The sequence below is a fragment of the Mesorhizobium sp. M2D.F.Ca.ET.226.01.1.1 genome (assembly GCF_004022705.2).
Taxonomy (GTDB): domain Bacteria; phylum Pseudomonadota; class Alphaproteobacteria; order Rhizobiales; family Rhizobiaceae; genus Mesorhizobium.
Genome location: NZ_RZOY02000001.1, coordinates 475,296 through 532,966, shown reverse-complemented (window position 1 = coordinate 532,966; position 57,671 = coordinate 475,296). Strand labels below are relative to the sequence as shown.

Sequence of the window (57,671 nt, the reverse complement as noted above, 5' to 3'; positions counted from 1 at the left end):
GACGGCGGAGATGACGATGACCGCAATATCGGAATTCGCCTGTGATGCCCTGATGTCATGGAAGAGCTTGATCCCGGATTCGCCGGCGAGCTTGATATCCAGCGTCAGCGCCACATAGTCGCGAGAGCTCAGAAGCGCCTTGGCGGTGTCGATATCGGGGGCGACGTCGCTGGAAAAACCGTCCGCGTCGAGAAGTGCCGCGATCACCACAGCGATATCGGCCTCATCCTCGCAAATAAGGACACGCAGGCGGCCATCGCGCTTGCGCGCCCGGCGCTCGACAAGAACCGGCTTCTCGGCTTGCCTTTGCGCTTCAGCAAGGTCCACGTGGAAAGAAGTCCCCTTGCCTTCCTCGGTTTCGAAGGAAACGGCGCCGCCCAGCTTTTCGACGATGGCCTTGACGATACTCAAGCCCAGACCGGTGCCGCCCTTTTTGCGGGTGCTGGACGAATCCGCCTGCTCGAACTTTCCGAATATGCGGCCGCGGAACGCTTCCGGAATGCCGGCGCCCTGATCGATCACCGAGATGCGCAGCATGTCGTGGTCGCGACGCTGGAGCTTCACCATCACGGTGCCGCCCGGATCGGAGAACTTGATTGCATTCGACAGCAGATTCGCCATCACCTGATGCATGCGGTCCGGGTCGATATTGGCCTCGGCGCGCGGAGCATCATCGACCAGCACCATGCGGATCTTGTTCTCGGCCATGTAATTGGAACTTGCGGCAATGGCCTGCTCCAGCACCGAACGGACAGCCATCTGCTTGATCTTGAAGGTGATCACGCCCGATTCGATCTTCTCCATGTCGAGAATATCGTTGATAAGGAGAACCAGCCTTTCGCTGTTGCTGTGGGCGATGTTGACGAGGTTGGCGGCCTTAGGCGACAATTCGCCGGCGACGCCGGCCGCAATGAGGCCGAGCGAGCCACGGATGGAGGTCAGCGGCGTGCGCAGTTCGTGGCTGACCGTGGAGATGAAGTCGTTCTTGAGTTGCGCGTTGCGCTTCTGCTCGGTGATGTCGCGATTGTAGGTGATGACGCCGACTGTCTTGCCGGCCTCGTCGCGGAACGGCGCCTTCAACGTGTAGAGCCAGCCTTGCCTGCCGTCCGGGAACTGCGCCGGCTGATCGATGCGCGACGTCTGTCCGGCCTCCAGCGCGCCGGCCTCATCCTGCCTGAAGCGCTCCGCCACCTCCTTCGGATAAAAATCGAAGTCGGTCTTGCCGATCAGGTCCTCGACCGATGCAGCGCCCACCATTTCGGCGGTGGCCGGGTTTGCAACGACGAAGCGGCCCTCGGCATCCTTGACGTTGAGGCAATCCGGCAGTTCGCGGACCATGGCCCGGTAGATCATGTTGGACATTGCGAGATCGCGCCGCCGCTGCTGCCGGTCGAGCAGCACGCTGATGATGAAGGTGCTGATGAAGCGGAAGACGAGGGACGGCCACGTGCTCTGCTGAACGAGACCGGTAAGGAACTGCTGGGGGATGACCAGAAGCGTGATCAGCCCGGCGAGCGCCACCGACACGCCGAGGCCGAGTATGTCGAACATGGTGCGCGAGCGGACCGCGACGATGTGGTACCAGGCCATGCCGACGATGGCGGTGATCAGGATGCCCATGACACCGATGTTAGCGCCCTGCCCGCCCAGATAGATGCGATAGGCGACGGAGCCGATGGTGGCTACGAACATTGCCGGCCATCCGCCAAAGAACGCGGCGGCGGCGATGAAGGCGGCGCGCAGGTCGACGACGAAGCCGGAGACGTTGAGCGCAGTGGCCATGGAAATGACCGAACCCGCGCACATCACCACACCGAGAAGCAGCGACTGTATCAGCCGCGGGAGGCGTCCGGTAAAATCCGCCACAAGGTCCCAGGCGACGACCAGGATGGAGACCAGGGCAAGATTGGCGAGGAGTGAGTGCCAGATTTCGGTCATGACGTTCCTGCTCCCTTTCTCAGAAAAATATCGGCAAAACCTATCCGAGGTCTAAAGAGCCTGCGCACCAGCCATCGGCAGCGGGCGGATGGCGCAAGGTGATGGGCGGCCCAAGACGGTTAAGGTTTTGCAGAATCATCAATCCGATCTAAGTCTTTGCTTTTACGTAACTTCTTGCGGAATTCCGTTACATATTCTTCGCAGAATTGCGCTGGTTGCAACGCGCATCTCGAGCATCGGGCCGACGGTTACTGATGGCTTCGCCCACCTTCCCGCATTAACCTTTCAGGGTCGCTGGAACGGCCGCGGCCGCCCATTGTGCTCGACAGCCGGCCCTTACTTTGACCTAATGGCGTTCTGTTCAACGCAGCACATGATCAGCGGAGCTCTGCACAAGAGAATGAAGTTCACGCTCACCCTCATTTCGATCGTGACGCTGCTTCTGACGGCAGGCTGTTCATCGACCACTGCGTCGATCAGCGCGGCGAAATACGACAAGATGAGCTGCGCCGAGCTCAACAGCGAGCTCGGCGACACCGCCACCGACATTTCGCGCACCGCGATCGCCCGCGGCAAGGTCGCCAAGACCAGCCTGCCGACATGGCTGCTCGGCGGGGAGCGGGTGAAGACGGCGGTAGCCAACCGCGAAACGGCGAAGATCGAACGGCTGCAGCAACAGCAGCAGGCGATCGTCGCGGCGCGGAAGCAGAGGTGCGCCTCCGCGCAGTGAGCCGATCCCGGTTTGGGCTCGCCCGACTTCAAGCGCTTATGCGGAACCGTGTCGAATCGATCGCCGCGTTCATCAGCGTTTGCGTGTAGGCTTCGCGTGGATTGCCGAAAATCTCTTCGGTCGGTCCTTCTTCGACGATCTTTCCTTGCTTCATGACGATGATGTAGTCGGCCATGGCGCGCACCACCGCGAGATCGTGGCTGATGAAGAGGTAGGACAACTGGTGGTCGGCCTGCAGCTTGCGCAACAGCTCGACGATCTGCTTCTGCACGGAGCGGTCGAGCGCCGAGGTCGGCTCGTCCAGCACCACCACCTTCGGCTTCAGGATCATGGCGCGGGCAATGGCGATGCGCTGGCGCTGGCCGCCGGAGAATTCGTGCGGGTAGCGATTGCGGGCGTTGGGATCGAGGCCGACTTCGCGCAGCGCCTCGACGGCGCGATGGTCGCGCTGCTTGCCGGTGAGCGAGGGCTCATGCACCAGAAGACCCTCGGTGATCACCTGGCCGACCGTCATGCGCGGCGACAGCGAACCGAACGGATCCTGGAAGACAAGCTGCAATTCGCGCCTGAGCGGCCGCATCGCCTGGCGGTCGGCTTCTGAGATGTCGCGGTCGCCGAAGCGAATGACCCCGTCGCTGGGCAAGAGCCTGAGCAAGGCGCGGCCGAGCGTCGACTTGCCCGAACCCGACTCGCCGACGATGCCGATCGTCTGGTTGCGTTTCAGCCGGACCGAGATCTTGTCCACTGCGCGCAGCATCAGCGGCTCGCCGCCGAGGAAGCCGCCGCCGATCTTGAAGACGACCTCGACATTGCGGCCCTCGAGCAATACCGGCGAATTGGCTGGCGGCGCAGCCTTGCTGCCGGTCGGCTCGGCCGCCAGCAGCATCTTGGTGTAGGGGTGCTGCGGATTGGCAAAGAGCGCTTCCGCCTCGCCCTCCTCCACCACCTCGCCCTGGCGCATGACATAGACCCGATCGGCGAAGCGGCGGACGATGCCGAGATCATGGGTGATGAAGACGATCGCCATGCCGAGCTTGCGCTGCAGTTCGGCGAGCAGCATCAGGATCTGCGCCTGGATGGTGACGTCGAGCGCCGTGGTCGGCTCGTCGGCGATCAGGATGTCGGGATCGTTGGCCAAAGCCATGGCGATCATGACGCGTTGGCGCTGGCCGCCCGACATTTCGTGCGGATAGGATTTCATCCGCCGCTCGGGATCGGGGATGTGCACCAGCCGCAAAAGCTTCAGCGCCTCTTCCCGCGCCGCCGCCCCGGAAAGCCCGCGGTGGCGGCGGATCGGTTCTATCAACTGGTTGCCGATGGTGTAGAGCGGGTCGAGCGAGGTCATCGGCTCCTGGAAGATCATGCTGATCTTGCGGCCGCGCACCTTGTTGAGCTCGCTCTTGGTCATGATCAACAGGTTGCTGCCACGATAGTCGACATGGCCGGTCGCCTCGCCATTGGAGGACAACAGGTTCATCGCCGCCATCATCGTCTGGCTCTTGCCGGAGCCGGACTCGCCGACGACGGCGACCGTTTCGCCGGCATTGACCTTGATGCTGATGCCTTTGACGGCCTCTACGGTGCCGTCGAGGGTCTGGAAGCGGACGCGCAGGTCCTTGACGCTGAGGATCGTTTCGGTGGCCATGTCAGCGGTCCTTCGGATCAAGCGCGTCGCGCAGGCCGTCGCCGACGAAATTCAGGGCGAACAGCGTCGAGACGAGGAAGAAAGCCGGGAACAAAAGCAGCCAGTTGGCGTAGCCGATGTTCTTGGCGCCGACCGAGATCAGCACGCCCCAGCTGGTCATCGGCTCCTGCACGCCGAGACCGAGGAATGAGAGGAAGCTCTCCAGGATGATCACCTGCGGCACCAAGAGCGTCATGTAGATCACGACTGGGCCAAGCAGGTTGGGGATGACATGGCGCAGCAGAATGCCGCGCTGGCCGACGCCCATGGCTTCGGCGGCCTGGACATATTCCTGCCTGCGGATCGACAAGGCCTGGCCGCGCACGATGCGGGCCATGTCGAGCCACAGCACCGCACCCACCGCCAGAAACATCAGCACGAAGTTGCGGCCGAAGAACACCACCAGCATGATGACGAAGAAGATGAAGGGCAGCGAATAGAGCACGTCGACGATACGCATCATCACCTCGTCGACCCGGCCGCCGGCAAACCCAGCGGTCGCGCCGTAGATGACGCCGATGACGCCGGCGACGACGCCGGCAAGCAGGCCGATAGCCAGGGATATACGCCCGGCCATCAGTGTTCGCGAAAGCAGGTCGCGTCCGGTGTTGTCGGTGCCGAAGTAGAAATATTGCTGCTTGATGGCCGAGCTCATCGTCACTTCGAGCCCGTCGGCCGACTTGTTCTCGATCCTGGTGTCATCGAAAGCGTCTGAACGGTCGAGATAGCGGATGTTGCGGTCGTCGATCGGCTTGGTCGAAGTAACGGTGACGATGACGCGGTTGCCGTCCTGGTGCCATTCCTTGATATCGGCGCGCATGCGCTTGATGGCATCGGTGAGCGCGCCCTGGATCATGTCGGGCTTCGGATAGGCCGACAGGCTCGGCGGCATACGCACATAGTCGCCGTAGATGGCGGTGTATTCATGCGGCACGACCATTGGGCCGAACACGCTGATGGCGGAGATGAAAGCCAGGTAATAGAGGCTGAACATGGCGGCGCGGTTGCGCTTCAGCCGCGCCCAGGCATTGCCCCAGAGCGAACGGCCGGCGATAGGCTCGGGCACGGCAACGGCGAGATCAGTCATAGCGCACCCTCGGATCAACGACCGCATAGAGAAGATCGACGATCAGGTTGAAGACGATGGTGAAGAGCGCGATCACCACCACGGTTCCCATGACCAGCGTGTAGTCGCGGTTGAGCGCGGCATCGACGAAATAGCGGCCGACCCCGGGGATGGAGAAGATGGTCTCGACGATGATCGAGCCGGTGAGCAGCGCCGCCGCCGCCGGACCGGTGAAGGAGACGATCGGCAGGACGGCGCCGCGCAGCGCGTGCTTGACCACCACCGACCAATCGGAGAGGCCGAGCGCGCGGGCAGTGCGGATGTGGTGCGAGCGCAGGCTCTCGATCATCGAGCCGCGCATCAGGCGGGCGACGATGGCGATCTGCGGCAAGGCGAGCGTCAGCACCGGGCCGACCTTGTTGATCAAGGCGCCGTCACCCCAGCCGCCGATCGGCAACAGCTTCCAGGACAGCCCGAAGACAAGCTGGATCACCGGCGCGATGACGAAGGTCGGGATGGTGCTGCCGGCGGTGGCCAAGGCGATCACCGAATAGTCGGCTATTCTGTTCTGGTTGAGCGCCGCGATAGTGCCGAGGACGGAGCCCAACAGCAGCGCCAGAACCAGCGCCGACGTGCCGATCTGCACCGAGATCGGCAGGCCCTTGGCGAACAGTTCCGTGACGGTGAAGTCGGGCAGGTTGTAGCTCGGGCCGAAACTGCCGCGCAAAAGATTGCCGAGATAGTGGACATATTGCAGCCAGAGCGGATCGTTGAGGCCGAACTGGGCTTCGAGATTGGCCCTGATCTCGGGGCTCAGGCCCCGCTCCTGGTTGAACGGACCGCCCGGCGCGACTCGAATCAGGAAGAACGCCACCGTCACGATGACGAATAGCGTCGGGATGGCGGTCAACAGCCGCCGGAAGACATAACGCAGCATCGGCGCCCCGCTTCAGCCAGGGCGGCAACTCTCCAGACGGGATCGTGGCGCGCTGGCATCTCTGATCTTCGCACCGGGGCACTCGAAAATCCAACCCGACTTTCGGCCCGGCACGACGACAGACCGTGACCGCCGCTCCCAAAAAGGGGGAGCGGCGGCACGGCCAAGGTTGCTTGTCAGTCCTTGGAGATGAAGCGGGACGGATGAATGTCCATCACATTGTCGTCGAAGCCATGCAGCTTCGAGGAAACGATGTCGTGGTAGCTGTAGTAGAGAAGCGGGATCTCGCCGACGTCGTCGACCAGGATGCGCTCGGCTGCGGCGAGGTCCTTCATGCGCTCTTCCGGCTTGCCGCCGGCGGCGGCAGCCTTGTCCATCGCGGCTTCGTAGGCCGGGCTGTTGTAGTTCGAGTAGTTGTTGCCGCTCGCCTTGCGCGAGATGCCGAGGAAGGTCTCGGGATCCTTGTAGTCGGCGATCCAGGCGGCGCGAGCCACGTCGTAGTTGCCCTTCTGCTCGAGGAAGGCATAGTGGGTCTTGGTGTCGGTGTTGAGCAGCGTCACCTCGACGCCGAGCGGCTTCAGCTGTTCCTGGATGGCGACCGCCGTGTTCTTATGGTTTTCCGAGGTGTTGTAGCGGATCTCCATCTTCAGCGGATGCTCGGGCGTGTAGCCAAGCTTCTCCAGGATCTTCTTGGCCGCGTCCTCGCGGTCGATCTGCGGCATGTCGGCGTATTTGGCCAGTGCCGGCGTGTAGCCTTCGATGCCCGGAGGCACCATCGAATAGCCGGGCAGCATGGAGTTCTGCCAGACCTTCTCGGCGAGGAAGTCGCGATCGATCGCCATCGAGATGGCGTTGCGCAGCTCGACATTATCCCAAGGCGCCTTGTCGGTCTTGATCGCAAAATAATAGGTGCCGAGATATGGCCCGACGCGGACCTGATCACCGAATTTGGTTTTGAGATCGGCGAGCTGTTCGGTCGGCAGGTCACCATAGCTGTCGAGTTCGCCAGCCTCGAAGCGCTTCATCGCCGACGAACGATCCTCGGTCGGGATGTAGTTGACCACGTCGAGCTTGACGCTCGCGGCGTCCCAGAACTTCGGGTTCTTGACCAATTTCATATGGTCGTTGGGAACCCACTCCGCCAGCGTGTAGGCGCCGTTCGAAACCAGCTTGCCCGGCTTGATCCAGTCGGCGCCGAGTTTGTCCATGGAAGCCTTGTTGACCGGATAGGTCGCCTGGTGGGTCAGCATCTCCAGGAAGTAGGGCGTCGGAGCCTTCAGCGTGACTTCAAGCGTGTTGGCGTCGATCGCCTTCACGCCCATGTCCTCTGCCTTGCCTTTCTTGGTGTTGAAATCCTCGGCGCCCTTCACCGGATAGAGCATCGAGGCATATTCCGCAGCGGTTGCCGGATCTTCCAGACGATGGAACGAATAGACGAAGTCGTCCGCCGTCACCGGGCTGCCGTCCGACCAGAGGCCGTCCTTGCGCAGCTTGAAGGTGTAGACGGTGCCGTCGTCGGACACTGTCCAGCTTTCGGCGGCGCCCGGAATGAGGTTCGTCTTCTGGTCATGCATGACCAGGCCCTGGAACAGGTCGCGTATGATATCGGCTTCGTAGGTCGTCGACGTCTTGTGCGGATCGACCGTCTCCGCCTCGGCCGCGGCGCCGCGGTTGTAAACGGTCTCGGCAAGCGCATGCGTGTAAAAGGCACCCGTGGACAGTGCCAAGGTGGTGGCGAACGCCGTCGCCTTCAGCATGTTTTTCAGCATGAAGTCTCTCCCGGTCGGCGCAGCCCCTCAGCCGCGCCTTCTTAAGTGTTGACGCCGCGGAACCGTTGAAACAGCCCCGTTTCAGGCGTGCCGCCGGTTCCTTCCGACGACTGGTGGCAGGAGACTAGACAGAGCGAAATCTTATTTCAACCATTGCCTGCTTGACGCAAAGTGAGCGTCATCACGCTAAATCAGCAGTCGCTAATGTTTATAGTTGACTTTCAACTTGGCACACCTGCCGGTTGTTCGAGGCGTTTTCTGTTTTTGCAGGCAGGTTTTGGCATTCTCCGAACCATGCTGAAGAACCGAAAACTCCCCGTTTTTTGGTCTCGTTTCCGGGCTGACGCCGCGGGCACGTCAGCGATCGAATTCGCCATGCTGGCGCCGATCTTCATCCTGCTTCTGCTCGGAATGGTTGCATACGGTATTTATTTCGGCGCCAGCCATTCGGTGCAGCAGATCGCCGCCGACGCGGCGCGCACGGCGATCGCCGGCCTCAACCAGACCGAGCGGCAGGCGCTGGTCACCGATTTCATCGCGCACGACGTCTCGGGCTATCCCTTCGTCGATGCGAACAAGCTGACCGTCAACGCGCAGGACAGCGCCGCCGACGGCAGCCAGTTCGTCGTCTCGGTCAGCTACGATGCGCGCAACCTGCCGATCTGGAATCTGTTCAAGACGCTGCCGCTGCCGGGCACGACGATCCAGCGCCAGTCGACGATCCGTGTCGGAGGCATATGATGCCCATCAAGGGGGGGCTAGAGCGGTTCATCGTTTCCCGGAAACGCCAAACCGCTCCATCGGTTTTCGGTGACGCAATTCCGGACGGAAAACCGCTTCGCACTTTTCCTGGAATTGCTTTCGTGTCGGAGACGCGGAGGTTGCTCGCCGACCGTAGCGCGAATTTTGCCGTGATGACGGCGCTATGCACGCCGGTTGCGCTGGCGCTGACCGCCTTCGCGATCGACGAAGGTTCACTTTACAACGAGCGCCGCGCCGCGCAGTCGATTGTCGACCTTGCCGCCATCACCGCCGCTTCGAACATCACCAATGCCCAGCAGGCGGTGCTGACGACGCTCGCCGACAATGGCATCACCTCGGTCGCCGTGCAGCAACAAGGTACCACCGTCGCGCCAACCGCCAGCAAGGCGGTCGTCCAGATCGTGCCGGGGCGCTACACGGGCGTCAGCACCATTGCCGCCGGCAGCCGGTTCGAGGCGGGCAAGCTGCCCTACAATGCCGTGCAGGTGTCGCTGAAGAAGCAGGGTACGCTCTATTTCGCCGGCTCGATCATGGCGCCGCCCACCCTCGGCACGACAGCGATCGCCAGCGCGCAGCCGCAAGCGGCCTTTTCGGTCGGCTCGCGGCTTGCCAGCCTCAATGGCGGCATTCTCAACGCGCTTCTCGGCGGCCTTCTCGGCGGCAACATCTCGCTCAGCGTGATGGATTACAATTCGCTGGTGTCGGCCGATGTCGACGTTCTCTCGTTCAGCGATGCGCTGGCGACGCAATTGCACCTGACCGGTGTGAGCTATTCCGACGTGCTTGCCTCCAAGGCAACGGTCGGCCAGATCGCCACCGCCATGGCCAACGTCCCGGGACTGGACCACACGGCCAAGATCGCCCTGCAGACCATGGCTTCCAGCGCCACCAACACCGTCAAGATTCCGCTCACCACCCTCATCGATCTCGGCTCCGTCGGCGATCTCGGCATCGGACAAAAGCCGGCCGGCCTCAACGTGACGGCCAGCGCGCTCAGCATGCTCACCGCGGCGGCCGCTCTGGCCAACGGCACGAACCAGGTAGCTGTCAATCTCGGCGCCACCATACCGGGGCTGGCATCGACGACGCTTGCCGTCGCCATCGGCGAGCCGATGCAGAACTCGGCCTGGCTGGCGGTGGGAGAAGCCGGCACCGTGGTGCGCACGGCGCAGACCCGCATCAAGCTCAACGCCAGCGTCACGCTTGGCAATTCCAATCTCGGCAGCGGCATCAATCTGCTTGCCGTCAACCTGCCGCTCAATGTCGAAGTCGCCTATGCGGAGGCCAAGCTGACCGATATCAGCTGCCCGACCGGTCCCTCCAGCATCAAGGTCTCGATCGCGGCGCAACCTGGTGTGGTCGCGGCCCATCTCGCCAACAGCAGCGCCAGCGGGTTCGCCGACTTCACCAAGCCGCAGTCCTTCTCGGACGCTGAGATCGCGGATGTCAGCCTCAAGCTGCTCCTGATCAACCTCAACCTATTGCAGATCAACGGACAGTCGGCCTTCGCCGCCACCAACATGGCGCCGACCACCCTGACCTACAACGCCGCCGACATCGCCAACAAGACGATCAAGACGGCGTCGACGAAGAACCTGACGCAGTCGCTGACGACATCGCTGGTCAACAATCTGTCGCTGTCGGTCAACGCGCTGGGGCTTGGCATCGACGTGACCGCCCTGCTCGGCGCGGTGAAGCCGGCGGTGACGACGCTGCTCAACGGCGTGACGGCGCCGGTCGACGACCTGGTCTACAACGTGCTTGGGGCACTTGGCGTCCATGTCGGCGAGGCGGATGTGCGCGTGACCGGCGCGAGCTGCGGACGCTCGGTGCTCGTCCAGTAGGCCGCTATCAGCCAATCCTTCCGACGAAACTGCCCAGGGGCGGCAACGCCAGCGCGCTCTCCTCGACAACGCCGCCAAGAATGCCGGCGGCATCGACGTCAAATGCCGTTATCTCGGCGTCGCCGAGTTCCGTGGGCAGCGCCCAGCCCGTTGGCTCGGCTGAGAAATTGAAGACGCAAAGCAGCCTCTCGCCGTCACGCTCGCGCAGGAAGGCGAGCACATCGCCCTCGGCATCGAGAAAGCGGATCGAACCTTGGATCAGCGCCGGATGGCGCTTGCGCAGGGCAAGGATCGAGCGATAGGCGGCAAGCACCGATCGCTCCTCGCTATCCTGAACGTCGACCGCACGGGCGCGATGCGCCTGCGGCACCGGCAGCCAGGGCTTGGCCGTCGAGAAACCGGCATTTTCCGCCTCTGCCTGCCAGACCATCGGCGTGCGGCAGCCGTCCCTGCCCTTTACGCCCGGCCAGAAGCGGATGCCGACGGGATCGCGCAGATCCTCATAGGCGAGTTCGGCTTCCTCCAGCCCCAGTTCCTCGCCCTGGTAGAGGCAGACCGAGCCGCGCAGGCATGACAGCAGCGCGATCGAGAATTTGGCCATCACGTCCGGACTCTCGCCGGGGCGTATCCAGCGGCTGACGTGGCGCACGACGTCATGGTTGGAGAAGGCCCAGCAGACCCAGCCGTCCGGGGCGGTCGTCTCGAAGGCCTCGACGCAGCCGCGCACATGGGCGGCGGAAAATTGCGGGCTGAGCAGGTCGAATGTGTAGCACATCTGCAATTTGTCGCCGCCCGAAACATAAGCGGCGAGCGTCTGCAGCGAACGCTCCTCATCCCCCACCTCGCCGACCGCGGCGCGGTCTGGATATTCGTCGAGCAGCGCGCGGAAGCGTTTCAGGAAGTCGAGATTCTCCGGACGCGTCTTGTCGAAAAGATGCTCCTGGAACCCGTAAGTGCTGGTCGAGCCGTTGGTGCCGGCGACGCTTGACGCCAAGGGCGGGTTGTCGCGCAGCCAGCGGTCGTGGACATAGTAGTTGACGGTATCCAGCCGAAAACCGTCGACGCCGCGGTCCAGCCAGAAGCGCACGGTGTCGAGCAGCGCGTCCTGGACCTCCGGGTTGTGGAAGTTCAAATCCGGCTGCGCGGCCAGGAAATTGTGCATGTAATATTGCCGGCGGGTGGCGTCCCACTCCCAGGCGGGGCCGCCGAACAGCGATTGCCAATTGTTGGGCGCGCTGCCATCCGGCTTGGCGTCGGCCCAGACGTACCAATCGGCCTTGGCGTTGTTGCGGCTGGCGCGGCTTTCGACGAACCATTCATGCTTGTCGGATGAGTGCGAGATCACCTGGTCGATGATGAGCTTCAGGCCGAGCCGGTGCGCCTCGGCGATGAGCGCGTCGAAATCCTCCAACGTCCCGAACATCGGATCGACGTCGCGATAGTCCGACACGTCATAGCCCATGTCGGCCATCGGCGACTTGAAGAAGGGCGACAGCCAGACCGCGTCGACGCCGAGCGAGGCTATATGGCCGAGCCGCGCGGTGATGCCCTTGAGATCGCCACTGCCGTCGCCGGTCGTGTCCTGGAAGGAGCGCGGATAGACCTGGTAGATGACGCAGCCGCGCCACCATTCGCTCCCTTGCCCGGAATTGTCGCGAGCCATCATGAGTCTTTCCTGTTGCGCGATCCAGCGGCACGCCGCTCGATCATGAAGCCGACGCTTCGACCGGGTAACGGCCTCGCCACATCGACCGGTTGCGTCTCGACCGCCGGGCGCCACTCGAAGCCTTCCCGCGCCGGCAAGGTGAAGACGCACTGCCGGCGATCGCCATTGATTATCACGGCAAGGCGGCCGCCTCCGCTATCGCCGAGCAGCATGACGAGGCGATGCCGGCCGGGATCGTTCCAGTCGGACTCAGCGAGCGGCGTGCCGGTCTCGCTCAGCCAGACGACGTCGGGGATTTCGGGCTCGCTGGCGGGCTCGCCGGTCAGGAAATGCGGATCGGCCAGCGCCGGGAAAGCGCTGCGCAGCGCGGCCAGTGACGCGGTATATTGCTCCAGCGCCTGATCGCGGCCAGCCCAGTCAAGCCAGGTGAGGGCATTGTCCTGCGCGTAGGCGTTGTTGTTGCCTTTCTGCGTACGGCCGAACTCGTCGCCGGCGGTCAGCATGATCGTGCCGCGCGAGGCGAAAAGCGTCGCCAGCAACGCGCACTGGTCATTGAAACGCGCCTCTCCGATCGCGGTTTCGTCCGTTTCGCCTTCGGCGCCGTTGTTCCAGGACAGATTGTCGTTATGGCCGTCGCGGTTCTGCTCGCCATTGGCTTCGTTGTGCTTGCGCTCATAGGCAACGATGTCGGCCAGCGCCATGCCGTCATGCGCGGCGATGAAATTGACCGTGCGGCTTGCTGGTTGGCCGTCCCTGCCGAACACATCGGAGGACCCCGCAAGCCGGGTGGCGAGCGAGCCGAGCGCACCGGCATCGCCGCGCCAGAAGCGCCTGATATCGTCGCGGTATCGGTCGTTCCATTCCAGATAGGGCGGCCGGAAATTGCCGAGCTGGTAGCCGTTCGGGCCGATGTCCCACGGCTCGGCGATCAGCACGCGGTCCGCGAGCACGGGGTCGCCCGCGATGTCCCCGAGCAGCGGCGCCTCCGGATCGAAGGCGCCATCGACACGTCCGAGCACCGGCGCCAGGTCGAAGCGGAAGCCGTCGACGCCGGCGAAGCGGACGAAATGGCGCAGCGAGTCGAGCACCATCTCGCGCACGACCGGATGGTCGCAGGCGACGGTGTTGCCGGTGCCGGTGTCGTTGACCAACCGGCCATCCGGCTGATGCCGAAAATAAGCCTGCGCATCCAGCCCGCGCAGCGACAGTGTCGGCCCGAGCCGGTCGCTCTCGCCGGTGTGGTTGAACACGAGATCAAGGATCGTGCCGATGCCCGCCTTGCGAAGCGTGGCGACGGTGTTCCGCAACTCGCTTAGGCCGCCAGGCGCCAGGCGCGGGTCGAGCGCCATGAAGGTGACGGGGTTGTAGCCCCAGGCGTTGCTCAGGCTGAGCGGCGGCAGATGCCGCTCGTCAATCGACGCGGTGATCGGCATCAATTCGACGGCCGAGACGCTGAGGCGTTTCAGGTGCTCGATGACGGCGGGATGCGCGAGCGCCGCGATGGTGCCGCGCTGCGCTTCCGGAATGTCGGGATGGAGCTTGGTGAAGGAGCGGACATTGAGCTCGTAGATTAGCCCGCCGGGCTGGAACAGCGGTGGCTTGGCCGGCACCGCCAAGGGCAGAGACCGCGCAATCGCCTTCGGCATCAGCCAGGCGGTGTCGGCGCCTTCGTTGCGTTTGGCGGCAAGCCGCCAATGATATTGGTATGGACGATCGACCTCGACGGCATAGGGATCGGTGAGAAGCTTGTTCGGATCGAACCACAGGCCACGCTCCGGCGCATAATCGCCGTCGGCGCGAAAGCCGTAACGGGCGCCTCCGCCAAGGCCGGGGACAAGGAGCGCGTGCACGCCCTCGCCTTCTTGCTTCAGCTCGAGTCGGTCGAGTTCACGCGCGCCGCTGTCGTCGAAGATCGAGATCCAGAGGCGTCTCGCCGATGAGGACCAGACGGCGAAGCGGATGCCTTCAGCGGTAATGGTGGCGCCGAGGGTCATACGCGCGCCTCCCCTTCTCCCCTTGTGGGAGAAGGTGGATCGGCGCGCAGCGCCGAGACGGATGAGGGTTGCTGGAAGGAATGAGGCGATGAAGAACCGGATGCTTCAAGCGCCCATTTCTTCATCGTAGCGATCCCTCCAACACCCCTCATCCGACCTTCGCTTCGCGAGGCCACCTTCTCCCACAAGGGGAGAAGGGGAAGTCCGCGCATCCTCAAGTAATCACGCTCGGCCTGTTGCGGCCGGTGTGGCTCTTGATGCCGGCGATGTCGTCGGCGGCGGCGATGAGGTCGGCGAGTGCTTCCTGCGTGTCGAGGTCGTGCCTTGCCTTGTCCGGCTCGTAGCGCTCGATATAGACGCGCAGCGTCGCGCCAGAGGTGCCGGTGCCGGAGAGTCGCAACACCACGCGGGAGCCGCCTTCGAACAGTATCCTGATGCCCTGGTTCTTGCTCACCGAGCCATCGACAGGATCGTGATAGGCAAAGTCATCGGCCTTGGCGATCGTGAGGCCACGCACGCTGGTGCCGGGCAGTGAGCCGAGCTTGGCGCGCAATTCGTCCACCAGCGCGTTGGCGCGGTCGCTCTCGACCTCCTCATAGTCGTGGCGCGAATAGTAGTTGCGGCCGTAGGTCGCCCAATGCTCGGTGACGATCTGCTTGCAGCTCTCGCCACGCGCGGCAAGGATGTTCAGCCACAGAAGCACCGCCCACAGCCCGTCCTTCTCGCGCACATGGTTGGAGCCGGTGCCGGCGCTTTCCTCGCCACAGATGGTCGCCATGCCGGCGTCGAGCAGGTTGCCGAAGAACTTCCAGCCGGTCGGCGTCTCGTAGATGCCGATGCCGAGCTTTTCGGCGACGCGGTCGGCGGCGCCGCTGGTCGGCATCGAGCGGGCGATGCCTTTCAAGCCGTCCTTGTAGCCGGGCGCCAGGCGGGCGTTGGCGGCAAGCATCGCCACCGAATCCGACGGGGTGACGAAGATGCCCCTGCCGATGATCAGATTGCGGTCGCCATCGCCGTCCGAGGCGGCGCCGAAATCCGGCGCATCCGGTCCCATCATCTCGTCATAGAGATGCTTGGCATGCACCAGGTTCGGGTCGGGATGGTGGCCGCCGAAATCGGGAAGCGGCTTGAAGTTGCGGCAGGTGCCGTCCGGGGCGCCGAGCCGGCGTTCGAGGATCTCCTTGGCATAAGGGCCGGTCACCGCGTGCATGGCGTCGAAACGCATGCGGAAGCCCGACTTGAAGAGTTTCTTTAGCGCATCGAAGTCGAACAGGCTTTCCATCAATTCGGCATAATCCTTGACCGGATCGATGATTTCGACCGTCATCTCGCCGGCCTTGACCGTGCCGACCGTGTCGATGTCGATCTCGCCGATATCGGCGATCTTGAAGCTCTTGATCTCCTTCGACTTGGTGAAGATCGCATCGGTGATCTTTTCCGGCGCCGGGCCGCCATTGCCGGCATTGTACTTGATGCCGAAATCCTCATGCGGGCCGCCCGGATTGTGGCTGGCCGACAGGATGATGCCGCCGAAGGTCTTGTATTTGCGGATGATGTTGGAGGCGGCCGGCGTCGAGAGAATCCCGCCCTGCCCGACCATGACCTTGCCGAAGTCGTTGCCGGCGGCAATGGCGATGGCCTTCTGGATGACTTCCCGGTTGTAGAAACGGCCGTCGCCGCCGATCACCAGCGTCTTGCCCTGAAAACCGTCCAGCGCATCGAAGATCGACTGGATGAAGTTCTCGGCATAGTGCTCCTGCTGGAACACGGGCACCTTCTTGCGCAGGCCGGACGTGCCAGGCTTCTGGTCGGTATAGGGTGTGGTGGGGACGGTTCTGATCATGCCTCAGGCAGCCCTTTTCGAAAGCAGCAAGCGATAGAGTTCGACGTATTTTTCGGCGCTCTTGTCCCAGGAGACATCGGCCTTCATGCCCTGGCGCTGGATCGAGGCCCAGACCGCCGGCCTGGCGTGAACCTCGACCAGACGCTGGATGGCATGGATCATCGCGCCGCCATTGTTGGGCGCGAACTGGAAGCCCGTGGCGACACCGGCCGACAACGCCGCTTCATTGGCGTCGATGATCGTGTCGGCCAAGCCTCCTGTCCTGGCGACGATCGGCACGCAGCCATAGCGCAGGCCATAGAGCTGGGTCAGGCCGCAGGGTTCGAAGCGCGAGGGGATGACGATGGCGTCGCAGCCGCCCTGCATCGTGTGCGAAAGCCCCTCGTCGTAGCCGACGACGACGCCGATACGGCCGCGATGACGGGCCGCGGCGGCAAGCAGCGTGCCTTCGAGGCCGGCGTCGCCCGAGCCGAGGATAGCGAGGCGCGCGCCGGCGGCGACGATGCCGTCGACCACCGCGGCCAGAATGTCCATGCCCTTCTGCCAGGTCAGCCGGCTGATGACGCAGACGATCGGGCTGCCGTCCGCCTCCAGGCCGAACCGATCCTCGACCGCCTTGCGGTTCTTGGCGCGGGCTTCGAGAGTCGTCGCTGAGTATTTGGCGACCAGATGCTTGTCGGTCTCGGGGTTCCAGATGTCGACATCGATGCCGTTGACGATGCCGTAGAGATCGGTGGCGCGCATGTTGATCAGCCCGTCGAGGCCCATGCCGAATTCCGGCGAGCGGATTTCTTGCGCATAGGTCGGGCTCACCGTGGTGATGGCCCAGGCGGCCTGAAGCCCGGCCTTGAGATAGCCGACGCCGCCGTAATATTCGACGCCGTCGAGCTGCATGGCGACGGCCGGCAGGCCGAGCTCGCCGAAGATGCCGGCGCCGAACTGGCCCTGGAAAGCAAGGTTGTGCACGGTGATCAGCGACGGCACGCCGACCGCCTTGCCGAAGCGCATATAGGCCAGCGTCATCGCCGACTGCCAGTCATGGGCGTGCACGATGTCCGGCTGGTAGCCGGAGATGGCGCCGCCGGCGATGTCGCCGCCGACCTGGCTGAGCGCCGCGAAACGGCGCCAATTGTCCGGCCAGTCGGCGCCCGAGGCGGTGCCGTAGGGGCCGCCCTGGCGATCGAAGAGATGCGGCGCGTCGAGCACGAAGAGATCGAGATCACCGATCTTGACGGCATGGACGGAAGCCTTGCCGCCCTGCAGCAGCGGATACTGGTAGACCGGTTTCTTCTTGATGAAGGCCGACATGACCACAGGATAGCCGGGGATGAGCGTGCGCATCGCCACGCCCTTCCCGGTCAGTGCGATCGGCAACGCGCCGGTCACGTCGGCAAGGCCGCCGGTCTTGACCAGCGGGAAGATCTCGGGCGTGACCGACAGAACCTGCATGCGTTCCACATTCCGATCTTAACGTGACAGGTCAAAGTGACAATCTGTTGATCAAGCCGCCAGCTTGCTGATCGACCCGACGAGGTCGACAGCTTGCCGATCAACCCTAGCGGGTTGACGGCTTGATCAACCCTATCAGGTCGACAACTAGTTGATCGACCTTATCAGGTCGACAACTTATTGATCATGTCCTGCGTGATCAGGCAGATGCCCTTTTCCGATACGCGAAAACGCTTGGCGTCGAGCGCCGCATCCTCGCCGACGACCAGTCCTTCCGGGATCTGAACGCCGTGGTCGATGACGACGCGATTGAGGCGCGCGTTGCGGCCGACAGTCACGTCGGGCAGCATCACCACCTCCTCTAGCTTGGAGTAGGAATTGATGCGCGCGCCGGTGAAGATCAGGCTGCGGCGCAGCGAGGCGCCTGAGACGATGCAGTCGCCGGAGACCAGCGAGGAGATCGCCTCGCCGCGACGGCCGTCCTCGTCATGCACGAACTTTGCCGGCGGCTTCAATTCGGCATAGGTCCAGATCGGCCAGTCGCGATCGTAGAGGTCAAGCTCGGGCGTGACGTCGGTGAGATCGATATTGGCCTCCCAATAGGCGTCGACGGTTCCGACGTCGCGCCAGTATGGCTCGGCCTCATGCGAGGAGCGCACGCAGGATTTGGCGAAGCGATGCGCGATCGCCTTACCGTTCTGGACGATATAGGGGATGATGTCCTTGCCGAAGTCGCGGCTGGAGCCGGGCTCGGCGGCGTCGCGGCGCAGCTGCTCCATCAGGAACTTGGTCTTGAAGACGTAGATGCCCATCGAGGCAAGCGCGAATTCCGGCTTGTCGGGGATGCCGGGCGGATCGGCTGGCTTTTCGACGAAGGCGATGATGTTGTCCTTGGCATCGACATGCATGACGCCGAAACCGGTCGCCTCCATGCGCGGCACTTCGAGGCAGCCGACGGTGACGTCGGCGCCGGCGTCGACGTGCTGGCGCAGCATCAGTTCGTAGTCCATCTTGTAGATGTGGTCGCCGGCGAGGATGACCATATATTCGGGCCCGTAGGCCTCGATGATGTCGATGTTCTGGTAGACGGCGTCCGCCGTACCTTCATACCACTGCGTCTCCGACACGCGCTGCGATGCGGGCAGGATGTCGAAGCTCTCGTTTCGCTCGGGGCGCAGGAAGTTCCAGCCGCGCTGCAGATGGCGGATCAGCGAATGCGCCTTGTACTGGGTGGCGACACCGAGACGGCGGATGCCGGAGTTCAGCGCATTGGAGAGCGCGAAATCGATGATGCGAGTCTTGCCGCCGAAATAGACGGCGGGCTTGGCGCGCCGGTCGGTCAGCTCCTTGAGGCGACTGCCACGGCCACCGGCCAACACATAGGCCATGGCGTCGCGCGCCAGCGGCTGGGTTCTTTTGAGTTCTGCCATTTGTTACCCTCCCAAGTAAGCTGTCCGGACCGAAACTTCAGCAAGGTGAAATATCATCTGCTTCAGTCCGCGACGAATTCCAGCATGATCGTCGACAGCGGCGGCAACAGCATCGTCGCCGATACGCCGCCTCCTTCCCCGCTTGCCTCGACCGTGCCGCCATTGCCCATGCCGGAGCCGCCATAGTCGGCAGCGTCCGTATTGATGATTTCGCGCCACTTTCCCGCCTTCGGCAGCGGCACGCGATAGTTCTCGCGCGGCACCGGCGTGAAATTGGAAATGACGGCGATCGGGTCGCCGTCAGGCGCGTTGCGCACCCAGGCGAAAACCGAATTGTCGCGGTCGTCGACGATCAGCCAGGAGAAGCCTTCCGGCTCGCAGTCGCGGGCATGCAGCGCCGGGCGCGAGCGGTAGAGGTAGTTCAGGTCGCGCACCGTCTGCCAGACGCCACGATGCGGCGCGAATTCGAGCAGGTTCCAGTCGAGCGCGCGTTCCTCGCTCCATTCGCGGCGTTGGGCGAATTCCTGGCCCATGAACAAAAGCTTCTTGCCGGGATAGCCCCACATGAAGGCGTAATAGGCACGCAGAGTCGCAAACTTCTGCCAGTCGTCGCCGGCCATCTTGTTAAGCAGCGTGCCTTTGCCGTGCACGACCTCGTCATGCGAGAGCGGCAACACGAAATTTTCCGAGAAGGCGTAGGTCAGGCCGAAGGTGATGTCGTTGTGGTGGTGCTTGCGGAAGATCGGCTCCTTGGAGAGATACTCCAGCGTGTCGTGCATGAAGCCCATGTTCCACTTGAAGCCGAAGCCGAGCCCGCCTTCGTGCACGGGCCACGAGACTTTCGGCCAAGAGGTCGATTCCTCGGCGATCGTGACGACGCCGGGGTGATGACCATAAAGCTCCTTGTTCATCTTCTGCAGGAAGCTGACGGCCTGCAGGTTCTCGCGCCCGCCCTTCTCGTTGGGAATCCACTCGCCCGCCTTGCGCGAATAATCGAGGTAGAGCATGGACGCGACCGCGTCGACGCGCAGGCCGTCGACATGGTATTTCTCGGCCCAGAACAGCGCGTTGTTGACGAGGAACGACACCACCTCGCGGCGGCCGAAATTATAGATCGCGGTGTTCCAGTCGGGGTGAAAGCCCTGGCGCGGATCGGCGTGCTCGTAGAGCGCCGTGCCGTCGAAATGGACAAGGCCGTGCTCGTCGACCGGGAAATGCGCCGGCACCCAATCCAGGATGACGCCGATGCCGGCGCGGTGCGCGCCATCGACGAAGCGGGCGAAGCCGTCCGGATCGCCGAAGCGGGCCGTCGGCGCATAGAGGCCGGTTGTCTGATAACCCCAGGACGGATCGTAGGGGTGCTCCGAGATCGGCAGGAACTCGATATGGGTGAAGCCGGTGTCGGCGACGTAAGGGATCAGCCGCGCCGCGAGCTCGTCCCAGGGCAGGAACGTGCCGTCGTCGCGGCGCTGCCACGAGCCGGCATGGACCTCGTAGATCGACATCGCCTCGCGCCGCGGATCGGCCTTGCGCCAGTAGCTGCGATGCGCCTCGTCGCCCCATTGATGCGCCATCGGCGGCGCCGTCACCGATGCCGTCGCCGGACGCAGTTCCGACTCGAAGGCGAACGGATCGGCCTTGAGCGGCAGCCGCACGCCATCGGGACCGATGATCTCGAACTTGTAGGGCTGGCCGGCGACCAGATCGGGAATGAACAACTCCCAGATGCCGGTGTCCTTGCGGTCACGCATCGTATGCCGGCGGCCGTCCCAGTCGTTGAAGGCGCCGACCACCGAGACGCGCCGGGCGTTGGGCGCCCAGACGGCGAAATGCACACCGGTCGCACCTTCATGGTCGATGATGTGGGCGCCGAGCTTGTCGAAGAGCCTGAGATGCGAGCCCTCGGCCATGTAGTAATCGTCCATCGGTCCCAGCACCGGGCCGAAGGAATAGGGATCGGTCAGCCACCAGTCGCCGCCGGCATTTTTGGCGTGATAGCGCAGCGGCTGACGCTTGCGGATCGAGACCTTGCCCTCGAAGAAGCCCGCATCGTCGCGGCGGGAAAGCTCACCGACATCCTTGCCCGCCAGCGTGTAGGCGGTGACGAATTCGGCATTGGGCACGAAGCAGCGCGCGACGAAACCCTTGCCGGCTTCCTGCACGCCCAAGACCGCGAAGGGATTGCCATGCGTTCCGGCGACAATCGCCGCGACATCGCCGGCTGGCGCCAGCCCGTCCGGCCCGCTTGTCGCAGCGGTCACGCGCGGCTTCCTCATCAGGCGGTCGCCCTCCCTGGGCACCTTTGTTCCGCGCCGGCCGTCCCAAATCCGTTGGACATCTTGGGGCGACTTGCGCTGGGCCACATTGTTCGTGACCTCATGCAATCACATCAGACAGGTACGTTCCAGATTTCTTTCGCATATTGGCGGATGGTGCGATCGGACGAGAACCATCCCATACGGGCAACGTTTCGGATGGCGCGCGCGTTCCAATCGGGGCTGTCGCGCCAGACATTGTCGACCTCGCGCTGGCAGGCGGCGTAGGAATCGAAGTCGGCCGCGACCATGAACCAGTCGCTCTGGTAGAGGCCGTTCATCAGGTCGCGATAGCGGTTCGGATCGTCGGGCGAGAAGACGCCTGACGAAATCGCCGAGACAGCCTGCGCGAGTTCAGGGGATCCCTCGATAACGGCACGTGGATTGTAGCCATTGTTGCGGCGGTCGGCGACCTCGCCGGTGGTAAGGCCGAAGATGAAGATGTTGTCGGCGCCGACATGTTCCTTCATCTCGACATTGGCGCCGTCGAGCGTGCCGATGGTTAGCGCGCCATTCAGCGCGAATTTCATGTTGCCGGTGCCCGAGGCCTCCATGCCGGCAGTCGAAATCTGCTCCGACAGGTCGGCGGCCGGCATCAGCACCTCGGCCAGGCTGACATTGTAGTTCGGCACGAACACGACCTTCAGCAGGCCGCGCACCGACGGATCGCCGTTGATGACCTTGGCGACGTCGTTTGCCAGTTTGATGATCAGCTTGGCGTTGTGGTAGCTGGGCGCCGCCTTGCCGCCGAAGAATTTCACGCGCGGCATCCAATCCCGCTCGGGATGCGAGCGGATCTGATCGTAGAGCGCGATCGCCTCGAGGATGTTGAGAAGCTGGCGCTTGTATTCGTGGATGCGCTTGACCTGGATGTCGAACAGCGCCGACGGGTCGAGCCTGATGCCCAGCCGGTCGGCGACGAGATTGGCGAGCCTTACCTTGTTCTGCCGCTTCACGGCGGCGAACTTTTCGCGGAAGGTTGCGTCTTCGGCGAGCGGATCGAGCGCCTTGATCCTCTCGATGTCGTCCATGAAACGGTCGCCGATCGCCTCGCGGGCAAGCGCGGTGAGGCCGGGATTGCACTGGATCAGCCAGCGCCTGGGCGTGATGCCGTTGGTCTTGTTGTTGATACGGTCGGGATAGAGCTTGTGGAGGTCGGCGAACACCGTCTCCTTCATCAGCTCGGTGTGCAGGGCCGAGACGCCGTTGATCGAGTGCGAGCCGACAAAGGCCAGATTGCCCATGCGCACACGGCGGTCGCCATTTTCCTGGATCAGCGAGATCCGGGCGATCTGCTCGCCGGAGAATTTTCCGGTAGCCCGCGCCTCCAGCAGCACCTGCGCATTGATGGCGTAGACGATCTGCATGTGACGCGGCAAAAGCCGCTCGAACAGCGGCACCGGCCAGCTTTCAAGGGCCTCTGGCAGCAGCGTGTGGTTGGTGTAGCCGAAGGTGCGCTTGGTGATGTCCCAGGCAAGGTCGAAGTCCATGCCGTGGACATCCATCAGAAGCCGCATCAGTTCCGGCACGGCGACCGCGGGATGGGTGTCGTTGAGATGGATCGCCGCCTTGTCGGGCAGCGACTTCAGGTCGCCATACTGGCTGAGGTGGCGCTGGACGATGTCCTGCAGCGACGCGGTCGAGAAGAAATACTCTTGCCTGAGCCGCAGCTCCTGGCCGGCCATGTGGGAATCGGCCGGATAGAGCACGCGCGACAGCGCGTCGGCCTTGTTGCTTTCGGCCAGCGCGCCGATGTGGTCGCCGGCATTGAACTTGTCGAGCAGGATCGGGTCGATCGGCATGCCGGACCACAGTCGCAGCGTGTTGACGCGCTTGGCGCGCCAGCCGGCCACCGGCGTGTCGTAGGCGACCGCCAACACGTGCTCCGTCGGCTTCCAGACATGGCGTTCGAGCCGGCCGTCCTTGGACGTGATCGATTCCACCGAGCCGCCGAAGCCAACCTCGAAGGAACGCTCGCGCCGCTCGAACTCCCACGGATTGCCGTGGTCGAGCCAGGTTTCCGGCAGCTCGACCTGCCAGCCCCCCTGGATCTCCTGGCGGAACATGCCGTTTGCGTAGCGGATGCCGTAGCCATGGGCGGGGATATCGACGGTCGCCATGCTCTCCATGAAGCAGGCGGCGAGACGGCCGAGGCCGCCATTGCCGAGCGCGGCATCGGGTTCGAGCCCCGCGATCAGGTCGAGGTCGACACCGAGCGAAGACAGCGCCTCGCGCATATTCGCCATCAGGCCCAGATTGGAGAAGGCATCGCGCATCAGGCGCCCGATCAGGAACTCGAGCGAGAGGTAGTAGACCCGCTTTTCCTGCTGGTCGTAGGCTTCCTTGGTCGCCTGCATCCAGTGATCGACGACGCGGTCGCGCACCACCTTGATCGAAGCCGTCAGCCAGTCATAGGGCGTGGCGACGGTGGAGTCCTTGCCGACCCGGTATTTGAGCGACTGCAGCACCTCTTCGGCGAGGGTCTTGGGATCGGGATTGTCGAGAATGGGGGCTTCGGTCGTCATAGCGCGCGTCATGCTGCCTCTCGTGATGTTGCCACGATCATACCGGCTTTCACCATTTCTCCCAGCCCATCCTACTGCATTGCAGCATATGTTCAATCGATTTAGGCGGCGGCGCGATCGAGGCGCCGCCCGCCTTACGGGTCCAGTAGCTGATCAGGCCGCCAGCGCGTCCTCCGGCGGTTTCTTGGCGCCGGTCATGAGAGCGACGGCGTCCGACATGGAAATCTGCTTCGGATCGACGACACAGAGGCGGCGGCCGAGGCGGTGGATGTGGATGCGATCGGCCACCTCGAAGACATGCGGCATGTTGTGCGAGATGAGCACGATCGGCAGGCCACGCTTCTTGACGTCGAGGATCAACTCCAGCACGCGGCGGCTTTCCTTGACGCCGAGCGCCGCGGTCGGCTCGTCCATGATCACCACCTTCGAGCCGAAGGCGGCGGCGCGCGCGACAGCGACGCCTTGGCGCTGACCGCCGGACAGCGTCTCCACCGCCTGGCTGATGTTCTGGATGGTCATCAGCCCGAGCTCGGTCAGCTTGTCGCGGGCGCGCTTTTCCATCGCCGGACGGTCGAGCATGCGGAACCAGCTGCCGAGCGGGCCGGGCTTGCGGATTTCGCGACCGAGAAACATGTTGTCGGCGATCGACAGCGCCGGCGACAATGCGAGGTTCTGGTAAACGGTCTCGATGCCGGCCTCGCGAGCCTCCATCGGCGACTTGAAGGCAACGGGCTTGCCTTCAAGCTGGATTTCACCTTCGTCGGGCACGGCCGCGCCGGAAATCGCCTTGATGAGCGATGATTTTCCGGCGCCGTTGTCGCCGATGACGGCCAGGATTTCGCCCGGATAGAGGTCGAAATCGGCATTGTCGAGGGCCGTGACTCGGCCATAGCGCTTGATCAGGCCGCGCGCTGTGAGGATGGGCTCCTGGGTCATGATTATGCCGAAACCTTTCTGATCCATTGATCGACAGCCACGGCGCCAATGATCAGCACGCCGGTGAGCAGCACCTTCCATTGCGGGTCAGCGCCCAGCATGTTGAGGCCCATCGAGACGACGCCGACGATCATGGCGCCGAACAGCGTGCCGAGTATCGAGCCGCGGCCGCCAAAGAGCGAGATGCCGCCGATCACCGTCGCTGTGATGGCCTGCAGATTGTAGTCGGTGACCGCGGCGGACGGGGAGATAGAGCCGTTGCGGCCGATGGAGACCCAAGCGGCGAAAGCGGCGATCAGCCCAGCGAGGACATAGACCGTCACCAATACCCTCTTGGTCTGGATGCCCGACAGTTTCGCGGCCTCCTGATCGTCGCCGACGGCATAGACGTGGCGGCCCCATGCGGTGTGGTTCAGCACATACCAAAGCAGCAGGACCAGCAGGACCATGGCGATGACGCCGGCCGTCAGGACCGCTGAGCCGACCCTGAAACTCAACGCGAAGAAGTGCAGCAGCGGCGCTTGGGTATCGACATCGGCGTCGCGGATCGTCTCATTGGCGGAATAGATGAAATTCGTCGCCATGACGATGTTCCAGGTGCCAAGCGTGACGATGAAGGGCGGAAGCTTCATGTAAGCGACCAAGAGGCCGTTGAGCAGGCCGCAGGCAGCGCCCGCAGCCAGCCCCAGGATCACCGCAAGAATGGTCGGCATGCCGTAGGTGATGGCGCAGTTCCCCATGATCACGGCTGAGATCACCATGATCACGCCGATCGAAAGGTCGATGCCGGCGGTCAGGATGACCAGCGTCTGGGCGGCGCCCAGCATACCGACGATGGCGATCTGTTGAAGGATCAGCGTCAACGTGTAGGACGAAAAGAAGCGCCCGCCGATCGCGATGCCGAAGATGATGATCGACAGCACCAGCACAATCAGCGGCACCGCGGCCGGCGTCGAATGCAGAAAGTGCTGGGCGCGCTTGACGAACGATTTGCCGTGCTCGTCGAAGGCGGCGACACTGGTGTCGCTGCCCGAGAGAACCTTCTCGAATTCCTGGATTTGAGACATATTTCCTCCCGTCTCACGAAGCTTCGTCATGGCTCCGTGCCGCGTTTACGCATTCCGGTCTGTCGCCGGGCTTATCAGCGCTTACGAAAATGCATCGTCCACCCGATGCGGCCGGGGATCAAGCCCCCAGCCGCGAGGTTTATGCGCTCAGGCGGGCATCAGCCCCAGCACTTGGCGAGGCCTTCCTTGGTGTCGATGGACTTCACGCCATTGGCCGGCTTGTCGGTAACGAGGTTGACACCGGTGTCGAAGAAGTTCTTGCCCTCGGTCGGCTTCGGCTTCGTGCCGTCCTTGGCGTATTTGGCGATGGCTTCGATGCCGAGCGCCGCCATCTGCAGCGGATATTGCTGCGAGGTGGCGCCGATCACGCCTTCGGCAACCGACTTCACGCCCGGGCAGCCGCCATCGACCGAGACGATCAGCACCTGCTTTTCGAGGCCGACGGCCTTGAGCGCCTGGTAGGCGCCGACGGCGGCAGGCTCATTGATGGTGTGGATGACGTTGATGGTGTTGTCCTTCTGCAGAAGGTTCTCCATCGCCTTGCGGCCGCCTTCCTCGTTGCCGTTGGTCACGTCGTGGCCGACGATGCGCGGATCGACCTCGTCGCCAATCTTGTTGGGGTCTTTCACGTCGATGCCGTAGCCCATCATGAAGCCCTGGTCGCGCAGAACGTCGACGGTCGGCTGCGAAGGGGTGAGGTCGAGGAAGCCGATCTTGGCGTCCTTGGCCTTGTCGCCGAGCGTGGCGGCGGCCCAGGCGCCGATCAGCTTGCCGGCTTCGAGATTGTCGGTGGCGAAGGTGGCGTCGGCGGCGTCGATCGGATCGAGCGGCGTGTCGAGCGCGATTACCAGCAGGCCGGCGTCGCGCGCCTTCTTCACCGTCGGCACGATGCCCTTGGTGTCGGAGGCGGTGATCAGGATACCCTTGGCGCCGTCAGCGATGCAGCTTTCGATCGCCGCGACCTGGCTTTCGCTGTCGCCGTCGATCTTGCCGGCATAGGTCTTGAGGTCGACGCCAAGCTCCTTGGCCTTGGCGGTCGCGCCCTCCTTCATCTTGACGAAGAAGGGGTTGGTGTCGGTCTTGGTGATCAGGCAGGCGCCGACGCCGGCGGCTGATGCCGACGAAGCGAACGCCATCAGGCCCAAGCCGGCGGCCGCAAACACGGTAGACTTCAGCAGTGATTTCTTGGTCACGATTTTCCTCCCAATGGAACTGTTCCGAACGCCGGCCACCCGGCGTCTCAAGCGCATCCACCTTTCTCCCAGCGTGGACACACCTCAAAAAACACCAGTCCAGAACGGCTGTCAATAATTAAATCACTCTTATTTATTATTGACACTCTTGCGCCGTTCACTCATTCTGAACAAAAAGCATCGCGGGGAAACAGACGGGAGGAACAGGGTGGAGACCGGCATTGCGAGGCACGGTTCGCCCGAGGTTTTGGAGAGCCGGCTGCATCGCGGCACCAACCAGAGCGGCATGCGCGACCACAATGAGCGGCTCGTGCTGTCATTGGTGCGCCAGCATGGCAGCCTGGCCAAATCCGACATTGCGCGCATGACCGGGCTGTCGGCCCAGACCGTGTCGGTGATCATGCGCGAGCTCGAGGAAGATAAGCTGCTGGTGCGCCAGGCGCCGCTACGCGGCAAGATCGGCCAGCCGTCGATCCCGATGGCGCTCAATCCGGACGGCGCTTTTTTCATCGGCCTCAAGATCGGCAGACGCTCAGCCGAGCTCGTGCTGATCGATTTTCTCGGCAATGTGCGCGCCATGCTGCAGCACTCCTATCGCTATCCCGCACCGCGCGAGACGGTCGAGTTCGTCACCCAGGGCATCAAGACGATGCGCGGCGAACTGACACCGGCGCAGGACAAGCGCATTGCCGGGCTCGGCGTCGCCATGCCGTTCGAACTGTGGAACTGGGCCGACACGGCCGGCGCGCCGCGCGACGTGATGGAGGAATGGCGCCATCGCGACATACGCGCCGACATCCAGGCGCAGTGCGAGTTCCCCGTCTACCTGCAGAACGATGCGACTTCGGCCTGCGGCGCCGAGCTTGTCTTCGGCCAGGCGGGCGCGGCGCGCGACTTCGTCTATTTCTACATCGGCGCCTTTGCCGGCGGCGGCATCGTGCTCAACGGCCGGCTCTACAGCGGGCCGAAGGGGAACGCCGGCGCGCTCGGATCGATGCCGGTGCCGGGGCCGGACGGCAAGCCGACGCAGCTCATCGACGTAGCCTCGATCGCAATGCTGGAGAAGGCGCTTTCCGCCAAGGGCATCGACGGCTCCTATCTGTGGACCTCGCCGCAGGAATGGGGCGACATCGGCGCCGAGCTCGACGAGTGGATCGCCAGCGCCTCGCGCGCGCTTGCCTATGCCATCGTCGCGGCCTCGTCCGTCATCGATTTCGAAGCGGCAGTGATCGATGGCTGGATGCCGCTCGAGGTGCGGCGCCGTCTTGTCGAGGCAATCCGGCAAGCCATTTCCGGCATCGACGCCGAGGGACTGAAGCTGCCCTTCGTGCGCGAGGGGACCGTCGGCATCCATGCGCGGGCGTTGGGCGGCGCCAGCCTGCCGCTTTCCGAGCGCTTCCTGATCGGACCGAACGCGACCGGAGGCGCCTGACCATGCTGATCGGCATCCCCTCGCTGCTCGGGCCGCAGTTCCTGGCGACGCTCAGGGCAATGGGCCATGGCGACGAGATCGCGATCGTCGACGGCAATTATCCGGCCGAGGAACAGGCGCGCCGGCTGATCCGCGCGGATGGCCATCATATCATCCCGGTGCTTGATGCCGTGCTCAGCGTGCTGCCGGTGGACGAGGCGGTGCCGGAAGCGCTGTTCCGTGCCTCGGTCAACGGCGACCCGGCGCTTACCGACCCTGTGCATCGCGAGATGGAAGCGGTTTGCGCCAGACGCGCGCCGGGTCATAAGGTGGTTGCGCTGGCCGGGCCCGACTTCTATGCACGCGTCAAGGCCGCGCACGCGATCGTCGCGACCAGCGAACCCAGGCTCTTTGCCAACATCATTATCCGCAAGGGCGTGATCTATCCGCCGGAGACCAAGACGACATGATCCTTTGCTGTGGCGAAGCCCTGATCGACATGCTGCCTCGCATCACGACGGAAGGCGAAGCCGCCTTCGCGCCCTATGTCGGCGGCGCGGTGTTCAACTCGGCGATCGCGCTCGGCCGGCTCGGCGCCCCGGCGGGATTCTTCTCGGGCCTCTCCTCCGACCTGTTCGGCGGCCAGTTCCGCGACGCGCTCGGCGCCAGCAAGGTGAGCTCCACCTATGCGCACACCTCGCCACGCCCGACGACGCTCGCTTTCGTGCGGCTTACCAACGGACAGGCGACCTATACCTTCTATGACGAGAACACCGCCGGGCGCATGCTCACCATTGAGGACCTGCCGAAGCTCGGCGCCGAGATCGAGGCGATGCTGTTCGGCGCGATCAGCCTGATCTCGGAGCCGGCTGGCTCGGCCTATGAGGAATTCATGCGGCGGGAGCACGAAAGCCGCGTGATGATGCTCGACCCCAACATCCGGCCGAACTTCATTCCGGACAAGGCCAAGCATCTGAGACGCATCCGCGAGATGATGGCGATGGCCGACATTGTCAAGCTCTCGGACGAGGACCTCAAGTGGTTCGACGAGGCCGGCTCGCATGAGGATGTGGTGCGCAACTGGCTGGATCGCGGGCCGAAGCTGATCGTCGTCACCCATGGCAGCGAAGGCGCCGTCGGATACAGCAAGGCGCACAAGGTCACCGTCATGCCGCAGAAGGTGAAGGTAGTTGACACTGTCGGCGCCGGCGACACGTTCAACGCCGGGATCCTCGCCTCGCTGCATGAGCAGGGCCTGCTCACCAAAGCGGCGATCGGCTACCTGCCGGAAGATGCGATCCGCAAGGCGCTGGAGCTCGGCGCCAGGGCGGCCGCGGTGACCGTTTCGCGGGCCGGCGCCAACCCGCCCTGGCGGCACGAGATCGCGTAAGCGATTGTCGGATTGGCCGAAAGGCCTCTCGCGCCGATCACTTTATGTTTCCAAAGCTGGCAACGGCGAGATAAAAACCATTGAAAATGATCGTTTTAGCCTGGTTTTCCGGCTTCTTCGGGCGTTGCGCCGGCAAAGAGCGGTAAAAGGCTGCGACATATAGGCAATTTGCCCTGGCCCCGGCCGGCTTTCTCGGCCGCGCCAAGTCTGGTACCAGCGGGCCGGATTATTGGCATTTTGAGGCCGACATGCAGTTCATCGATCTTGGCGCGCAGCGCGAACGAATCCACGACCGGCTGAAGGCCGCGATCGACAAGGTGGTCGAGGACGGCCGCTATATCCTCGGACCCCAGGTCACCGAATTCGAGAACAAGCTCGCGGCCTATGTCGGCGTCAAGCATGTCGTAGCCTGCGCAAACGGCACCGACGCCCTGCTTCTGCCGCTGTTTGCCGCCGGCATCGGCCCGGGCGACGCGGTGTTCGTGCCGAGCTTCACCTTCGCCGCGACGGCCGAGGTGGTGGCGCTGGCCAAGGCGGAGCCGGTGTTCGTCGATGTCGACCGCGATACCTACAATATCGACATCGCCAGCCTTGAAGCGGCGATCGAGATGATCAAGAAGGAAGGCCGCCTCAAGCCGAAGGCGGTCATCCCGGTCGACCTGTTCGGCCTTTCGGCCGACTACGACGCGATCATGGCGATCGCCAAGCGCGAGAAGCTTCTGGTGATCGAGGACGCCGCGCAGTCAATGGGCGGTTCCGCCGACGCCAAGATGTGCGGCGCCTTCGGCCATGTCGGCTCGACCAGCTTTTATCCGGCCAAGCCGCTCGGCTGCTACGGCGACGGCGGCGCGATGTTCACCAATGATGGCGCTTTGGCCGACAAGCTCCGTTCCTTGGCCTTCCACGGCAAGGGCGAGACGCAATACGACAATGTCCGAGTGGGCATCAATTCGCGCCTCGACACGCTCCAGGCGGCGATCCTGATCGAGAAGCTCGCCATCCTCGAAGACGAAATGGTGGCGCGGCAAGTGGTGGCGGACCGGTATGCCAAGGGCCTTGGCGACATCGTCAAGGCGTCGCGCAATCTCGGCCATGGCCGCTCAGCCTGGGCGCAATACGCCATCGAGACGCCGAAGCGCGACGGGCTGAAGGCGCATCTCGGCGAAAAGGGCATTCCGTCGGTGATCTACTATGTGAAGCCGCTGCACGAGCAGGTGGCCTACAAGGACTATCCGCGCACGCCCACGGGGCTTGCCGTCTCGGAAGCGCTGCCGAAGCAGATCCTCTGCCTGCCGATGCACGCCTATCTCGGCGAAGCCGACCAGGACCGCATCATCGAGACGATCCGCAATTACATCGGCTCGAACTCGGCGCATGTGGCGGCGGCTTAGAGGCGCGTAATCTCCCCCCTCGAGGGGGAGATGGCCGGCAGGCCAGAGGGGGTCGCCACACATGAAGCGCCGACGCCCCTCGGCGAAGAGAAATGACGCTGGCGCTCTACGTGCGGCGACCCCCTCTGTCGCCTTCGGCGACATCTTCCCCTCAAGGGGGGAGATCAGGTTGCCGCGCTCTTCCCGCTCGCAATGAAATGCGGGTTGGCGAAATCGCTGTCGGTCGCCTGGTTGCGCTTGCCGTAGACCAGCGGCAGGCCGTCCAAAGTACGCGTCATGCCGCCGGCGGCGCGCAGCACGGCGTCGCCCGCCGCGGTGTCCCATTCCATGGTGCGGCCGAAGCGCGGATAGACGTCCGCCTCTGCAGCGGCGAGCAAGCAGAATTTCAATGACGAGCCGACCGAGACGATCTCGGCTGCGCCGAGATCGCGGATGAAGGCCTCGGTTTCAGGCGTGTTGTGCGAGCGGCTGGCGACGACGGCGAGCGGGCTGCCCCCTTCCCGCACGCTAATCGGCCGGCGGCCGGTGATGCGATAGTCGGCATCGACGTCAATCGCTTCCGCCTTGCCAGGCCGGCCCGAGAAAAAGCGCCCCGTGCACGGCGCGTAGACCACGCCGACTTCCGGCACGTCATGACGGACCAGTGCGATGTTGACGGTGAAGTCGGTGCGGCGATTGACGAATTCCTTGGTGCCGTCGAGCGGATCGACCAGGAAAAACGCGCCTTCGAGGTCGGGCGTGGCGACACCGGCTGCCACCTCCTCCTCGGCCACGCAAGGGATATCCGGATAGGCGGCGCGCAGGCCGGCGAGAATGATCTTCTCGCTTTCGCGGTCGGCTTCCGTCACCGGCGAAGAGTCAGCCTTGCTGTCGACGGCGCAGCCTTCGTGAAAGACGCGCATCACCTCGCGCCCGGCCTCCAGCGCCAGGCGCTCGAAAACGCCCAGCATCGCGTCGTCGTCAGATACCGCCGCCATTGTCATACTGCTCTTCGGCAATGTCGCGCTCGGTCAGCCACTGCTCCAGGGCTTCCGCCATCTCCTGCGGGCTCCGGCCGAGCGTCTTGAGGTGGATTTCGGGATTCTCCGGCACTTCATAAGGAGAATCGACGCCGGTGAAGTTCTTGATCTCGCCGCTCAAAGCGCGTGCGTAAAGGCCCTTCGGATCGCGGCGGGCGCATTCCTCGAACGGCGTGTCGACGAACACCTCGACGAACTCGCCCTCGGCCATCAGCTCGCGCGCAACGCGCCGCTCGGCTGCGAAGGGGGAGATGAAGGAGACGATGACGATCAGCCCGGCATCGGCCATCAGCTTGGCCACCTCGGCGACGCGGCGGATGTTTTCCACGCGGTCGGCGTCGGTGAACCCGAGATCGCGGTTCAAGCCGTGGCGGACATTGTCGCCGTCGAGGATGTAGGTGTGGCGGCCGGAGGCAAACAGCTTCTTCTCGAAGAGATTGGCGATGGTCGACTTGCCCGAGCCGGACAGCCCGGTGAACCAGAATACCGCCGGGCGTTGGTTCTTCAGGTCGGAGCGGCCGCGCTTGCCGACATCGAGCGACTGCCAGTGGATGTTTTCGGCGCGGCGCAGCGAATGCAGGATCATGCCGGCGCCGACGGTGGCGTTGGTGATGCGGTCGATCAGGATGAAGGCGCCGGTGGTGCGGTTCTCGGCGAAGGGATCGAAAGCGATCGGCGCCCTGGTCGAGAGGTTGCAGACGCCGACCTCGTTCAGGTCGAGCGACTTCGCCGCCTCATGCGCGAAATCGTTGACGTTGACGCGGTATTTCAGCTCGGTGACGGTGGCGCTGACCTGATCGGTCTCGGTGCGCAGGATGTAGGAGCGGCCGGGCAGCAGCGCCTGCTCGTCGAACCAGACGATGTTGGCGGCGAACTGGTCAGCGACCTGCGGACGCGCTGACGGCGACACCAGCAGGTTGCCGCGCGACACTTCGACCTCGTCGTCGAGGACCAGAGTGATGGCCTGACCCGCAACGGCTTCCTTCAGGTCGCTGCCATGCGCGACGATGCGCTTCACGCGGGACGCCTTGCCGGATTTCGCGACAACAACCTCGTCACCCTGCGCCACTGTGCCGGAGGCGATGGTGCCGGCAAAGCCGCGGAAGTCGAGGTTGGGGCGGTTCACATATTGCACGGGGAAGCGGAAAGGCAGTTCGACCACCGCCTCGTCGACCGACACGGTTTCGAGGTGCTCGATCAGCGACGGCCCGGAATACCAGGGTGTGCGCTCCGAGCGGCTGGTGACATTGTCGCCGAAACGCGCCGACATGGGGATCGGCGCAACGCTGACGAAGCCTAGGCTTTGCGCGAATTCGGTGTAGTCGGCGACGATCCGGTCGAACACTTCCTTATCGAAACCGACTAGGTCGATCTTGTTGACGGCGAGCACGATGTGGCGGATGCCGAGCAGCGAGGCGATGATCGAATGGCGCCGGGTCTGGCGCAGCACGCCCTGACGCGCGTCGATCAGCACGATGGCGAGATCCGCGGTCGAGGCGCCGGTCGCCATGTTGCGCGTGTACTGCTCATGGCCGGGCGTGTCGGCGACGATGAACTTGCGCTTCGGCGTGGCGAAGAAGCGGTAGGCGACATCGATGGTGATGCCCTGCTCGCGCTCGGCCTCAAGCCCGTCGACCAGAAGCGCGAAGTCGATATCGTCGCCGGTGGTGCCGTGCTTGCGCGAGTCCTTCTCGAGCGCCGCGAGCTGGTCCTCGAAAATCTGCTTAGTATCCGAAAGCAGGCGGCCGATCAGCGTCGACTTGCCGTCATCAACCGAACCGCAGGTGAGGAAGCGCAGCAGCGACTTCTTCTCTTGCGCGGCCATGTAATCGCGGATGGAATCGGTCGGGGCGAGGCTCTTTGCCATGATGTGGCGCATGATCAGAAATAGCCCTCGCGCTTCTTTTTTTCCATCGAGCCTGCCTCGTCGCGGTCGATGAGGCGGCCCTGGCGCTCGGAGGTGCGGGCGGTCAGCATCTCGCCGACGATGGCTTCGAGTGAATCGGCGTCCGATTCGATGGCGCCGGTCAGCGGGTAGCAGCCGAGCGTGCGGAAGCGCACCAGGCGGTTCTCGATTGTCTCGCCGGGACGCAACTGCATGCGATCATCATCCTTCATGATCAGCATGCCGTCACGCTCGACCACCGGTCGCTCCTTGGCGAAATAGAGCGGCACGATCGGGATGTTCTCCTGCAGGATGTACTGCCAGATGTCGAGCTCGGTCCAGTTCGACAGCGGGAAGACACGGATCGATTCGCCCGGCGCGATGCGGGTGTTGAAGATCTTCCACATTTCCGGCCGCTGGTTCTTGGGGTCCCAGGAATGCTGCGCGTTGCGGAAGGAGAAGATGCGCTCCTTGGCGCGCGACTTCTCCTCGTCGCGGCGGGCGCCGCCGAAAGCGGCGTCGAAGCCGTATTTGTCGAGGGCCTGGCGCAGCGCCACCGTCTTCATCACATGGGTGTGGGTGTTGGAACCATGGTCGAAAGGATTGATGCCGTCGCGCACACCATCCTCGTTGACGTGGACGAGCAGGTCGAAGCCCAGCTTCTGCGCCATCTGATCGCGAAAGGCGATCATCTCGCGGAACTTCCAAGTGGTGTCGACGTGCAGGAACGGGAAAGGCGGCTTGGCCGGATAAAAGGCCTTCATCGCAAGATGCATCAGCACGGAGGAATCCTTGCCGACCGAGTAGAGCATCACCGGCTTGGAGAAAGAGGCCGCGACCTCACGGAAGATATGGATGGATTCGGCCTCGAGCCGCTGCAGATGCGTGAGCGCGATATTCATGGACTGTCGAGCGTTCTCTCGTGCCGTCGAGTGGAAATCTTGCACTGCCGGGGCAATTCTGTGACCGCAAGGGCGCAAATTTCACTTTGGACAAACTGTTTCGTGCGGGGTTTCTAACAGATCGGCGCCCTCGATAACAATGCAAGACCCGCCCGCCATGTGGTGATTAAGGAACGAATTTTCCAAGCAAGGCCGGTAAAGCGGAAAATCCTGCCAGGGCATTCGAAACGCCGAAGAGCAGAAGGGTGGCTTCAAACCATGGCTTCCGGGGATCCCGGTTTCCCAGTTCGCGCCCGGGCTGAGGATTTTTGGCAGAACATTTGTGGACTGCCCTATCGCGGAACTGCGCCAGCGGCTATACGGGCTCGGGGCGGGCAAGGCGTGGCAAACGGAGTTCATCGAGGCGGCCTTCGGCTGGCTCCACGGTTCCGGGCGCAAGCTGGAAATTACGAAGCAAGCACTTGAATCCGTTTACAACACTCCGGCGCCACCTCACGCCCGCACAGATCAATTTCTACTTCTCGATCGTCTGCTTTTTTTCGCCGCCGGTGCTTGGATCGCTGGTCAGCGTTACCTTCAATGCCGGCGGCGTGTGGTCCGTGATGCTGCTCGCCACGAAGCGGCGGCGCTTCAACATCGACCGGCCGATGCTCGCCTTGACGGCGGCGATCTATGCCTATTGCGCGGCCATGGTGCTTGCTTCGATCGTCAACGGCACGCTGGCCGCCGATCTGCGGCTGTTCCTGCCGCTGATCACCTTTCTGCTCTTCCCCATCTCCTATTCCACGTGGAGCATCACAGGGAAGATCACGCTGGCGCGCATCGCCATTCTGGCCAGTGCGGCGGCCTGCTTCGGCGCGCTGGCTCTCGCCATCATCCAGTATCACTGGCTCGGCGTGAGGGCCGAGGGCGGCGCCGGCAATCCGATCGTCTTTGCAACGGTCACCTGCCTTGCCGTCATTCTATGTCTGGCCGGCGCGCTGTCCGGCATCGAGAAGCGCTGGAAGCTGCTGGTCCTGGCGGCGACGGCTGGAGCCCTGGCAATCGTCTATTCGGCGTCGCGCATGATCTGGGTGGCCGTGCCGATTGCCGGCATCGTCGTCCTGCTCGTCAATCGCCGGCGCTTCACCAACGCCAGCGTGGCGCGCTTTGCGGTGATCGGCGTCGTGGTCGCCCTGGTGATTGCCGGCATCGGCTCGCGCGTCATCCTCGATCGAACCGACTTCCTGGTCAGCGACTGGGACGCGCTGAACGCCAAGGGCGATCACTCGACCGCGCTCGGCCTGCGCGTGGCGATGTGGGAAATGGGCGCCAGCGCGTTTCGCGAGAAGCCGATCTTCGGCCATGGCATTTCGGCAAGCCGGGAGCTGATCAAACAGGGTTTTCAGGACAAGTTCGGCTTGAGTCAAAGTTTCAGCCATTTTCACAACGGCTTCCTGACGGCGCTGGTCGAGGCGGGCCTGCTCGGGGGGCTGGCGCTCGCGTCGATCTTCGTCGTCGCCGTCCGAAACGCCGCATGGACGCTGCGCGTCAGCGCCGATCCGGTCGAGCGGTTCGGCGCGACGATGGTCCTCGTCGCGGTCATCACCTATCTCACCGGCGGAATGGCCGGCATCCTCATCGGCCACGATATCCTCGATGCGACGCTGATGGTGTTCCTGATTTCGGGGACTTACCTTGCCTCCGGGCGCACGATTGCGCCGACCGGGAAAAGCGCGCCTGCCATGGTGCCGGGCGCCAGCCCGCAACCATGAAGGTCCTGGTCACCGGCGCGACAGGCTTCGTTGGACGCGGGGTCGTCGACCGGTTGCGGGAAGCCGGATTTGAGGTCCGGATCGCCTCCCGCGCGCCGCAGTCACCGGCAGGCGCCGACGAGGCCGTCGCGCTTCCCGGCGCCGACGCGCCGCAGCAAGCCTTTCAGGCGCTGATGCGCGATGTCACGCATGTCGTCCACTGCGCGGCGCTCAACAACGATCGCGGCGCCGGCGAGGCCGATTTCCGTGCCGTCAATGCGACGCTGACCGGACGGCTCGCCGAGGCGGCCGCGACGCGCACCGCCGGGCGCTTCATCTACCTCTCCTCGATCCGCGCCGTCGTTGGGCCGGGTTTCAGCGGCACCATCGACGAGGCAACGCCCCCTGCCCCGCAATGCGCATACGGGCGCTCCAAGCGCGAGGGCGAGATCGAGATGCTGAAGGCTTTCGCAGCGGCCGGACGCGACAGCGCGACGGCGCTGCGGCTGCCGCCGGTCTATGGCGAAGGCATGAAAGGAAATCTGCGCGGGCTGATGCGGCTCGCGGCCTCTGGCCTGCCGCTGCCCGTGGCCGCTTTAGCGGCAGTGCGTTCGCTGATATCGCATGACGCTGTGGCCGGTGCGGTAACGCATCTCCTGATCCGTCCCATGCCGCCGCGCCCGACCTACGTCCTGGGCGATGCTTCCCCGGTCGCGATGTCGGACATCATCGCCGCATTCCGGCGCGGATACGGCCGGCCGCCCCGGCTTCTCTCCATACCGGCCTGGCCGTTCCGGCTGTCGGCCACGCTGCTCGGTAGGCGAGCGTCGTGGCAGGCTTTGACGGCGACGCAGGTCTGCGATGTCTCGCTGCTGGCCTCGGAAGGCTGGATGCCGGAAACCGAAACGCTCGGCCGGCTCGAGGTCCTGGCGCGACAGGTTGGTCAAGCGCGGTAGAACGTGCCCAGCAATATCTTGAGATCCAGACTGATGGAGGCGGCCCTGAGGTAGGCCGCGTCAGTCTCGGCGCAAAGTTTTGGATCCGACATGTCGATCCCCTTGATCTGCGCGAGCCCGGTGATGCCCGGCAGCGCGGTTAGCACGCCCAGCTGCCTGCGTCGTTCGATCAGCTCCGTCTGCGTCGGCAGGCACGGGCGCGGCCCGACAAGGCTCATCTCGCCCTTGAGCACGTTCCAGAGCTGCGGCAGTTCGTCGATCTTGGTTGCACGCAGCACCTTGCCGACCGCGGTGATCGAGCTGGCCGGCGCCTCGTGGGTGGGCAAGGAGGGGGTGTCCCGACGCATCGTGCGCAGCTTGCGACAGGAAAAGAGAGCGCCCTCCCGCCCGACGCGGGTTTGCAAGAAGATGGCGGGGCCCGGCGACGTCGCCCGGATCGCCAGCATCGCGACCAGCACGATCGGCGACGTCGCCGCCAGCATCACCGCCCCGAAAGCCAGATCAAAGGCGCGCTTTGCCGTCACGGTTCAGATCCGGCGCGAAAGGAAAGCGAGGTAGAGGCCCAGCGTTCCCATGAGGGTCTGCCGGTAGACGCCGCTTTTGCCGAGCAGACTGAAGCGCCTGAAGGTGCTGCCCTTGCGCGCCCTGATGAACAGGCGCAGGCAAAGCGTCGCATCGCGCGCGATGAGGTCGCGGTTGACGGCAAGGCCCCGAAGGTTGCTGTCCGTCCAGGTGGCGAACTGGCCCTTGAACAGGCGTCCAAGCCTTGAAAGCCTCGCCTTCCACGAGACATTGGCGCCGACGAGGTTTGCCGCATGCTGCCGGTACCTGACCAGCGGCCGCGGCTCGTAGCGAACCTTGCCGGCAGCTGCGGTGACGATGAGATAGGCCCACCAGTCGTGGCTGACGAACTCGGTTCTCGCCGATGCCTTCGCCAGAAGGTCGCGCGCCTTGCGGTTGAGCAGCATGGTGTTGCCGCCGGCGATGCTTTGCACCAGCGCATTGCGAAACGAGGGCGGGCGGCGAAACAGCGGCGAATAGCCGGCCGGAACGCCGGTCTCCGAAATGGTCGCCGTACGCGAGCAGAACAGGAGCGCCGTTTCCATATCCTCTCCCTCCATCCAGCGGATGGCGCTTTCCAGCCGGTCCGGCTCCCAGACATCGTCCTGGTCGCAAAAGGCATAGTAATCGGCATCGATGCGAGGATCGATGATCATCGAGCGGAAATTGGCGGCGAAACCCTTGCGCGGGCCTTCCACCAGCGTAAGGGAACCCTTGTTCCAGCACGATCGCCACGCCTCGACGGTGGCAGTCGTGGCGTCGGTCGAGCCGTCGTCGGAAACCCAGAGATCGACGCGAGGCCAGGACTGCGCGAGCAGGGACTGCAATTGCTCGCCGATGAATGCAGCGCCATCCTTCGTGGCCATGAGAACGGCGACGCGCTGATCTTTTCCGGCCACGGCCTCAGAACCTGCAAGGCATTCGAACAGGCTTCAACAGCCAATTGCGGGCGGGCGGCACAGGTCTAACCGATCTGCGCGGCGGTTTTCGGCACCGCCTGCTCGCGCGCAGCAATGTCGTCCTCCGCCTGGTGGAATCCAGCCAGGATGGCAAGCGCCGCGGCTTTGTCCCGACGGTGCATCGCAGCCACCAGCGCCGTCAGCGCGGCCTCGATCCCGGGCCATTTCACGACGTCGCCCCTAAGGCCGAATATCTTGGCGATGTCGAGCTTGACGACCTCTTCGGTCTCGCCATGCAGCGCCTCGTGCAGCTTCTCGCCGGGCCTGATGCCGGTGAAGCGGATCGGGATGTCCGTGTAGGGGCTTTTGCCGGCCATGCGGATCATGGTTTCGGCGACTTCGAGGATCGGCACGGGCTTGCCCATGTCGAGCATATAGATGGCGTAGTCGTCCCAGCCCTGGCGCTGCTCGGCATCGGCGGCCGACATGATGACGAGATCGACCGCCTCGGCCACCGTCATGAAATAGCGGGTCATGCGCCGGTCGGTGATGGTGACCGGGCCGCCAGCCTCGATCTGCGCCTGGAAGATGGTCGCGACCGAGCCGTTGGAGCCAAAGACATTGCCGAAGCGCACGGCGATGAATTTGGTGCCCGGATTGCGGGCGGCGGCATCATAGCCGTTCAGCCCGCCGCCAGGCGATGGGGATGGACGGGCGGCGTGCATCTCATGCAGCGAGGAGACGATCTGCTCGGCCGCCCGCTTGGTGACGCCGAGCACCGAAGTCGGGTCGACGGCCTTGTCGCTGGAAATCAGCAGGAATTGCGGCACCCCGCATTCGGCGGCAATCTCGGCGCAGGCGAGCGTGCCGAAGACATTCGTCTCGATCGCCGCTTCCCAGTTCTCCTCGAGCAACGGCACGTGCTTCAGCGCCGCGGCATGAAAGAGGATTGAGGGTTTGAACTCGCTGACGAGACGCGTCATGTGAGGCCGGTCGGTCACGTCCACTATGCGGCTGGTCAACCGGCCGCGGTCCTTGTCGTCGATCAGCTGATCGAGCTGGAAGATGCCAAACTCGGAATTGTCGGCCACCAGCACCGCCTCGGCGCCGAGCTCCAGCGCGCGCTTGACAAGCACGCGGCCGATGGAGCCGGCTCCACCAGTGACGAGCACACGCTTGCCCTCGACAAAAGCGCCGATGCGCTCCAGGTCCGTGGCGACGGCCGAGCGGCGCATGATGGTTTCCATCTCGACCGCGTCGAGAACCAGCTTGCCGCCCTGCCCCAGCTCGGAAAGTCCGGAAAACTGGACGACGGTGATGCCGCTGTGGCGGGCGACCCGCACCAGCTCGGCATAGTCCTCGATCTCGCGCTCGACACCCTTGCCGAAGATCAGCAGGTCGAGACTCTGCGTGCCTTTGACATAGTCCTCCAGCACCTCGACCAGGCGCGGCCGCAGCGCCACGACCGGAACGCCCTGGATCCGCGTGCCGAGCGGCACATCGCTCTCGGTGGCCATGATGCCGGAGATGGCGTATTCGGCAGGCTGGGCCGTGCGGGTGAAGCGGACGATCACGTCGGCCTCGCTCAGCCGGCCGATGAACAGCGCCTGCTTGACCGGCGCGTCGCCGGGAGCGCGGCGCAGGATGCGCCAGGACGCGCCGTCACGGAGGAAGCGATAGTAAAGCCTGGGCGCCGAGATGATGGTGAAGGAGACCAGGAAAAAGACGATGAACTGGCGCTCGTTGAGGCCGGCGACCGGCTGGAAGAAGAAGCGGTAGGCGAGCGAGCTCAGATAGAGGACCACCGTCAGGCTGCCGCAGCCCTTGAGGATGTTGAAGAAGTCGGGCGTGGAGGCAAAGCGCCACACCGTGCTGTAGAGGCCACTGGAGCGGAACAGCAGATGGGCGATAAGCACGATGACCGCCCAGCAGGCCAGCCCGCCGGAGGAGAACGCGTTAAACGACAGCCGCGACTGCGACAGGATCAAGCTGAGCGCCACCGCGACCAGGACCATAACGAGGTCCTGGACCATGATGATGGCGCGCCGCATCCTCGGTCTGAGTTCCGATACGGCTTCTACGTATGCGGTCATTGGGTAACACTGAACTCCAGGCGTAGGCACATGACTACCAGAATTGCGCCGGACCGACCATCGTCCGCCACCACTCTGGATTGCAAATCCCCAACCTCGTCACCCGGTTATCGCCTTAGCGCGGAGTTGGAAGGAGAGCCAGAGGTTTTTTGGACTGACTACAGGGTCGGTGCTGCAGGGAAGATTGTGTCATTGCCGCCTAACTAGGATTCGCAAAGGCCTATCTTGGCAAATTTCGCAGCCTCTGCTCGAAGCGGACCAAGATAGATCGTATCAAAGGATGGCCGAACGTACTCCCTCCCGAAAATTGACAAGTATTCCTCTGCGAATGTCGGATACTGAACCTTGCCTGATGTTGCAATGCCGCCATGAACCTGATGAAATGTCATGTCTGATAACAAACATATGTTCTTAGCATTTGGACGTTGAACGTATCGTGCAAAAATCTCGAGGTTGGCTAAACCTCCTCCGGGTGAAGTAAAACCGGTATGATAACCACCAAGACCATCCAAAAGACGGCGAGGCATGGAAAACGCGTTGCTTTCTTGAATTGGCCGCCAGAAGCCGCCACTAGATGACCCCGCGAACACCGAGATATTGTAGAGTCCGGCTGATCGCGCAGGCCAACCACTGTCCGCGATAAGTTTGTCTTCCACCTCTTGGTTGTATCCCTGAATAGTCGAGACCATCTGCACGTCCGAACCCAGATGGCAACCAAGCGTGTAGACAAATGCGTCCGCACATGCTGCATGCGCCTTCAACATATTTGCAATTAACTGATCCGAGAAAATACGAGCCCCATCAATTGCGAAGAGAACGTGGGTGCCTCGGGCCAGATGCATTGCCGCCCAATTGAGCGCAAAAACTGGCGACGGCTGCGGATTCGGCATGCTCACAATTCGCGGTATAGGCGAGAAATTGACCTCATCACCCAATGAAAAAGGAGACGTGGAACCGTTGTCTACTACAATAACTTCGTAGTCCTCTGGCGAAACGTCTTTTTGATATGGACAGCAAGCAGACAGAATAGTACGCGGGGCTTCGCGGTTCATATCGTGAATACAAATAATCACGGACAGAATCGGGCGGCGCTTTCGCGAAAAAATTCTCATATCTTGCGCAGATACCCATTGGGATTGTAAGTCATATTTCGTCCGAACATGTCACAATAGGTGACGTCTATTTCAAAAGATCGAGATCCTCTGGCAAGAAACTCTGCAATTGCCCTGTTTGGTCCGCCCTGATAACGGGCCGACCATCCAAGATCATCGAGCACACCGTCTTCCATCACGAGATACTCGCCGGCTTGAAGATGCTCCTCGAAAAATTTCAGAACCGAGGTGCATACGGCATAGCTATGCGCCGAATCCTCAATGACCAGCCAGGGCCGCGGCAGATCAAAAAGCTTGTGCCGACGGAATGAAACCTCCAGGTCGCTTGCGTCACCTTGAAGGAACCGGATCCCTTTCGAAGTGGGCAAGGCGGGCGCATTCAGGTCGATCGAAACGATCTGGGTCTGGATATCCATTGCGTGACACATGTCGCGAAATAGCAGCGCGCTTCCACCATGTTTCGATCCGATCTCGATGATCGATGCGGGCCGAAGCCTGTCAAGCAATCGCAGATAGATTGCAATATCGATGGGGCTTTTGAGGCAAGGAATGTCACGGTACCGATATCCCATCGTGCCGGCTTGGTACGCAAGGAGATCGACATTAGCCAGGCCGGTCACGTAGCTTCGTTTCGAGCGGCGCTCCTGCAACCGCGCAAGATCGGCTTCCAGCAAAGCCGTGGGTTGCGGCGCGACAACCCGGGCGATCTCGTCGACAGTTTCCAATCGATAGTCGCCGTTTAGAATGCCGGCTTCGATAAAACGATATGCATCCGCCAAGACGGTGTCGCCCGGCTTCAATCCCGAGACGATGCATAAGCCCTTCGTCTCTACATCGTAAGCCTCCACGATCAGGTCGGGTCGAAACTTCCGCAATATAGGAACCAGGCTGTAGATGTCGCCGGTCCAGACTTGAGTATTGCGCTCGCGACTCGCATGAGCGATGTCACGTGGCAGCACGTCATCGATCACGATAACGCCTTGGGCATGGCTAACCCTTTCACAATTGATGAAATCGCGCAGTGCGAATTCTGCATTGTGCATACCATCGATAAAGGCAAGATCGACCGGGCCACCCACCAGTGACGCGACATCGCGCTTGAAGAATTCGTCGCTCGTCTCAGCGAACAGGCGTGTGGGTGCCGTGAGCGGCACCCTAATTTCATAGTCTGGATCGACCCCGATGGATGGCACTTCCGATAGCGCAAGGCTATGACCGAGACGCGATCCGATTTCGAGATAGTTTCGGGGTTGAAGTATCCTGTGTATCGACGAGAGGGCTTCCAGGTAATGCATCACGCTGCCTTACGAAACCAAACGCCGGTCCAATCAACCTGGTGCATTTGTGGAAGACCACGCGACGTTCGCGCAAAATAATCTGCAACCGCGAGACGGCATTGATCGATGGCGTAGTCGTCGATGATCACAATTCCGCCTGGCGAAACTTTCTCATAGAGCGCATCGAGAGAATCCATCGTCGATTCATAAAGATCGCCATCTAGGCGAAGCAAAGCAATTTGCTGCGTCTCGAGTACAGGGAGCGTATCCTTGAACCATCCTTTGGCAAAGACAATCGAATCGGACTCCAGCCCGTAAACACCAAAGTTCTCGCGGACGGTTTCCTCGCCGACCGCAAGCTCGGGATAGATCGCCTTGCTCAGATCAAGCCCGGCATCCTGTGTCAGGCTCGGGGGAGGCAAGCCTTCGAAGCTATCGGCGACAAATATCCGGCGGTTTCCGGCTGGGTTTACCTTCAGATATCCCGCCATGAAAATACAGCTGCCGCCGCGCCAGACGCCACATTCGACAAAATCTCCAGGAATGCCATGATTAACCACTTTATCAAGGCACTCATGGAGCATGTCTAGGCGCGCACGCCCGATCATCGTATGCGAATATCCCGCGTTGTGGATGCTACGGCCAAAGAACCTGCCATTGGCACGACCTGCCGTCATCTCCGCATAGGCATCGGCTCGCTCGTGACGGATATCGTGCAGCACGCGAGGGTCGAACACTTCGGATCCCGCAATGCAGTTGCGCAGATAGATAATGCGAAGCTCATTATCGAGATAGATGCTGTTCAACAACGACCGCTTGAGAAGGTCGAGATAGAGATCGCGTTGCTCCTTCATGCGGAAAGCTCCTGCACGGTTTCCATCGTGATCGATTGCATCGGAATGCCCATCAGACCCTTGGCTACATGCGAGGAGAGAACGTGGAAGAATATGGCGTCTTCGACACGGTGTTGCTTGATGTGTTCAGCCTGATTTCCGGTGGCGAGTGCTACCGTAATTCCATAGTCCCCCGTCGGGAGGTAGGGCATCTGAAAGGCAAACCGGCCGACGATCGTCTCACCCGCTCGCACAACGATGTCATCGTGGCGATACGTCAGAAATGTATTGTCGGCAAAGACAACCTGACCATGCCGATCGCGAACAGTGAATCCCAGGATCGGGCGCTCAAGGTCCAGATGTGCCTTTGCCTTGATCTCAAAGACTACATTCTCCCCACCCGCTAGATTGGTAACTGGCAATCCGGCCCAATTTCTCAGCCCAGCGGAAACGATCGATCCAGCGCGGTGACCGATCCAAGCGGCATCGTCGTCGAAATCGAAGACCTTAATTTCATTGGCAAGCGAAGACGTTCGCAAAATTTCAGCACGATGATCTGGCGCCGGGGGAATCTCGGGCGGACGTTCGCCACGACGGCCGCCGAACTTCAACTCAGCCGTGCTGTCGCCTTCAAGTTCGATTGCTTTGCGATATTCGTCGCAAACCTCTTTGGTCTCCCCAATCATGCGGATCCTGCCGCCGTCGACCCATACGACGCGCGAGCACAGAGCCATTACCGAACCCATGTCGTGTGCGCACAACAACAACGTTCCCCGCGATTTGAACTCGCGGATGAAACGCATGCATTTCTGGGAAAAGGCTAAGTCGCCAACGGCCAGCACTTCGTCGACGAGAAGAATTTCCGTCGGCAGATGTGCCGCCACGGCGAAGGCAAGGCGAGCATACATGCCACTCGAGTAGGTCTTTACCGGCTGATCGATGAACTCTCCGATGCCGGCGAACTCCAGGATCGATTCCATTTTGGCGCTAACGTCGGACCTCGACATTCCGAGGATGGTGGCGCCGAGATATGCGTTCTCACGCCCGGTGAACTCCGGGTCAAAGCCAGTCCCAAGCTGCAGCGAGTAGAGCTTGCCTTTCTGTTCTATCGTGCCCGAGGTCGGTTGCAGGTTGCCCGCAATCATCTGAAGCAGCGTAGATTTGCCGCTACCGTTGCGGCCGATAATGCCGATCGTTTCCCCCTGGAAGACGTCGAACGAAACACCGTTGATGGCCGGATATTCGCGAAACCGACGAACACGGCCGAGCGTTGCCATTTGAATCAGCCTATCCTGAGGGCGCGCGTAAATGCGGAATACCTTCGTCACGTTCCGCAGCCGAATAGCAAAGTCGCTGCTGGTCACGGCTGGCGACCCAATCGATGGTGAGGCCGAGGCGAGGATTTTGTCGAAATTGTCAGAGGACATCGGCAAAGCCTCTGCGGGTCTTCTGGAAAAATTGATAGCCGAGGATCGCTATCATGATCGCTACTAGGGAATAATATCCGAGTGCCACCCAATCCGGCTCCGTACCGAAGAGAACCACGGCGCGCAGACACTCGACCGGAACCGCTAGAGGGTTGAGAGAAAGCCATGTCTGAGACCATTCCGGCAACGCCGTCCTTGGAAAAAAAACGGGCGACAGAAATAAGGTGGCGGTCACAAGAGGCGCTACGATTTGGCTAATGTCACGGAAATAAACGCCAACGGAAGCTAGGGTCCAAGCAATGCCAAGCACGAGAATTATAACCGGTGCGAAAACTACAGGCGCCAGTACCACAGTGAGCGGAATATCGCCGAACACCGCGTATGCAAAGATCAAGAGTACCAGAAGACTAACTGCAGCATGAAACAATGCGGCACCAGCTGAAACTATGGGTAAAATCTGAATCGGAAAAACAACTTTTTTCACGTAGTTGGTATTTCCTATGATCAAGCCTGATGAGAGCGAAACAACCTCGGCGAAGAATTGAAATACAATCAGTCCGCAGAACAGAATGACTGCAAACTCTCCAGTTGAATGGGTGGAGCTTTGTTGGCCAGGGATCGTCCATCGCGACTTCATGACGACCCCGAAAGCGAAGGTATAAACGGCCAGCATGAAAAGTGGATTTAGGAGCGACCACAGCAGTCCAAGAGCTGAACCGCGGTAGCGACCCACGATTTCGCGGTGAATGAGCGAGAGGGCGAGGGTTGCGTTCATTTTCCCTGCTTTTACGCTTTACGCTAAATGGCTTAACACTGGACGTGCAACGAAACGCTGCTATCCGTGCATGGGGCGGCGCTTATGTGGCGCACCTTCCGCATGGGCTAGATCGAACATCAGTCCTCGATGGTAATCATCTTTTATCCTTCAGCGAGAATCGGTTTCGCCGACTGAGTAGCCTTCGTGCAAAGCCACGGCGGCGGTCAGTCGCTCGATTGCATGGGCCAGCGTTCCGTCGATCTGCCCGACCTCCTCCTCAAAGTCGTCAGGACCTAGCGACAGATCTGCAAGCAGCCTTAGAGCTTTCGGTCTGAACCAGAACATCGAGCCTGCAGGAAAAACAGTGTCGTAACGACCGATTTGAGCTTGCATTCCGAGTCTAGGCAACAGCCGGTCCAACCAACTGCGATTGAGGATGTTCCTCTCCAGCTCACCCAAATCAAGAAGCGTTCCGGCCGGTGCCATCAGCCCCAATTTACGGTCCTTTTCGAAACGTCGGGCAATTTGCTTCACGTGTTCTCGCGATCCCAAAAGGCTGCTCAACGCGCTGCTCCTAAGGGCATTGCCATCACGCCGATGTGGCGACTTCTTGCTATGAACCTTGCAGGCCAATTCGTAGCCTTCGCTTAGAAGAAGTGGCAAAAGCTGGAGAAACGGCTGCATATCGCGGCCGCGGTTGCGGAAATACGAAAGACGCGCATTAGGGAAAGCGCTGAGGACGCGCTCGGCAGCAGTGCCCGGAGCGTCGCGCCGCAGCGTGACTAAAAGGTCTACTTCACCAGCATTCGAGAGGTTCTCGCGCATGTCCTCGAAGAGATCGTCGTAGTGTAAGTGCAAAACAATCGCCGAGCTCGATCGCTTACGAAATGCCCTCTGGGACTTTTCAACCAACCCAATCAGGTGCGGGTCTGGCGCGATGAAGTCTCGCATCACGTTGGCTGTGGCATGCAGATAGCCGTACCCGAATTTTCGATCGGGCTCCAAATGCGCACCTTCCGCCCACTCATTCCACGCATTGACAAATACTACTGGTGGCTGCGTGAGATCGTTAGCCAAGTTGTTTATTGTGATGTCGCATGCACTCCTGAGCCACTTGGCATATGAAGCGGGATTAGCACCATAGAAGCTGTGCCCACTGCCCGGCTTGCGCGCCTCGTTGTCCCAACTGGGACTTACGGTCTTGATAAGCTGGTACGGTGGGCGCTTCTTTTGGGCGTAGGAGGCCGCAAGCTCTTCATAATCGTAGATCTGGCCACGAAAATCTGGGTTCACGATTTTCAGCTGACCGTTGAGGCCCGATGCCATTCCCATATGCGGTGGAAATTCGATGGCCGCGTCAAAGCCGAGTGGGCGTGGGTCCAATATTCCAAAAGTTTGCGCGGCGACGAGATAGAGATCGCCGACGCCTGCGGCTTTTGCACGCTCGCGCCACCGGGCCGCCGTTGCGGCCGAATCAGGAAGCAAGCTGGCGCGATAGACGATGAGGACTGCGCGACCCTCATGGCGCAAGTACCGCCGGTCCTGCAATGCGGGAAGGATGTCGTCTAGAAAAGCGACGTCATCGCTTGGCGAGTGCTGCTGCGCCATCAGCACGTCTTGCTCTTGACCGTCCCATCGTCTTGTCCAGTTTTCGTTTGCCCAACACAAGCAGAACTCGACGTCGATATCTGTGTTCTCGAGGAATTGCCGGACCGGCTTCTCAAGCAGCCTTTTGCCACCGAACCAATAGTGGTGGAAACAGAATCCCGTCACGCCATAGGACTTGGCCAAGGCTGCCTGCTGCCGCATGACATCGACGATCCGCAGGTCATAGAATCCCAATTCTCCAGGCATATGTGGTTGATAATGACCAATATATTGAGGGACAGCCTTGGTGACATTGGTCCATTCGGTGAATCCCTTCCCCCACCATTCGTCATTTTCGGCTATGGGATGGAATTGCGGCAGGTAGAACGCCATTACCTTCAATGGCGAACGCGCGAAGTCGATGACCTCTTCGGAGCGCGGCACATAATCTAGGTCCGTGCCCGCGGGACGCTTCGCGATTGCGAGAACTTGACGAATATATTCGGCCTCAACACTAGGGCTGCCGCCGAGAGCTAACGGAGCAGCGCCAATAGTTGCGCTGCTGCTCGCCACGCTACCGGTCGCTTCCTCACGAGACAAGCTCCCAGCCCTTCGCACCACGTCGTATCGTAGAAGGCGCATTTTGACAGAATGCTTCATGTGGAGTGGAATCGGCAGGCGACGCGCGGCCCGTCTCCCAAACCCAAGTAAAGCGCGAACGGAACCAATCGGATTGATGAGCAAATACTTTATAGCACGAATAGGGCCGCTAATACGCCAACTTGTACTATTGCGCATTTCCCTAATCGCATTTGTGTAACTCGCGACTTCGGCTTGGCTGCGGGCGAGTGCGATCTCCAGTTGTTGGCGTTCAGTTTGGGCAATGGAGAGCGTTGCGTTGCCGACCGTTGCCGCTTCCAACGTGCGTCGCATACTGGTTAGGTCGTCGCGCATTTCGGCGAGTTGCCCGACTTTAGCTAGAGCGGCCACTGCTCGCTCCTGCTCCAGCATCTCAACTAAGTGCCTTTCCTTCTTGCGATGCTTGTTCGCTAGGCCACGCGCTTTTTTCAGCTGGTCTTGCAACCTCTTTTCACGCGACTGAAACTCGATCCCCTGCCGTTCCAGTGTCTGCTTCGTGGCTTCAATCTCGGCAGCGCTTTTCTCGGTGACGCGCTGTATGCGGCTATCAGCGGCCGCAACTGCGGCATTGAGAGCATAGAGGTCGGGATAGACTGCATCACCGAACGTCGTAGAAACCGAATCAAACGCGCGTCTCACACGATCTAAAGTCTTGGACGCCTGCTGCTCGTACGGATCGCGCTCCATAGATTGCAGGGCTGCGTAACTGTCTTTCACCCAGCCTGCCACCGTCGTGCTCGCGTCAAGTTCACCCTGACGTGCGCGATGATGCTGGTTCGCGGATGAGATGAAGGCATCGATGTCCGATTGCGCGTCATCAAGGGATCTCGGCCAATCCAGCGAAAGCGTGCTTGTGATCTTCTGCAGGCAGGGCCGCCAGTTCTCGACAATTGCTTCATACGAAACCAATGCCCTGCGCTTGCCGCGACTGGCTTGCTCGGCATCCAACACATGACGTAGCCACACCAGCATCCCAAATCCCTGGCTTGAGCCACCACGCTTCTCGAGCGATGCAGCTACCGCCAATGGATTCCGAGACACGAGCACATAGCGGACATCGATTCCCAGCGACTGCAGGATGTCGGCGTACATTTCAGCGAAGCGTGCAATGCGCGGTTCTTTGATGACGAATAGAGGCGCGGCGCCGTATTCTTGGCCAATGATGCGAGCGATTTCGCTTCGATAAAACTCTCGGCGCTCCTCCAACAGTTTTGTCACATCATAGGGCCGCCAGTCATCCCAACTGCTGCCAGCTTCAGCGAGCATTTGCTCGTTAAGAGTATTGATGCTAGTCGGCTCCCAATAGCCGTTGGCATTGTTCTCGTCCGAGGCAATGACTTGTTCGGGAAGTGCTGCACCCAAGAGGTTGAGCACCCTCGTCAGCGCGCTCGTGCCCGAGCGATGCATGCCGAGCACCATGATGCAGGTGCGCTTGGCCGGCTTGATCTTCGCTGAGTTGGCCTTAGCGCGCTTCTTTGGCGCCAATTGATCGACCAGCTGCGCACTCGCATCGCGCAGTTGCTCCGGTGAGGGATTTTCGTTCATGCACTCAATGCCTGTTTCGTCCCGCCGCCCCCCAGCCGCCGAACCACGCTTTCCGTTGCTACCCGCCAATGCGGCGCATGCCAACCGAACACGCTCTGAAACCTCGCGCTCGACAGCCGCGAATTTTGCGGCCGCCTGGCCTTGGTCGGATAGTCCACCGTGGCGATATCTCGCACCCTCGCGTGCGGGCCGCCGAACGCCCTGCTTGTGTCGAGGATGTGACGGGCAAAGCCGCTCCAGTTGGTGTCGCCCTCGCCCGCCAGGTGGTAGACACCGAAGGCGGCGAAATTCCTGTCGGCTCGCAGCCTGGCCGCCACATGCAGGATCGCGTCGGCGATGTCGAAGGCCGAGGTCGGATTGCCCCATTGATCGGCGACGACCGAAATCTCATCGCGATCGGTGGCGAGCCTCAGCATCGTCTTGACGAAGTTCTTGCCGAAGGGGCTGTAGACCCAGGCGGTGCGCAGGATGAGGTGGCGCGGGTTGGCGGTGGTCGCCGCCTCTTCGCCGGCGAGCTTGGAAGCGCCGTAGACGCCGAGCGGGGCGGTGGCGTCTGTCTCGACGTAGGCGCCGTCCTTGCTGCCGTCGAAGACATAGTCGGTCGACAGATGGATGACCGGAACGCCGAGCCTTGCCGCGGCTTCGGCCACTTTGCAGGCGCCGACGGCGTTCACCGCGAAGGCCAGGTCCTTCTCGTCCTCGGCCTGGTCGACGGCGGTGTAGGCGGCGGCGGAAACGACGATGTCGGGCCTTGCCGTCTCGAGCGCTGCGAAGACCGTGTCGGGCCGCGCCAGATCGAGCGCGGGCCGGCCGACGGCGACGACCTCGACATCGTCGCGGCCCCGCGCCGCCTCGACCAGGCTTGCAGCGACTTGGCCCTCGCGTCCGGTGACGGCAAGCCTCACGTCGGCACCTTCCAGCTTTCGGCCTCTGTTCCATTGGGGTTGCTTGCGACCGGACTGTTTTGGCTGTTTGCGGCTGTACCGCGGCCCAGCCGCTCGCCGTCGTAGCGCTGCTCGCGGATCGGCCCCCACCACCATTTGTTGTCGAGATACCAGTCCACGGTCCTGGCCAGGCCGCTGTCGAAATTCTCACGCGGCGCCCAGCCGAGGTCGCGCGCGATCTTGGTGGCGTCGATGGCATAGCGGCGGTCATGGCCGGGGCGGTCGGTGACGAAGGTGATCAGCTCGCGGTGGCTCGCGCCGCCGGCGCGCGGGCGCCGCAGGTCGAGAAGGTCGCAAATCGTCTCGACGACACCGAGATTGGTGCGCTCGGAATTGCCGCCGACATTGTAGCTGTCGCCCGGCCGCCCCTTGGTGGCGACCAGTTCAAGGGCGCGCGCGTGATCCTCGACGAACAGCCAGTCGCGCACATTGGCGCCGGCGCCGTAGACGGGCAACGGCTTCTCGTCGAGCGCGTTGAGGATGACCAGCGGGATCAGCTTTTCGGGAAAATGGTAGGGCCCGTAATTGTTCGAGCAATTGGACAGCACGACCGGCAAGCCATAGGTCTCGTGCCAGGCGCGCACCAGATGGTCGGAGGCCGCCTTCGACGCCGAATAGGGCGAGGACGGCGCGTAGGGGGTCTCCTCCACGAACATGCCGCCGTCGAAAGGCAGGTCGCCGAAGACCTCGTCGGTCGAGACGTGGTGGAATCGGAAGCCGCGTTGGCGGGCCTCCGGCAGGCCGCGCCAGTATTCCAGCGCGGCGTTCAGGATACGGTAGGTGCCGACGATGTTGGTCTCGATGAAGGCGCCGGGGCCGTCGATCGAGCGGTCGACATGGCTTTCGGCGGCAAGGTTCATGACGATGTCGATATCGTCGCGGCGCAATATTTCGAGCACCGCGCGCTCGTCGCAGATGTCGCCCTGCTCGAAGCGGTAATTGTGCGCGTTCTCGATTGGCCGCAGCGACGCGAGGTTGCCGGCATAGGTGAGCTTGTCGAGATTGGTTACGCGGTAGGCCGGATTGGCGCACAGATGCCGGCACACGGCCGAGCCGATGAAGCCGGCGCCGCCAGTGACCAGGAAATTCATGCCGCCGTCTCCCCTCACGCGAACACCTCGGCCGTGGCAAGCAAGGGCGCGTTGCGATCCTTGTCCGAAAGCTGGAACCCGCCGGCAAGCGCCGGCCATTCGACGCCGATCAAAGGGTCGTCAAAACGGATCGACCGGTCGTGCCCGGGCGAATAGGTGTCGGTCACCTTGTAGAGCACCTCGGTGTCCGGCACGAGCGTGACGAAGCCATGGGCGAAGCCTTTCGGCACCAGGATCTGGTTGCCCTTCTCGGCCGATATCTCCAGCGCCACCCATTTGCCGAAAGTCGGCGAAGAACGGCGGATATCGACCACGACATCGAAGACGCTGCCTCGGATGACGCGCAGCAGCTTGTCCTGGGCGCGCGGCGGCAGTTGGTAGTGCAGGCCGCGCAGCACCCCGGCCGCGGCGGAATAGGAATGGTTGTCCTGCACGAAGGCGAGGTCGATGCCGGCTTCGGCGAAGCGTTCGGCATTCCAGGTCTCGCTGAAAAAACCGCGCGCGTCGCCATGCCGCTTCGGCACGATCTCCAGCACGCCGTCGAGGCCGAGCGGCCTGACCTCAAGCACCCTGCTCCTCCATCAGATCGGTCACCCGCCGGCGCAGATAGGCGGCATATTCGTTCTTGCCGAGCCGCGCGGCGCGATCCAGAACCTTGTCGGCGCTGATCCAGTGCTGCTCCAGCGCTATCTCCTCCGGGCACGCGATCTTGATGCCTTGGCGATGCTCGATCGTGCGCACGAAAGACGATGCCTCGAGCAGGCTGTCATGCGTGCCGGTGTCCAGCCAGGCATAGCCGCGGCCGAGGCGGTGGACATGCAGTTCGCCGCGTTCGAGATAAACATTGTTGACTGCGGTGATCTCAAGCTCGCCGCGCGCCGAAGGACGGATGTTCGAGGCGATGTCGACCACGTTGTTGTCGTAGAAATAAAGGCCGGTCACGGCCCAGTTGGACTTCGGCTTTTGCGGCTTCTCCTCGATCGTCAAAGCCCTGCCGGTGGCCTTGTCGAAAGAGACCACGCCATAACGCTCGGGATCATCTACATAGTAGGCGAAGACCGAGGCACCCCCATCGCGCGTTGCCGCCTCTCGGCAGAGCTGCGACAGGCCGCCGCCGAAATAAATGTTGTCGCCAAGAATCATCGACACGCTGTCCTTGCCGATGAAGTCGCGGCCGATGACGAAAGCCTCCGCGAGGCCATTGGGCTGCGGCTGCTCGGCATAGGAGAGTTCCAGCCCAAACTCGGAACCGTCACCCAGCAACGCCTGAAAGACCGGCAAGTCGCGCGGAGTTGAAATGACCAGGATCTGGCGAATTCCCGCGAGCATCAGCACGCTCAGCGGATAATAGATCATCGGCTTATCGTAGATCGGCAGTATCTGCTTAGAAACCGCTAATGTTAGCGGATAAAGGCGTGTTCCGCTGCCACCCGCAAGGATAATTCCTTTCAACAAGCTCTCCTTGAACTACCGCGGCCCCCGCCTCGACGCCAAGTTGCCCGTGCTTAGATTTCGGGCACTGGCTTGTCAATGTCGGCTTTGACTGCTTCCCGACGCTACTCCCTCCCTTTCTACCATCCGGCACGCGGTGGTTTCGAGCGAAATCCTACCGCGCCATGAAAAAGGGCCGGCGGGCGCTTGTCGCCCGCCGGCCCTTTTTCGGTCGAATTGCGATCAGCCGCGCTTGAGCAGCGCCCATACGGCCGGCACCAGGCTGGCGGCCAGGGCCACCTTGATCAGGTCGCCGACGATGAAGGGCAGAACGCCGAATTGCCAGGACTTTTCGGGTCCTATGAGCACCGCCAGCCAGGCGAAGCCCATCGCCATCATGATGACCTCGCCCGTCAGCATGGCACCGAACAGCTTGAAGGGAGTGCGGTCCCAGCCGCGGTCCGAGGCCCAGCCGGCGATTGCCGCCATGACCACGAAGCCGGCAAGATAGCCGCCGGTCGAGCCCAGCATATAGGCGATGCCGATGCCCTTTTCCGGCGTGCCCTGGAAGACGGGCAAACCAAAAGCGCCCTCGGCGAGGTAGAGAAGGAGCGTCGCGACCGCCAGCCGCAGGCCGAAGGCCGAGGCGATCAGCAGCACGGCGAGCGTCTGCAGCGAAAGATCGACCGGACCGAGCACCACTTTGGTCTTGGCCGAAAGCGTCAGCAGCAGGGTTCCGGCGAGCGCCAGAAAGAGCTGAGTCGCGAGCCGGGCAGCGCCCCGCTCCGGCAGAGTGAGAGAAACGAGCGGACGCATCGTGGTTGCAATTGCCATGGTCTTCCTCATTCTGGCTGATTCATTGGGTGGCTGATTTTGGTGGCTTTATTTTTCCCTATATTGGCTTCCGTATCGGGCGGCAATCATTTTGCCGCATTGCAACGGAGCCCGCCGGCATGGCCCTTGAATTCGACACCAGCTTCGACCCGGCCTATGGCCAGGCGGTTGCGGTTGCGCCGGAGGTGCTGCGCATCACCGCCAGAAATCCGAGCCCATTCACTTTCCACGGCACCAACAGTTATCTCGTCGGCCGCGATACGCTGGCGGTGATCGACCCAGGGCCCGAAGAGGACGCGCACCTCGAAACGCTGCTTGCGGCGATCGCTGGCCGATCGGTCAGCCACATCTTCGTCAGCCACACCCATCGCGACCATTCGCCCCTTGCGGCGCGGCTGAGGGAGCGCACCGGTGCGCCAACGCTTGCCGAAGGCCCGCATCGACCGGCTCGGCCTTTGCGCATTGGCGAGGTCAATCCGCTCGACGCCAGCGCCGACCTGGGTTTCGTTCCCGACGTCGTGCTGGCCGACAATGCGCTGACCCAGGGCGACGGCTGGGCCATCCGCACCGTGCTCACTCCCGGCCACACCGCCAATCACGCCGTGTTTGCCCTCGAAGGCACCGGAACCTTGTTTTCGGCCGACCATGTCATGGCATGGTCGACCTCGATCGTCGCGCCGCCGGACGGCGCCATGGCCGACTATATGAACTCCCTCGACAGGTTGCTGGCACGCGACGATCGCCTGTTGTTGCCGGGCCATGGCGGAGCTGTGACCTCGCCCGGGCGGTTCATGCGCGGCCTGAAGACGCATCGCAAGATGCGCGAAAGAGCGATCCTGGAGCGTATCCGCGCCGGAGACCGGACCATCAGGGAAATGGTCGCGGCCACCTATCGCGACACCGACCCGCGGCTGCACGGCGCCGCCGGCCTGTCGGTGCTGGCCCATCTCGAGGACCTCGTCGCGCGCGGCCTGGTCGCAACCGAGGGCGAGCCCGCGATCGACGGTATTTTCACGCCTGCCGGATAGGCTATTCGGCCGGCGCCGCGCCGACCTGGCCGGCGACCTCCTGGTCGAGCTCGCCAAGGAATGCCGTGATGCGCGCGGCGTTATCGCCAAGATCATAGCGGCCGTAGCGCGAGGCCGAGCGCATGTCGACGATCACCTGCTCGCCATCATCGGTGATGCGGATGGCGACATCGGCCGGCAGGCCGAGCACGAAGCCCTTGGCCAGCGCGTTGATCGTCGCCTCGCTCTGGCCGTTGATGTCGGGATATGGCGCCGTCAGTTGCCAGTCGCGGCGGTCGAGCACTGTTTCAACCGCGTCAACGACGGTTTCGAAAGGCAGATTGTAGCTGCGACCGCTGACCAGCGGGTAGACATCAGCCTGCAGCCGCTGCTCGCCCGGCGTGGGCGGCGACAGCTCATTCATGTCGCCGGTGCGATCGCTGGTGTCCAGCGCCGGCGGATCGTCGAGATCGGTAGAGATATCGCGCAGCGGCGGATAGATCGTCGCCCAGTAGGCGGCGACGCCGTAGGGTGCGAGCACCAGAAGCGCCAGCAGCGCTCCGACACTGAGATCGCGGCCGCCGCGATCGCCGAAACTCCAGACCCTCGACAGGCCGAGGCCTGCCAGCAGCAAGGCGAGCGCCGCCAGCAGCGCGACGAGCGCGAGCACCCACAGGAAAGGCGGCGTCTCGACGAGATCGAGCCTGTACGCGGCAACGACCGTAAGCAAAAGAACGAGGGAAAATGCCCCGATCCGCCGCGACCAGCCGGCCGCCCTCGACGTCTGCCGTTCAGGAATAGGTGCCATTCTTTGCCGTATCGTCCCAACCCGGGCCGAGAGTTAGCGGTTTTCGACGCGGGCTTGAAGCCGAAAGATCGAACATTTTCGTCAATCCGTCGGCAGGCGATAATCCTTGAACTGGTCACGCAGACTACTCTTCTGGATCTTGCCGGTGGCGGTATGCGGGATTTCGCCGACGAAGGCGACGTCGTCGGGCATCCACCATTTCGCCACCTTGCCGCTCATGAAGGCGAGGATGTCGCCCTTGCTCGGCTCCCTGCCCGGCTTGCGCACGACGACGAGCAAGGGCCGCTCGCCCCATTTGGAATGCGCGACGCCGATGGCCGCCGCCTCCGCCACATCCGGGTGGCCGACGGCGAGGTTCTCGAGATCGATGGTCGATATCCATTCGCCGCCGGACTTGATCACGTCCTTGGCTCGATCGGTAATCTGCATGTAGCCGCTGGCGTCGATATGGGCGACATCGCCGGTATCGAACCAGCCGTCCGCGTCGAACTGCTCGGCGCCGGCGCCGCCATAATAGGCGCACGCGATTGCCGGGCCACGCACTTTGAGATGTCCGAAGGTCTTGCCGTCCCACGGCAGAGCGTTGTTGTCGTCGTCGGTCACCTTCATTTCCACGCCGAAGGGCGGAAAACCCTGCTTGCCCTGGACATCCAGCCGCGCCTCGCCTGTAAGCGCTTCGAAGGCGGGCTTCATGGTGCAAAGAGTACCGAGCGGCGACATCTCGGTCATGCCCCACGCATGGACGACCTGGACACCGTAATTGTCCTGGAATTTCTGGGTGACCGCGCGCGGGCATGCGGAGCCGCCGATGACCACCTTGTTCAGATGAGGCAGCTTGCTGCCGGTCTCCTCAAGATATTGCAGCAGCATCATCCACACCGTCGGCACCGCGGCGCTGAACGTCACTTTTTCGGTGTCGAGCAATTCATAAATCGAGGCGCCGTCCATCTTGCAGCCGGGCATCACCAGCTTGGCGCCGATCATCGGCCCG

General features: G+C 62.5%; 44 protein-coding genes (2 of these 44 cut by a window edge). 10 read left to right on the top strand and 34 right to left on the bottom strand.

Going from position 1 to position 57,671, the window contains the following annotated elements; translation table 11 throughout:
- On the bottom strand, positions 1-1,938 hold the 5' portion of the coding sequence (locus EN869_RS02495; RefSeq protein ID WP_127228639.1) for an ATP-binding protein. It extends 504 nt beyond the left edge of the window; only the first 1,938 of its 2,442 coding nucleotides appear in the window; the start codon lies at positions 1,936-1,938; the stop codon falls past the left edge of the window.
- Between the two features lie 88 nt (positions 1,939-2,026).
- On the opposite strand from EN869_RS02495, the gene EN869_RS35630 reads away from it, so the two are divergent.
- A complete protein-coding gene (locus EN869_RS35630) occupies positions 2,027-2,668 on the top strand; it encodes a hypothetical protein (RefSeq protein WP_348630860.1) in 642 nt (213 codons plus the stop codon).
- Positions 2,669-2,696: 28 nt separating this feature from the next.
- On the opposite strand, the gene EN869_RS02485 is transcribed toward EN869_RS35630, so the two are convergent.
- The 4 genes from EN869_RS02485 to EN869_RS02470 form a co-directional block, all read right to left on the bottom strand.
- Entirely contained in the window at positions 2,697-4,313 is a 1,617-nt protein-coding gene (locus EN869_RS02485; protein WP_127228640.1) for an ABC transporter ATP-binding protein, read from the bottom strand.
- A gap of 1 nt (position 4,314) precedes the next feature.
- Complete coding sequence (locus EN869_RS02480; protein ID WP_127228641.1) at positions 4,315-5,439, bottom strand: ABC transporter permease subunit; 1,125 nt, start codon at positions 5,437-5,439, stop codon at positions 4,315-4,317.
- Positions 5,432-6,355: an ABC transporter permease subunit gene (locus EN869_RS02475; RefSeq protein ID WP_127228642.1), complete on the bottom strand. Its 924-nt coding sequence runs from the start codon at positions 6,353-6,355 to the stop codon at positions 5,432-5,434. Before EN869_RS02475 ends, EN869_RS02480 begins: the two co-directional genes overlap by 8 nt.
- 176 nt (positions 6,356-6,531) lie before the next feature.
- Entirely contained in the window at positions 6,532-8,124 is a 1,593-nt protein-coding gene (locus EN869_RS02470; RefSeq protein ID WP_127228643.1) for a peptide ABC transporter substrate-binding protein, read from the bottom strand.
- Positions 8,125-8,499: 375 nt separating this feature from the next.
- Here EN869_RS02470 and EN869_RS02465 point away from each other — a divergent pair, with 375 nt between their 5' ends.
- On the top strand, positions 8,500-8,865 hold the full coding sequence (locus tag EN869_RS02465) for a TadE/TadG family type IV pilus assembly protein (RefSeq protein ID WP_245514631.1): 366 nt from the start codon (positions 8,500-8,502) through the stop codon (positions 8,863-8,865).
- A 173-nt stretch (positions 8,866-9,038) separates the two neighbouring features.
- On the top strand, positions 9,039-10,730 hold the full coding sequence (locus EN869_RS02460; protein WP_245489541.1) for a TadG family pilus assembly protein: 1,692 nt from the start codon (positions 9,039-9,041) through the stop codon (positions 10,728-10,730).
- A 7-nt stretch (positions 10,731-10,737) separates the two neighbouring features.
- On the opposite strand, the gene EN869_RS02455 is transcribed toward EN869_RS02460, so the two are convergent.
- The 10 genes from EN869_RS02455 to EN869_RS02410 form a co-directional block, all read right to left on the bottom strand.
- Positions 10,738-12,396 (bottom strand): alpha-glucosidase family protein, encoded by a 1,659-nt coding sequence (locus tag EN869_RS02455; protein ID WP_167506986.1) that lies wholly within the window; start codon positions 12,394-12,396, stop codon positions 10,738-10,740.
- Entirely contained in the window at positions 12,393-14,390 is a 1,998-nt protein-coding gene (gene glgX, locus EN869_RS02450; protein ID WP_127228646.1) for a glycogen debranching protein GlgX, read from the bottom strand. Before glgX ends, EN869_RS02455 begins: the two co-directional genes overlap by 4 nt.
- 214 nt (positions 14,391-14,604) lie before the next feature.
- The gene (locus tag EN869_RS02445) at positions 14,605-16,233 is read right to left on the bottom strand and encodes an alpha-D-glucose phosphate-specific phosphoglucomutase (RefSeq protein ID WP_127228647.1); all 1,629 of its coding nucleotides are present in this window, start codon (positions 16,231-16,233) and stop codon (positions 14,605-14,607) included.
- A 3-nt stretch (positions 16,234-16,236) separates the two neighbouring features.
- On the bottom strand, positions 16,237-17,682 hold the full coding sequence (glgA, locus tag EN869_RS02440; protein ID WP_127228648.1) for a glycogen synthase GlgA: 1,446 nt from the start codon (positions 17,680-17,682) through the stop codon (positions 16,237-16,239).
- A gap of 164 nt (positions 17,683-17,846) precedes the next feature.
- Positions 17,847-19,112 (bottom strand): glucose-1-phosphate adenylyltransferase, encoded by a 1,266-nt coding sequence (gene glgC / locus EN869_RS02435; protein WP_127228649.1) that lies wholly within the window; start codon positions 19,110-19,112, stop codon positions 17,847-17,849.
- Between the two features lie 62 nt (positions 19,113-19,174).
- Positions 19,175-21,388 carry a 1,4-alpha-glucan branching protein GlgB gene (glgB, locus tag EN869_RS02430; RefSeq protein ID WP_127228650.1) on the bottom strand — a complete coding sequence of 738 codons (2,214 nt, stop codon included), beginning with the start codon at positions 21,386-21,388 and terminating at the stop codon, positions 19,175-19,177.
- A 113-nt stretch (positions 21,389-21,501) separates the two neighbouring features.
- Positions 21,502-23,964, bottom strand: coding sequence for a glycogen/starch/alpha-glucan phosphorylase (locus EN869_RS02425; protein WP_127228651.1), 2,463 nt, complete (start codon positions 23,962-23,964; stop codon positions 21,502-21,504).
- Positions 23,965-24,105: 141 nt separating this feature from the next.
- Positions 24,106-24,888 (bottom strand): ATP-binding cassette domain-containing protein, encoded by a 783-nt coding sequence (locus tag EN869_RS02420; protein ID WP_167498698.1) that lies wholly within the window; start codon positions 24,886-24,888, stop codon positions 24,106-24,108.
- A 2-nt stretch (positions 24,889-24,890) separates the two neighbouring features.
- The gene (locus tag EN869_RS02415) at positions 24,891-25,955 is read right to left on the bottom strand and encodes an ABC transporter permease (protein WP_127228652.1); all 1,065 of its coding nucleotides are present in this window, start codon (positions 25,953-25,955) and stop codon (positions 24,891-24,893) included.
- A gap of 158 nt (positions 25,956-26,113) precedes the next feature.
- Positions 26,114-27,091 (bottom strand): sugar ABC transporter substrate-binding protein, encoded by a 978-nt coding sequence (locus EN869_RS02410; RefSeq protein ID WP_052458313.1) that lies wholly within the window; start codon positions 27,089-27,091, stop codon positions 26,114-26,116.
- Between the two features lie 265 nt (positions 27,092-27,356).
- Between EN869_RS02410 and EN869_RS02405 the strand changes: the two genes are divergently transcribed.
- The 4 genes from EN869_RS02405 (at position 27,357) to EN869_RS02390 (ending at position 31,340) form a co-directional block, all read left to right on the top strand.
- A complete protein-coding gene (locus tag EN869_RS02405) occupies positions 27,357-28,580 on the top strand; it encodes an ROK family transcriptional regulator (protein WP_127228653.1) in 1,224 nt (407 codons plus the stop codon).
- A 2-nt stretch (positions 28,581-28,582) separates the two neighbouring features.
- On the top strand, positions 28,583-29,029 hold the full coding sequence (locus EN869_RS02400) for an RbsD/FucU domain-containing protein (protein ID WP_127228654.1): 447 nt from the start codon (positions 28,583-28,585) through the stop codon (positions 29,027-29,029).
- Positions 29,026-29,949: a carbohydrate kinase gene (locus tag EN869_RS02395; protein WP_127228655.1), complete on the top strand. Its 924-nt coding sequence runs from the start codon at positions 29,026-29,028 to the stop codon at positions 29,947-29,949. The genes EN869_RS02400 and EN869_RS02395 overlap by 4 nt, the downstream gene beginning before the upstream one ends.
- 248 nt (positions 29,950-30,197) lie before the next feature.
- Positions 30,198-31,340 (top strand): DegT/DnrJ/EryC1/StrS aminotransferase family protein, encoded by a 1,143-nt coding sequence (locus EN869_RS02390; RefSeq protein WP_127228656.1) that lies wholly within the window; start codon positions 30,198-30,200, stop codon positions 31,338-31,340.
- A 164-nt stretch (positions 31,341-31,504) separates the two neighbouring features.
- Here the strand turns inward: EN869_RS02390 and cysQ are convergent, their stop codons facing one another.
- The 3 genes from cysQ to cysD are packed head-to-tail and all read right to left on the bottom strand — an operon-like array spanning position 31,505 to position 35,146.
- Positions 31,505-32,290 carry a 3'(2'),5'-bisphosphate nucleotidase CysQ gene (gene cysQ, locus EN869_RS02385; RefSeq protein WP_167506991.1) on the bottom strand — a complete coding sequence of 262 codons (786 nt, stop codon included), beginning with the start codon at positions 32,288-32,290 and terminating at the stop codon, positions 31,505-31,507.
- 10 nt (positions 32,291-32,300) lie between these two features.
- Entirely contained in the window at positions 32,301-34,238 is a 1,938-nt protein-coding gene (gene cysN, locus EN869_RS02380; RefSeq protein ID WP_127228658.1) for a sulfate adenylyltransferase subunit CysN, read from the bottom strand.
- 2 nt (positions 34,239-34,240) lie between these two features.
- Entirely contained in the window at positions 34,241-35,146 is a 906-nt protein-coding gene (gene cysD / locus EN869_RS02375; protein WP_127228659.1) for a sulfate adenylyltransferase subunit CysD, read from the bottom strand.
- Positions 35,147-35,607: 461 nt separating this feature from the next.
- Between cysD and EN869_RS02370 the strand changes: the two genes are divergently transcribed.
- Together EN869_RS02370 and EN869_RS02365 are read left to right on the top strand one after the other, a co-directional pair.
- Positions 35,608-36,900: an O-antigen ligase family protein gene (locus EN869_RS02370; RefSeq protein ID WP_127228660.1), complete on the top strand. Its 1,293-nt coding sequence runs from the start codon at positions 35,608-35,610 to the stop codon at positions 36,898-36,900.
- Positions 36,897-37,835, top strand: a complete 939-nt coding sequence (locus EN869_RS02365) for an NAD-dependent epimerase/dehydratase family protein (protein ID WP_127228661.1) — start codon at positions 36,897-36,899, stop codon at positions 37,833-37,835. The genes EN869_RS02370 and EN869_RS02365 overlap by 4 nt, the downstream gene beginning before the upstream one ends.
- Here the strand turns inward: EN869_RS02365 and EN869_RS02360 are convergent.
- The 14 genes from EN869_RS02360 to EN869_RS02295 all read right to left on the bottom strand — a co-directional run bounded on the left by EN869_RS02360 (position 37,823) and on the right by EN869_RS02295 (position 54,865).
- The gene (locus EN869_RS02360; RefSeq protein ID WP_127228706.1) at positions 37,823-38,317 is read right to left on the bottom strand and encodes a sugar transferase; all 495 of its coding nucleotides are present in this window, start codon (positions 38,315-38,317) and stop codon (positions 37,823-37,825) included. The two genes, EN869_RS02365 and EN869_RS02360, sit on opposite strands and share 13 nt — an antisense overlap.
- 45 nt (positions 38,318-38,362) lie before the next feature.
- Complete coding sequence (locus tag EN869_RS02355; RefSeq protein ID WP_127228662.1) at positions 38,363-39,295, bottom strand: glycosyltransferase family 2 protein; 933 nt, start codon at positions 39,293-39,295, stop codon at positions 38,363-38,365.
- A gap of 65 nt (positions 39,296-39,360) precedes the next feature.
- Positions 39,361-41,388, bottom strand: coding sequence for a nucleoside-diphosphate sugar epimerase/dehydratase (locus EN869_RS02350; protein ID WP_167506985.1), 2,028 nt, complete (start codon positions 41,386-41,388; stop codon positions 39,361-39,363).
- Between the two features lie 203 nt (positions 41,389-41,591).
- Complete coding sequence (locus EN869_RS02345; RefSeq protein WP_127228663.1) at positions 41,592-42,440, bottom strand: glycosyltransferase family A protein; 849 nt, start codon at positions 42,438-42,440, stop codon at positions 41,592-41,594.
- 56 nt (positions 42,441-42,496) lie between these two features.
- The gene (locus EN869_RS02340; RefSeq protein ID WP_127228664.1) at positions 42,497-43,795 is read right to left on the bottom strand and encodes a CmcI family methyltransferase; all 1,299 of its coding nucleotides are present in this window, start codon (positions 43,793-43,795) and stop codon (positions 42,497-42,499) included.
- On the bottom strand, positions 43,795-44,631 hold the full coding sequence (locus EN869_RS02335) for a TylF/MycF/NovP-related O-methyltransferase (RefSeq protein WP_127228665.1): 837 nt from the start codon (positions 44,629-44,631) through the stop codon (positions 43,795-43,797). The genes EN869_RS02340 and EN869_RS02335 overlap by 1 nt, the downstream gene beginning before the upstream one ends.
- A complete protein-coding gene (locus EN869_RS02330; protein ID WP_127228666.1) occupies positions 44,628-46,037 on the bottom strand; it encodes an ABC transporter ATP-binding protein in 1,410 nt (469 codons plus the stop codon). The genes EN869_RS02335 and EN869_RS02330 overlap by 4 nt, the downstream gene beginning before the upstream one ends.
- A complete protein-coding gene (locus EN869_RS02325; RefSeq protein ID WP_127228667.1) occupies positions 46,027-46,812 on the bottom strand; it encodes an ABC transporter permease in 786 nt (261 codons plus the stop codon). The genes EN869_RS02330 and EN869_RS02325 overlap by 11 nt, the downstream gene beginning before the upstream one ends.
- A 150-nt stretch (positions 46,813-46,962) precedes the next feature.
- The gene (locus EN869_RS02320) at positions 46,963-50,565 is read right to left on the bottom strand and encodes a glycoside hydrolase family 99-like domain-containing protein (RefSeq protein ID WP_127228668.1); all 3,603 of its coding nucleotides are present in this window, start codon (positions 50,563-50,565) and stop codon (positions 46,963-46,965) included.
- Positions 50,562-51,470 (bottom strand): dTDP-4-dehydrorhamnose reductase, encoded by a 909-nt coding sequence (rfbD, locus tag EN869_RS02315; protein ID WP_127228669.1) that lies wholly within the window; start codon positions 51,468-51,470, stop codon positions 50,562-50,564. The genes EN869_RS02320 and rfbD overlap by 4 nt, the downstream gene beginning before the upstream one ends.
- Positions 51,467-52,600, bottom strand: a complete 1,134-nt coding sequence (gene rfbB, locus EN869_RS02310; protein WP_245489534.1) for a dTDP-glucose 4,6-dehydratase — start codon at positions 52,598-52,600, stop codon at positions 51,467-51,469. The genes rfbD and rfbB overlap by 4 nt, the downstream gene beginning before the upstream one ends.
- Positions 52,601-52,614: 14 nt before the next feature.
- Positions 52,615-53,169 carry a dTDP-4-dehydrorhamnose 3,5-epimerase gene (gene rfbC, locus EN869_RS02305; protein ID WP_127228670.1) on the bottom strand — a complete coding sequence of 185 codons (555 nt, stop codon included), beginning with the start codon at positions 53,167-53,169 and terminating at the stop codon, positions 52,615-52,617.
- Positions 53,162-54,052 (bottom strand): glucose-1-phosphate thymidylyltransferase RfbA, encoded by an 891-nt coding sequence (gene rfbA / locus EN869_RS02300; RefSeq protein ID WP_127228671.1) that lies wholly within the window; start codon positions 54,050-54,052, stop codon positions 53,162-53,164. The genes rfbC and rfbA overlap by 8 nt, the downstream gene beginning before the upstream one ends.
- Before the next feature lie 222 nt (positions 54,053-54,274).
- Positions 54,275-54,865 (bottom strand): biotin transporter BioY, encoded by a 591-nt coding sequence (locus EN869_RS02295; RefSeq protein WP_127228672.1) that lies wholly within the window; start codon positions 54,863-54,865, stop codon positions 54,275-54,277.
- 119 nt (positions 54,866-54,984) lie between these two features.
- Here EN869_RS02295 and EN869_RS02290 point away from each other — a divergent pair, with 119 nt between their 5' ends.
- A complete protein-coding gene (locus EN869_RS02290) occupies positions 54,985-55,893 on the top strand; it encodes an MBL fold metallo-hydrolase (protein WP_127228673.1) in 909 nt (302 codons plus the stop codon).
- 1 nt (position 55,894) lies between these two features.
- Here EN869_RS02290 and EN869_RS02285 read toward each other — a convergent pair whose 3' ends face one another.
- Together EN869_RS02285 and EN869_RS02280 are read right to left on the bottom strand one after the other, a co-directional pair.
- Complete coding sequence (locus EN869_RS02285; protein ID WP_127228674.1) at positions 55,895-56,680, bottom strand: DUF1499 domain-containing protein; 786 nt, start codon at positions 56,678-56,680, stop codon at positions 55,895-55,897.
- Between the two features lie 81 nt (positions 56,681-56,761).
- On the bottom strand, positions 56,762-57,671 hold the 3' portion of the coding sequence (locus EN869_RS02280; protein WP_127228675.1) for a fatty-acid--CoA ligase. The gene runs 719 nt beyond the window's last position; 910 of the gene's 1,629 nt are visible here — the last part of the coding sequence; its start codon lies off the right edge, out of view — the gene reads right to left on this strand; the stop codon is at positions 56,762-56,764.

Excerpts from the sequence above, each read along its gene's own strand:
- EN869_RS35630 (WP_348630860.1), top strand. The coding sequence starts at position 2,027 with ATGGCGCAAGGTGATGGGCGGCCCAAGACGGTTAAGGTTTTGCAGAAT.
- EN869_RS02485 (WP_127228640.1), bottom strand. The coding sequence starts at position 4,313 with ATGGCCACCGAAACGATCCTCAGCGTCAAGGACCTGCGCGTCCGCTTC.
- EN869_RS02480 (WP_127228641.1), bottom strand. The coding sequence starts at position 5,439 with ATGACTGATCTCGCCGTTGCCGTGCCCGAGCCTATCGCCGGCCGTTCG.
- EN869_RS02475 (WP_127228642.1), bottom strand. The coding sequence starts at position 6,355 with ATGCTGCGTTATGTCTTCCGGCGGCTGTTGACCGCCATCCCGACGCTA.
- EN869_RS02470 (WP_127228643.1), bottom strand. The coding sequence starts at position 8,124 with ATGCTGAAAAACATGCTGAAGGCGACGGCGTTCGCCACCACCTTGGCA.
- EN869_RS02465 (WP_245514631.1), top strand. The coding sequence starts at position 8,500 with ATGCTGGCGCCGATCTTCATCCTGCTTCTGCTCGGAATGGTTGCATAC.
- EN869_RS02460 (WP_245489541.1), top strand. The coding sequence starts at position 9,039 with ATGACGGCGCTATGCACGCCGGTTGCGCTGGCGCTGACCGCCTTCGCG.
- EN869_RS02455 (WP_167506986.1), bottom strand. The coding sequence starts at position 12,396 with ATGATGGCTCGCGACAATTCCGGGCAAGGGAGCGAATGGTGGCGCGGC.
- glgX (WP_127228646.1), bottom strand. The coding sequence starts at position 14,390 with ATGACCCTCGGCGCCACCATTACCGCTGAAGGCATCCGCTTCGCCGTC.
- EN869_RS02445 (WP_127228647.1), bottom strand. The coding sequence starts at position 16,233 with ATGATCAGAACCGTCCCCACCACACCCTATACCGACCAGAAGCCTGGC.
- glgA (WP_127228648.1), bottom strand. The coding sequence starts at position 17,682 with ATGCAGGTTCTGTCGGTCACGCCCGAGATCTTCCCGCTGGTCAAGACC.
- glgC (WP_127228649.1), bottom strand. The coding sequence starts at position 19,112 with ATGGCAGAACTCAAAAGAACCCAGCCGCTGGCGCGCGACGCCATGGCC.
- glgB (WP_127228650.1), bottom strand. The coding sequence starts at position 21,388 with ATGAGGAAGCCGCGCGTGACCGCTGCGACAAGCGGGCCGGACGGGCTG.
- EN869_RS02425 (WP_127228651.1), bottom strand. The coding sequence starts at position 23,964 with ATGACGCGCGCTATGACGACCGAAGCCCCCATTCTCGACAATCCCGAT.
- EN869_RS02420 (WP_167498698.1), bottom strand. The coding sequence starts at position 24,888 with ATGACCCAGGAGCCCATCCTCACAGCGCGCGGCCTGATCAAGCGCTAT.
- EN869_RS02415 (WP_127228652.1), bottom strand. The coding sequence starts at position 25,955 with ATGTCTCAAATCCAGGAATTCGAGAAGGTTCTCTCGGGCAGCGACACC.
- EN869_RS02410 (WP_052458313.1), bottom strand. The coding sequence starts at position 27,091 with ATGGCGTTCGCTTCGTCGGCATCAGCCGCCGGCGTCGGCGCCTGCCTG.
- EN869_RS02400 (WP_127228654.1), top strand. The coding sequence starts at position 28,583 with ATGCTGATCGGCATCCCCTCGCTGCTCGGGCCGCAGTTCCTGGCGACG.
- EN869_RS02395 (WP_127228655.1), top strand. The coding sequence starts at position 29,026 with ATGATCCTTTGCTGTGGCGAAGCCCTGATCGACATGCTGCCTCGCATC.
- EN869_RS02390 (WP_127228656.1), top strand. The coding sequence starts at position 30,198 with ATGCAGTTCATCGATCTTGGCGCGCAGCGCGAACGAATCCACGACCGG.
- cysQ (WP_167506991.1), bottom strand. The coding sequence starts at position 32,290 with ATGCTGGGCGTTTTCGAGCGCCTGGCGCTGGAGGCCGGGCGCGAGGTG.
- cysN (WP_127228658.1), bottom strand. The coding sequence starts at position 34,238 with ATGCGCCACATCATGGCAAAGAGCCTCGCCCCGACCGATTCCATCCGC.
- cysD (WP_127228659.1), bottom strand. The coding sequence starts at position 35,146 with ATGAATATCGCGCTCACGCATCTGCAGCGGCTCGAGGCCGAATCCATC.
- EN869_RS02365 (WP_127228661.1), top strand. The coding sequence starts at position 36,897 with ATGAAGGTCCTGGTCACCGGCGCGACAGGCTTCGTTGGACGCGGGGTC.
- EN869_RS02360 (WP_127228706.1), bottom strand. The coding sequence starts at position 38,317 with ATGCTGGCGGCGACGTCGCCGATCGTGCTGGTCGCGATGCTGGCGATC.
- EN869_RS02350 (WP_167506985.1), bottom strand. The coding sequence starts at position 41,388 with ATGACCGCATACGTAGAAGCCGTATCGGAACTCAGACCGAGGATGCGG.
- EN869_RS02345 (WP_127228663.1), bottom strand. The coding sequence starts at position 42,440 with ATGAACCGCGAAGCCCCGCGTACTATTCTGTCTGCTTGCTGTCCATAT.
- EN869_RS02340 (WP_127228664.1), bottom strand. The coding sequence starts at position 43,795 with ATGCATTACCTGGAAGCCCTCTCGTCGATACACAGGATACTTCAACCC.
- EN869_RS02335 (WP_127228665.1), bottom strand. The coding sequence starts at position 44,631 with ATGAAGGAGCAACGCGATCTCTATCTCGACCTTCTCAAGCGGTCGTTG.
- EN869_RS02330 (WP_127228666.1), bottom strand. The coding sequence starts at position 46,037 with ATGTCCTCTGACAATTTCGACAAAATCCTCGCCTCGGCCTCACCATCG.
- EN869_RS02325 (WP_127228667.1), bottom strand. The coding sequence starts at position 46,812 with ATGAACGCAACCCTCGCCCTCTCGCTCATTCACCGCGAAATCGTGGGT.
- EN869_RS02320 (WP_127228668.1), bottom strand. The coding sequence starts at position 50,565 with ATGAACGAAAATCCCTCACCGGAGCAACTGCGCGATGCGAGTGCGCAG.
- rfbB (WP_245489534.1), bottom strand. The coding sequence starts at position 52,600 with ATGAATTTCCTGGTCACTGGCGGCGCCGGCTTCATCGGCTCGGCCGTG.
- EN869_RS02295 (WP_127228672.1), bottom strand. The coding sequence starts at position 54,865 with ATGGCAATTGCAACCACGATGCGTCCGCTCGTTTCTCTCACTCTGCCG.
- EN869_RS02290 (WP_127228673.1), top strand. The coding sequence starts at position 54,985 with ATGGCCCTTGAATTCGACACCAGCTTCGACCCGGCCTATGGCCAGGCG.
- EN869_RS02285 (WP_127228674.1), bottom strand. The coding sequence starts at position 56,680 with ATGGCACCTATTCCTGAACGGCAGACGTCGAGGGCGGCCGGCTGGTCG.